This is a genomic window from Micromonospora sp. NPDC007230 (genome assembly GCF_042869115.1).
In the GTDB taxonomy this organism is placed as follows: domain Bacteria; phylum Actinomycetota; class Actinomycetes; order Mycobacteriales; family Micromonosporaceae; genus Micromonospora.
Window position 1 is genome coordinate 1 of the sequence record NZ_JBIAFE010000035.1, and the last position, 56,477, is coordinate 56,477.

The following is a 56,477-nucleotide window of genomic DNA, read 5'->3' on the forward strand; positions in this document are numbered from 1 at the left end:
GGCCGACCCCCAACAAGAGGGCCGGCCGTTCGGCGTCTCCGGGTCAGTGGTCGCTGCCGGCGCGTATCGGCGCGGCCTCGGCGGCCGGCGCCGCCGACTGCAGCCGGTGGGCCCGGCGCCGCAGCCACCAGGTGCTGGCCACGCCGGCGAGCACGGCGAGCGCCAGGCCCGCCCAGGAGATGTCCTTGAGCCAGTGCTCGGCCGCCCGGCCCACGGTGAACAACAGGTAGGTGGTGCCGAACGCCCAGACCAGACCGCCGGCCGCGTTGGCCAGCAGGAACCGGCGGTACGGCACGTGCAGCGCGCCGGCCAGGGGACCGGCGAGGATCCGCAGCAGCGCCACGAACCGGCCGAAGAAGACTGCCCAGACGCCGTGCCGGGCGAAGCTCTGCTCGGCGCGGGCGAGGTGCGCCGGGCCGAGATGGCGGGGGAAGCGCCGGCCCAGCCGTTCGAGCAGAGGCCGGCCACCGCGCCGGCCCACCGCGTACCCGACGGAGTCCCCGACGATGGCGCCGGCCGCAGCGGCGGTGGCCACCCAGTGCGGCTCCACCACCCCGGTGGCGGCGAGCAGGGCGGAGCTGACCAGCACGATCTCGCCGGGCAGCGGAACGCCCATGCTCTCGACGCCGATCACTCCGGCGACGATCAGATAGACCACGCCCGGGGGAAGCGCGGACAGCCAGTGTTGTACGTCGAGCACCCGCCACCCCTTCCGGTCCGGCCTCGAACCCTACCCCCGGGTGCCAGGTGCGGGCGGTCCGCTCAATCCGCCACCACCCGGCCGGGCCACCCGGCCCGGCGCCGCAGGGCACCGCTCGTCGGTGACGTGCCCTCGACGTCTCCGGACCGCTGTGACAACCATGACGTTCCACCGACCCGCGTCCGCCCCGGCAGGGCGGTCGGCAGTGGGCGGTGCGGGGGCGTCAGGCGGCGGGGGCGAGGAACTCCAGGCGGTTGCCGTGCGGGTCGTGGGTGTGGAACCGGCGCATGCCGGGGATCTCCTCGTCGCCCCAGAACACGGGGTGGCCGGCGGCGACCAGCCGGGCGGCGAGCGCGTCGAGGTCGGGGCGGAGCAGGGCCGGGTGCGCCTTGCGGGCGGGCCGGAAGTCGTCCTCGACGCCGAGGTGCAGTTCCGCGCCGTACCCGGTGAACCAGCAACCACCGCGGGCGGCGAGGACCGGCGGCTTGGCCTTCTCGACGAGGCCGAGCAGGCCGACGTAGAAGGCCCGGGACGCCTCCTCGGAACCCCGTGGGCAGGCGAGCAGGACGTGATGGATCATCATGGCACCTCCTCGTCCCGAACCCTGGCACGAGGTTGCGCGAATAGCAAGACGGACGTACGGTTTTGTTGAGCGCCGGGCGCAGGTAAGTGTCGCCTAACCACGGCAACACCTGGGCCGGTGCGACAGACTGCTCAGGACTACTCACGGTCGCTGGTGTGAAGGAGTACGACGTGGCGAGCCTCGACACCTTCGGTGCGAAGACCCAGCTACGCGTCGGAGACGCGAGCTACGAGATTTTCAAGATCGGCAAGGTGGAGGGCCACGACCGGCTGCCCTACAGCTTGAAGATCCTGCTGGAGAACCTGCTGCGGACCGAGGACGGCGCGAACATCACCGCCGACCACATCCAGCAGCTCGGCGCCTGGGACCCCACCGCCGACCCGAGCGTGGAGATCCAGTTCACCCCGGCCCGGGTGCTGATGCAGGACTTCACCGGCGTGCCCTGCGTCGTGGACCTGGCCACCATGCGGGAGGCCGTCCGCGACCTCGGCGGCGACGCCACCAAGGTGAACCCGCTCGCCCCGGCCGAGCTGGTCATCGACCACTCCGTCATCGCCGACCTGTTCGGCCGCGAGGACGCCTTCCAGCGCAACGTCGAGCTGGAGTACGAGCGCAACAAGGAGCGCTACCAGTTCCTGCGCTGGGGCCAGACCGCGTTCAACGAGTTCAAGGTCGTCCCGCCGGGCACCGGCATCGTGCACCAGGTCAACATCGAGTACCTGGCCCGTACGGTCATGGAGCGCAACGGCCAGGCGTACCCGGACACGGTCGTCGGCACCGACTCGCACACCACCATGGTCAACGGCCTGGGCGTGCTGGGCTGGGGCGTGGGCGGCATCGAGGCCGAGGCGGCGATGCTCGGCCAGCCGGTCAGCATGCTGATCCCGCGGGTCGTCGGCTTCAAGCTCTCCGGTGAGATGCCGGCCGGCACCACCGCCACCGACCTGGTGCTCACCATCACCGAGATGCTGCGCAAGCACGGTGTGGTCGGCAAGTTCGTCGAGTTCTACGGCCCGGGCGTGAGCGCGGTGCCGCTGGCCAACCGGGCCACCATCGGCAACATGTCCCCGGAGTACGGCTCCACCGTGGCGATCTTCCCGATCGACGCCGAGACCGTCCGCTACCTGGAGCTGACCGGCCGCGACCCGCAGCAGGTCGCGCTCGTCGAGGCGTACGCCAAGGAGCAGGGCCTCTGGCACGACCCGGCCCGCGAGCCGGAGTACTCGGAGCGCCTGGAGCTGGACCTCGGCACCATCGAGCCGTCCCTGGCCGGCCCCCGGCGCCCGCAGGACCGGGTGCCGCTGGGCAGCGCCAAGACGCTGTTCCGCTCCGCGCTGACCGACTACGTGGCCGAGGAGGCCGCCGGCGTGGCGAAGGAGCTCAGGCCGGGCGTGGCGCGCGAGCAGCTGCCCCGCGGCGCCGCCGGCCCGGCCGACGAGGCCAGCGCCGAGTCGTTCCCGGCCAGCGACCCGCCGGCCAACGAGTTCAGCGACCCGGCCGACGAGCCGCGCGACCTGGAGACCGCCGCGGCGGGTGCCGGTGGCCGCGCCACCAACCCGATCCGGGTCACCGGCGCCGACGGCGTCGAGTACGAGCTGGACCACGGTGCCGTGGTGATCGCGGCGATCACCTCCTGCACCAACACCTCCAACCCGCAGGTCATGATCGGGGCCGCGCTGCTGGCTCGCAACGCCGTGGAGAAGGGCCTGTCCCGCAAGCCGTGGGTGAAGACCACCCTGGCACCGGGCTCCAAGGTCGTCATGGACTACTACGACCGGGCCGGCCTCACCCCCTACCTGGAGAAGCTCGGCTTCAACCTGGTCGGCTACGGCTGCACCACGTGCATCGGCAACTCGGGCCCGCTGCCGGAGGAGGTCTCCGCCGCGGTCAACGAGGGTGACCTGGCCGTCGTCTCGGTGCTGTCCGGCAACCGGAACTTCGAGGGCCGGATCAACCCGGACGTCAAGATGAACTACCTGGCGTCCCCGCCGCTGGTGGTCGCGTACGCGCTCGCCGGCACCATGGACATCGACCTGGCCAACGAGCCGATCGGCGAGGACAGCCAGGGCAACCCGGTGTTCCTGCGGGACATCTGGCCGAACAGCGCCGAGATCCAGGACGTCATCGCCTCGGCGATCGGCGCCACCGGCTTCAGCTCCGCGTACGCCGACGTCTTCGCCGGCGACGAGCGGTGGCAGTCGCTGCCGACCCCGACCGGTGACACCTTCGCCTGGGCCGGCGAGTCCACCTACGTCCGCAAGCCCCCGTACTTCGAGGGCATGGAGCGGGACCCGAAGGCGGTCTCCGACATCGCCGGCGCCCGGGTGCTGGCCAAGCTGGGCGACTCCGTGACCACCGACCACATCTCCCCGGCCGGTTCGATCAAGGCGGACTCCCCCGCCGGCAAGTACCTGGCCGAGCACGGCGTCGCCCGGCACGAGTTCAACTCGTACGGCTCCCGCCGGGGCAACCACGAGGTGATGATCCGGGGCACCTTCGCCAACATCCGGCTGCGCAACCAGCTCGTCCCCGGCGTCGAGGGCGGCTTCACGGTCAACCACCTGACCGGCGAGCAGACCTCGATCTACGACGCCGCGATGGCCTACCAGGAGGCGGGCGTCCCGCTGGTCATCCTGGCCGGCAAGGAGTACGGCTCCGGCTCGTCCCGCGACTGGGCGGCCAAGGGCACCATGCTGCTCGGGGTCAGGGCGGTCATCGCCGAGTCGTACGAGCGGATCCACCGCTCGAACCTGATCGGCATGGGCGTGCTGCCGCTGCAGTTCCCGGTCGACACCACCGCCCAGTCGCTGGGGCTCACCGGCACGGAGACCTTCTCCATCGCCGGCGTGACCGCGCTGAACGACGGCGAGACCCCGCGTACGGTGAAGGTCACCACCGACACCGGCGTGGAGTTCGACGCCGTGGTCCGGATCGACACCCCCGGTGAGGCGGACTACTACCGGCACGGCGGCATCCTGCAGTACGTGCTGCGTCGCATGATCGCCAGCTGACGACGTACCCCGAACGGGCCCCTTCCCGCGCGTGCGGGGAGGGGCCCGTCGGCGTCGTACGGGGACCCGTCAGTCGGCTGCGGTCCGGCCGGTCATCGCGCCGGACTCTCCCCGGTGGCCGGTTCCCGGGTCGGCGTGGCGACGAACCGGCCCACCCGGGTGACCAGCATCGCCATCTCATACGCGATCAGGCCGACGTCGGCGTCCTCGGCGGCCAGCACGGCCAGGCAGGCGTTGCGCCCGGCCGCCGTGACGAAGAGGAACGACGACTGCATCTCGATGATCGTCTGCTGCACCTGGCCGCCGCCGAAGCGCTTGCCCGCGCCCCGGGCCAGGCTCTGGATGCCGGCCGCCATCGCCGCCAGGTGCTCGCCGTCGTCCCGGCTCAGCCCCCGGGACGCGGCCATCAACAGGCCGTCGGTGGAGAGCGCCACGGCATGTTCCGCCTGCTTGACCCGGCCGACCAGGTCATCCAGCAACCACGTCAGATCCGCGCTCGAAGCCGTCTGCTGCCCCACTCGTCGTCCTCTTTTCCCCTGCTGGTGTGCCGTGCTCGTCTGGGATGCGCCGGTTCGGCGTCCCCGTCAGGTCGCCTGCTCGTGCGCGATGCCCGGCCCACGGCCCGCCGCGCCGGTCTCGGCCTGGCTGGCGACGGTCAGCGGCGCGTCCACCGTGCTGCGTCCCATGCGGACGGCCGGCGACAGCCGCGCCGGCAGTCGCTCCCGGTCACCCGCCGGCAGTCCGGACACACTGGGCCGCGGTCCCGCCGGCGCCTGCGTCACGTTCACCGCGTCGTCCCCGGATGCCCGGAGCCTCCTACTACGGGAACCCATCACACCATCCTGGCGGGCCATTCGGTCACGTGCCCGATGGCGTTCATCGACCCATCCGATCGACACCGGCGCACGCTAGCAGCGTCCGGACCTTCACTCAAGCGAACCTGATCATGGCGCTGGGAGCCGGCCCGGCGGCGCGCAGCGAGGAGAACCCGGGCGCGGCACCGCCCCCTGTGCCAAGCTTCGGGCATGGACGACAAGACCATCCTGAACCGGATCTCCGAACTCGTCGACGAGGAGCACCGGCTGCGCGCGGCCGCGCAGGAGAACGAGGCCGGCACCGACGACACGGCCCGGGACCGGCTGCGGGCCCTGGAGGAGTCCCTCGACCAGTGCTGGGACCTGCTGCGCCGCCGCCGGGCGGCCCGCCAGGCGCACGGTGACCCGGACGCCCAGGGCGCACGCCCGGTCCCGGAGGTCGAGCGCTACCTCCAGTGACCGGCGGTCCCCGGCGGCGCCGGGCGGTGGCAGCGCCGGCGGCCGGACCGACGGACCACGCACCGGCGTCCCGGGCGGGACAGCACCCGCCCGGGACGCGGCGCGCTCAGCGGATCCCCGCCTCCCGCAGCAGCAACTCGGTCAGCTCGACCGGGTCGGTGTCCGCGGCGGGCAGGCCACGGGCGATGAACCAGGTGCCGACCACCCGGACGTCCCGGGCCAGGAACTCCGGCCCCTGCGGGTTGGCCACCACGTCGACCACCTGCGGCAGGTCGATCATGACCAGCCGCCCCCGGTGCACCAGCAGGTTGTACGGGGACAGGTCGCCGTGCGCGTACCCGGCCCGGGCCAGCACAACCAGGGCGTCGACCAGTTGCTCCCACAGGTCGCGCAGCTCGGCGCCCTCGGGGCGGAGTTGGGCCAGCCGCGGCGCGGCCTGCCCCTCCTCGGCGTCCCCGACGAACTCCAGCATCAGTTCGGTGCCGAGCAGCTGGACCGGGTACGGCACGGCGATGCGCCCGGAGGCGGCGCCGATCTCCCAGAGCCGGGCCAGGGCGGCGAACTCGGCCGCCGCCCACTGCCCGGCGATCATCTGCCGGCCGAACGCGGTCCGCCCGGCCATCGCCCGGTTCTCCCGGGACCGCCGGACCCGGCGCCCCTCCAGATAGCCGGCATCGCGGTGGAAGAGCCGGTGCTGGGCGTCCCGGTAGCGCTTGGCCGCCAGCAGGCAGGAGCGGTCGGTGCCCGGCACCGCACGGCGGACCAGATGGACGTCCGCCTCCTTGCCGGTCTTCAGCACGCCGAGTTCGGTGTCCTTCGCGGCCAGCTCGGTGACCAGCCACGCGGGATGCGGCTCGGGCCCGTGCACGGCCTCGTCCCAGGAGGACCAGCGGTCCTCGGGGTCGGGCTCGTCCTCGGGTTCGGCGAGGGCCGGCTCGGCGTGCCGGCCCCGCTTCAGGAAGTACGGTTCGTCGTCGTCGAAGCGGCTCTTGCCGCGGCCACGGCGCTGCGGCGCCGGGAAGTCGTTATCGCGCACGGGTGGGTTGATCCTTCGATCGAGGCTGGTGGAGGCAGGTGGAGCGACCCTGCAAAGACGGCCATGACCGACCTCCTCTCCTCGACCGGGCACCGCCCGGCTGCGCCCTCGCGCGGCACCATGCTCACCACCGGACGCGGGCGGGTCAACCGATTTACGCCGCGCGGGTGACGGCGGTCAGCCGGCCAGTACGGTGGCCACCGCGGCGATCAGCCCGTCCACCGTGCGGGTGGGGGCGAACCGGGTGTCCGACCAGCGGCGGCCGCGGTGCAGCCAGACGCTGGGCAGGCCGACCGAGGTCGCCCCGCCGATGTCCGCCTCCGGGCTGTCCCCGACCACCCAGGCGCCGCGCAGCGGCATCCGGGCCCGCTGGGCGGCGAGCGCGAAGATCCTCGGGTTGGGCTTGCTGACCCCGGCCTCCTCGGAGATCACCCAGTCGGCGACGTACCGGTCCAGGCCGGTGCGGCGGATCTTCGCGTCCTGCTGGCGTACCGCGCCGTTGGTGACCACCACCGGCACCCAGCCGGCGTCGTGGGCGATCCGCAGCGCGCAGGCGACCAGCGGGTCCAGCCGGGTGTGGGCCACCACCCCCTCGTGCAGCTCCTCGACCAGGTCGATGGAGGGGATCCGCAGCTCGTACCGGTCGCGGATGGCGTCGGCGACGTCCCACCGGTCGGTCAGTCCGTCCGCGTCGACGGAGACCAGCCAGTCGAGGTCGGTGGGCGGCGCGCCGATGCCGTCCAGGAAGCGCTTACCCCAGGCGCGGAACGGCCCATCCCGGTCCAGCACGGTGTTGTCCAGATCGAGCAGGAGCAACGGCACGCGCAGACCTTACGGGACCAAGGTGTCCGGCCGACAGGGCCCGGCGACCGCGCCTTTTCAGGCGCGCAGGGCCACCCGCGGAAGCCCCTGGTCGGCGGGGCGGTCGGCGAGCATGGTGTGCGCGGCGCGGGTGGCCGCCAGCGCGGCCGGGTCGAGGGTGGCCACCAGCACGTCCTCCCCCGTGTCCGCGCCCCGGGCGAGGGGTCGGCCCTCCGGGTCGTACACCGCGGCGCCGCCGTTGAACCGCCACGGGTCGGCGCCGTCGACCGCGTTGGCGAAGACCACGTACATGGTGTTGTCCAGGGCCCGGGCGGCGTAGTAGAGGTCGCGGCGGTGCTCCGAGCCGGCCAGGTAGCCGCTCGGGCAGAGGTAGCCGTGCGCGTCGTCGGCGGCGGCGGCCCGGCCGTGCTCGGGGAAGCAGCCGTCGTAGCAGATGCCGAGACCGAACCGCCAGTCGTCGACCAGCAGGGTGGCGCCACGCTGGCCGGGGTCGAACAGCTCGCGTTCGCCGCCCCAGAGCTGCTGCTTGTCGTACGCCGCCCGCACCGCGCCGGCCGGGTCGACCACCAGCGAGGAGATGGTGCGCCGCCCGTCGGGGTGGCGGACCGCCGCCCCGACCACCACGGTCGTCCCGCCGTCCCGGGCGCCCTGCCGCAGCGGGTCGAGCCGCGGGTCGTCGACCCGGCCGTCCGCGTCGGCCGCCACGTGGGTGCCGGCCGGGTCGGCCGCGAGGGTCGGCGGGTGGTACGCGGGCAGGAACAGCTCCGGCAGCACGACGATCCGGGCGCTGGCGGCCCGGCCGACGAGCCGGGCGGCGGTGGCGGCGTTGCCGGCGACGTCGCCGGGAACCGGCTCGGCCTGCACGGCGGCCACGGTCAGCGGGTGGGCGGGCGCGGTCATGGGCTGATCCTAACCGGGGCGGGACCCCGGGGTGATCATGCGCAAGCGCATCTCAAGCCGTACGTACGGTTTGCATCGGCGGGACCCACCTGGGACGATCGGTGCGTGCCCAGAGTAAGCCAGGACCAGCTCGACGCGCGCCGGCAGGAGATCCTCGCCGCCGCGCGCGCCTGTTTCGCCCGGCACGGCTACGAGGGCGCCACGGTCCGCCGCCTGGAGGAGGCCACCGGGCTGTCCCGCGGCGCCATCTTCCACCACTTCCGCGACAAGGACTCGCTCTTCCTCGCCGTCGCCGAGGACGACGCGGCGGCCATGGTGGAGACGGTCGCCCGCAACGGCCTGGTCCAGGTGATGCGGGACCTGCTGGCCCGAGCGATCTCCCCGGACACCACCGGCTGGCTCGGCAGCCAGCTGGAGGTCTCCCGGCGGCTGCGTACCGACCCGGCGTTCGCCAAGCGCTGGGCGGAACGCTCGGCGGCGATCGCCGAGGCCACCCGGGAACGCCTGCTCCGCCAGCGGGAGGCGGGGGTGCTCCGCGACGACGTGCCGATCGACGTGCTGGCCCAGTTCCTGGAGCTGGCGTACGACGGGTTGGTGCTGCACCTGGCGATGGGCCGCCCGGCCGGCGACCTGGGACGGGTGCTCGACCTGGTCGAGGAGGCGGTCCGCCGCCACTGACCGCCCGCGCCGTATCTCGGTCCGGTAACTCGGTCGACGGGCCGGATGCCCCCTGGCGGGTCTGCTCCACAATGGGCCGCGACCCCCTCGCGACAGGAGCAGAGAGATGACCGTCCTCGCCGCACCGGGCGACACCTGGGGCATCCCCGGCCCCGTCTTCCTGCGCTGGTACCTCCTCGCCGCGGCCGTGCTGGTCGTGGGGACCCTGGTGCACCGGTTCCGCGCCCTGGCCGGCACTCCGGTCGATGGGGGCACCGCGCAGCTCGGGCCGCAACAGGCCGCGTACCTCAACGGCGGCGACCAGCTGGCGGTCTGGACGGCGCTCGGCGGGCTCCGCCACGCCGGCGTGGTGACCGTGGCCCCCGACCGGCGGCTCACCACCGCCGGCTCACTGCCGGCCGGGGTCACCCCGCTCGACCAGGCCATCTACAACGCCGCCGCGCGCGGCGTGCACTCCCGGGAGCTACGCCACGACGAGTGGGTCACCCGGGCCCTCGAGCAGCTCCGCGACGGCCTCCAGCAGCGCGGCCTGGCGCTCGGACCGGAGCAGCGGAACGCCCTGCGGCGCGGGCCGATGCTGATCGCCGCCCTCCTGGCGCTCGGGGTGATCCGGGCGTTCGTCGGCCTGTCCAACGGCCGGCCGGCCGGCTTCCTCCTGCTCAGCCTGGTGCCGCTGTTCATCGCCTTCCTGCTGCTCGCCCGGGTGCCCCGGCGGACCCGGGCCGCCGACCGGGCGCTGCACGAGCTGCGCAACCGGCACACCTGGCTGCGGCCCTCCGCCGCACCCGCGTACGCCACGTACGGCCCGTCCGCCGCGGCGATGGGCGTGGCGCTGTTCGGCACCGCCACCATCTGGGCCATGGACCCGGGCTTCGCCGACCAGGCCGAGATCCAGCGCCAGGCGCTCGGCGCGAGCGGCGCCGGGTCGGCCGGTTCGAGCAGCTCCTGCAGCAGCAGCTCGTGCGGCGGGGGCAGCTCCTGCGGGGGCGGCGGCGGATGCGGTGGCGGCGGGTGCGGCGGATGACCAGCGCCTCGCCGGCCCCCATCCGGACCGGCGCCGCGACGACCGGGCCGCACGGGGTCGGCGTCGGGTGGCGACCGGAGATCGCCGGATTCGTGGCCGGCCTGCCCGGGCTGCGCTTCGTCGAGGTGGTGGCGGAGACGGTCAACCCGGCCGGCCCGCTCCCCGACGGCCTCGCCGAGCTGTGCGAGCGCGGGGTCACCGTCGTACCCCACGGGGTGAAGCTCTCCCTCGGCGGTGCGGAACCGGTCGACCCGGCCCGGCTGGCGCACCTGGCCGGCGTGGCCGCGGCGGTGAACGCCCCGCTGGTCAGCGAGCACATCGCGTTCGTCCGGGCCGGCGGTCTGGAGGCCGGTCACCTGCTGCCGCTGCCGCGCAGCCGGGAGGCGGTCGCCGCAGTGGTGGCGAACGTGCGGCGGGCGCAGGCCGAGCTGCCGGTGCCACTCGCCCTCGAGCCGATCGCCGCGCTCTTCGACTGGCCGGACGACGAGCTGGATGAGGCCGACTTCCTCACCGAGATCCTCGACGCCACCGGGGCGCTGCTGCTGCTCGACCTCGCCAACGTGCACGCCAACGCCCGTAACCGGGGCGGCGACCCCCGCGCGCTGCTGGACCGGCTGCCGCTGGACCAGGTCGCCTACGTCCACGTGGCCGGTGGCGCCGAGCAGGGCGGCTTCTACCACGACACGCACACCGACCCGATCCCCGTCGAGGTGCTCGATCTGGTCGGTGAGCTGTGCGTCCGGCACCGGCCCCCGGCGCTGCTGCTGGAACGCGACGGCCACTACCCGCCCGCCGCCGAACTGCGCGGCGAACTGGACGCGCTCGCCGCCGCCTCCGGGTACCCGGTGGTCACATGACCCGCGCCCGCCGCGACCGCGCCGCCGGGGCGGATCCGGCCGCCCCGGGCGCGACGCCACCCGCCGCTCCCCCGGCCGGGCCGCCGCCCTCGCCCGGTGCCGCCCCGGCCGATTCGGGCGAGCGCCTGGCCGCGCGGCAGGCGCAGCTGGTCGCGGCGCTGGTCGCCGGTGGGCCGCTGCCGCCCGGGTTCGCCCCCGGGCCGGTGGCGGCGGCCCGCCGGGCCCTGCTGCACAAACGCGCGGGCGACGTGGCCCGGCACTGGCCGCTGCTCGCCGCCGGCCTCGGCGCCGGCTGGTCGGCCACGTTCGCCGAATGGGCGGCCGGCCGGCCGACCAACGGGTCGCTGCGCGACGGCTGGGACCTGGCCCGGGAGCTGCGCGACCACGGCAGGCTGCCGGCGCTGGGCGCGGAGGAGCTGGCCAGCCGCGAGGCCGCCACCCGCTACGACGGCCGCACCACCCCCCGCCCCCGCCGGCTGCCGGCCGTCGCCCGGGCCGGCGACGCCGTCGCGGTGCAGCTCGCCGGTCGGGTACGCCTGCTCCGCCCGGCCCACCGCTGACAGCCGGTCCCGGGTACGGCAGGATCGGACACATGGATCTCGGACTCGCCGACCGGGTGTACGTGCTGACCGGCGCCTCCCGTGGCCTCGGCTTCGCCACCGCCGAGCAACTCGTCGCCGACGGGGCGCGGGTAGTGATCTCCGCCCGCACCCCGGAACGGGTGACCGCAGCGGTCGAGGCGCTCGGCGGGCCGGAGCGGGCGATCGGCCTGGTCGCCGACCTGACCGACCCGGGTGCCCCGGAGCGGTTGGTCGCGCTGGCGTGCGAGCGGTTCGGCCGGCTCGACGGGGCGCTGATCTCGGTGGGCGGGCCCCCGCCGGGCAGCGCCGCCCGGGTGACCGACGAACAGTGGCGGGCGTCCTTCGAGACGATCTTCCTGGGCAGCGTCCGCACCGCCCGTAAGGTCGCCGCCGCGCTCCCCGACGGAGGCGTGATCGCGCTGGTCCTCTCCACCTCGGCGCGGAGCCCGCTGCCCGGTCTCGGCATCTCCAACGGCCTGCGCCCCGGTCTGGCCGGCGTGGCCAAGGACATCGCCGACGAGTACGGGCCGCGCGGGGTACGGGTGGTCTCGCTGCTACCGGGGCGGATCATGACCGACCGCAACAAGGAACTCCTGGCGGCCAGCGGCAACCCGGAGCGCGCCCGGGCCGAGGCGGAGGCCGACATCCCGCTGCGCCGGCTCGGCGATCCGGCCGAGTTCGGCCGGGTCGCGGCGTTCCTGCTCTCCCCCGCCGCCAGCTACGTGACCGGGGTGACCGTGCCGGTCGACGGCGGCGCGCTGCGCGGGCTGTGACGGCAGGGCGACGCCGGTCCGGGGCGGGCCCGCCGGACGGGGCCCGGACGGCAGCGACCCGGTTCGGCACGGCCGATGCGAGCCGGGCGAGGGCGTCCCACGCCGGCGGGGACGGCCCCGGCCGGACAGCCGAGCCGCCGGCCGCACCGCGGTATCCCCGCCCGACGAAGGAGCAGCTCGCGGCGGCCGCCGGCAAACTGCTGCCGGACCTGATCGCGCCCGGCCTGGACGTGCTCTTCGTCGGGATCAACCCCGGGCTCTGGTCGGCGGCCACCGGCTGGCACTTCGCCCGGCCGGGCAACCGGTTCTGGCCGGCGCTGCACCGGGGCGGCTTCACCCCGCGCCAGCTGCACCCCAGCGAGCAGGAGGCGCTGCCGGCCCTCGGCCTGGGCATCACCAACATGGTGGCCCGGGCCACCGCCCGCGCCGACGAGCTGACCGCCGAGGAGCTGGTACGCGGCGCGGAGGTGCTGACCGGCAAGGTCGAGCGGCACCGGCCGCGCTGGGTGGCGGTGGTCGGGGTGACCGCGTACCGGGTGGGGTTCGCGCGGCCGAAGGCCGACTTCGGCCCGCAGCCGGAGCCACTCGGCGGCGCCCGGCTGTGGGTGCTGCCCAACCCCAGCGGGTTGAACGCGCACTTCACCCCGGAGACGCTCGGCGCCGCCTTCGGCGAGCTGCACGCGGCGACGAACGCCTGACCAGCCGCTCCGGTCGGCGCCGAGTCTCCGGCTAGTTGGCCACGGCCGGCGGCAGCGCCTCCTGCGCCACGTACGTGCCGAGCGGCACGGTGGTGACCACCGGCTCCGGCTGGTCCGGCTCGGCGTACGGGGCCGGCGAGTCGGCCACCGCGAACTGGGTGCGGTAGAGCTCGGCGTAGAGGCCGCCCACGGCGACCAGTTCCTCGTGCCGGCCGCGCTCGACGATCCGCCCCTCGTCGAGGACGAGGATCTGGTCGGCGTCCCGGACGGTGGAGAGCCGGTGCGCGATCACCAGGGCGGTACGCCCGGTCAGCGCCACGGACAGCGCCCGCTGCACCGCCGCCTCGCTCTCCGAGTCGAGGTGGGCGGTGGCCTCGTCGAGGATGACGATCGACGGGGCCTTGAGCAGCAGCCGGGCGATGGCGATGCGCTGCTTCTCGCCGCCGGAGAAGCGGTAGCCGCGCTCGCCGACCGTGGTGTCGAGCCCGTCGGGCAGGGAGCGGACCAGGTCGGCCACCTGCGCGCCGGCCAGGGCCGCCCAGATCTCGTCGTCGGTGGCGTCCGGCTTGGCGTACCGCAGGTTCTCCCGGATGGTCTCGTGGAACAGGTGGGAGTCCTGGGTGACCACGCCGATCTCGTCGCGCAGCGAGGCGAGGGTGGCGTCCCGGACGTCGACGCCGCCAACCAGCACCTGCCCGTCGGAGACGTCGTAGATCCGGGAGATCAGCATGGACAGCGTCGACTTGCCGGCGCCGGAGGGACCGACCAGGGCCACCATCTGCCCGGGCTCGACGCTGAACGAGACACCCTTGAGCACCGGCTCGTTGACCGTCCGGTCCAGCGTGGCGACCTCCTCCAGCGAGGCCAGCGACACCTCGGCGGCGCTCGAGTAGCGGAACCGCACGTCCCGGAACTCGACCCGGCCGCTGCCCCGGGGCACCGGCACCGCGGCGGACTTCTCCTCGATGCCGGGCCGCAGGTCGAGCACCTCGAAGACCCGGTCGAAGGAGACCAGCGCGCTCATCACGTCGACCCGGACGTTGGAGAGCGCGGTGAGCGGCCCGTAGAGCCGGGTGAGCAGCAGCGCGAGCTTGACCACGGTGCCGGCGCTGACCGCGCCGGTGACGGCGAGCCACCCGCCCAGGCCGTACGTGAGGGCCTGCGCGAGGGAGGCGACCAGCAGCATCGCCACGAAGAAGGTGCGCGAGTACATGGCGGACTGGATGCCGATGTCCCGGACCCGCTCCGCGCGGCCGGCGAACCGGCGTGCCTCCACCTCGGGCGAGCCGAAGAGCTTGACCAGCAGAGCGCCGGCCACCCCGAACCGCTCGGTCATCGTCGCGTTCATCTTCGCGTCGAGGTTGTACGACTCGCGGGTGATCTCGGCGAGCCGCCGGCCGACCCGGCGGGCCGGGATGATGAAGATCGGCAGCAGCACCAGCGCCAGCAGGGTGATCTGCCAGGAGAGGATGAGCATCGCGCCGGCGGTGAGCACCAGCTGGATGACGTTGCTGACCACCCCGGACAGGGTGGAGGTGAACGCCCGCTGGGCGCCGAGCACGTCGTTGTTGAGCCGGCTGACCAGCGCACCGGTCTGGGTGCGGGTGAAGAACTGCAGCGGCATCCGCTGGACGTGGTCGTAGACCCGGGTCCGCAGGTCGAGGATGATGCCCTCGCCGATCCGGGCCGAATACCAGCGCTGGGCCAGAGAGAAGAGCGCGTCGGCGACGGCCAGCGCGGCGATGATCAGGGCGAGCCGGACCACCGTCGAGCGCGCGTCGGAGCCGCCCTTGGCGATCGCGTCGATGACGTCACCGGCGAGCAGCGGGGTGGCCACCCCGACCACCGCGGCGATCACCACGGTGAGCAGGAAGACGACGATGTCGCGCCGGTACGGCTGAGCGAACGCGACGATCCGCTTGGCGGTGCCGTGCTTGAGCTGGTGGGTGGAAACCTGATCGCGGTCACGCATCGACCGGAGCATGCTCCAGCCGCCCATGCCGCCACCGGCCATCGGGTTGGACACTCGTCACCTCCGGGTCGTCGAGCAGCCCTGGACCGTCGGGTCAATTCTCCCGACGACTACGACAACCTCGCGAGTAACCCGGATCTTCCCGTACGGTCCTTACCTATTCTCCCCGCCCGGCCAGGTCGCGCAGTCGGCGGGTCTGCGCCTCCCGCTCGGCCCGCTGCTGCTCCGCGTGGCTGCGCCCGACGGCGCCGGCGAGCAGCGCCTTGATCTCCACGATCGCGTCCCGGTTGTTGGCCAGCAGGCCGGCGGCCAGGTCCCGCACGGTGGCGTCCAACTCGGCGGTGGGCACCACGAGGGTGGCCAGCCCGATCCGGTCCGCCTCGACGGCGTCCATCCGGCGACCGGTGGCGCAGATCTCCAGGGCCCGGGAGTAGCCGACCAGGTCGAGGAGGCGCTTGGTGCCGGCCAGGTCGGGCACCAGGCCGAGGGTCACCTCGGCCATCGAGAGCACGGCATCCTCGGCGAGCACCCGCAGGTCACAGGCGAGGGCGAGCTGGAACCCGGCGCCGATCGCGTACCCCTGCACGGCCGCGACGGAGATCACGTCCGGGCGGTGCAGCCAGGTGAAGCCGGCCTGGAAATCGGCGATCCGGTCCGCGCACTCCTGCTCCGGCAGCGTGGCGAGCTCGGCGAAGGAGCCCGGGCCGGAGGCACCCGCCACCGACAGGTCGAGACCGGCGGAGAAGGCCCGCCCCTCGCCGCGTACGACCACGACCCGGACGTCGCCGGGCAGGTCGCGGGAGAAGTCGCTCATCGCGCGCCACATCGCCGGGGTCTGCGCGTTGAGCACGTCGGGCCGGCACAACGTCACCGTCGCAACCGGCCCGTCGCAGTCGAGTCGCACTCCGGTCGTTGCGGAGGTCACGGGACCATCCGGAGTACAACGCTGATGGACGACGCTGGTGAGCGGGTCACGCCTTCTTGCGACGCCGGGCACCGCCACGCTGCCGCAGCTGCACCCCGGACTCGGTCAGCACCCGGTGAATGAACCCGTAGGAACGGCCGGTCGAGGCCGCGAGCGCACGGATGCTCTCACCCGAGGTGTACCGCTTTACCAGGTCCTTGGCGAGCGTCTGGCGCTCGGCTCCGACGATCCGGCGACCTTTCTCAGTGCTGGTGGCTGTGCCGGTGGCTGCCATGCTGATCCCTCACGTCCCAGACTGTGCGGTTCGGATACGGTCCCACCTATTAGACCGCCTCGAACGATCATGCGCCAGATATCAACTAATCGCCAACCGACACGCTATGCAATGTCAGCTTCCCGATAGAGTGATGCTACTGACCGGTCAGGCGGCTCCGCCCGGCTGGATCATGGTGAGCCGTCCGGCCGGCCGATCCGTCCGCTCCCTCGGGTGACCGATCTGCTCGGCTGCCCCGAGCTCGGATCAGGCCAGTTCGACGAGTTCGAGAAGGTCGTCGCTCCAGGCGTCCTCGTCGCCGTCGGGCAGCAGGATGGCGCGGTCGGGCTTCAGCGCCGTCACCGCGCCGGGGTCGTGGGTGACCAGCACGATCGCGCCGGGATAGCGGGCGATCGCGTCGAGCACCTGCTCCCGGCTGACCGGATCGAGGTTGTTGGTCGGCTCGTCAAGCAGCAGCACGTTGGCGCCGGAGCAGACCAGGGTGGCCAGGGCCAGCCGGGTCTTCTCGCCGCCGGAGAGCACCCCGGCCGGCTTGTCGACGTCCTCGCCGGAGAACAGGAACGCACCGAGGATCTTGCGCAGGTCGGTGTCGCTCTGCTCCGGGGCGGCGCTACGCATGTGCGCCAGGATCGTCCGCTCCACGTCCAGGGTCTCGTGCTCCTGGGCGTAGTAGCCGAGCCGCAGGCCGTGGCCGGGGCGCACCGCGCCGGTGTCCGGCTCCAGCAGGCCGCCGAGCATCCGCAGCAGGGTGGTCTTGCCGGCGCCGTTGAGGCCAAGGATGGCCACCCGGGAGCCGCGGTCCACCGCGACGTTGACGTCGGTGAAGATCTCCAACGACCCGTACGACTTGGACAGGCCGGTCGCGGTGAGCGGGGTCTTGCCGCACGGCGCCGGGGTGGGGAACCGCACCTTCGCCACCTTGTCCGCGACGCGTACCTCCTCCAGGCCGCTCAGCAGCTTCTCGGCTCGGCGGGCCATGTTCTGCGCGGCCACCGTCTTGGTCGCCTTGGCCCGCATCTTGTCGGCCTGCGCCATCAGCGCGCCGGCCTTCTTCTCGGCGTTGGCCCGCTCCCGGCGGCGGCGCCGCTCGTCGGTCTCCCGCGCCTCCAGGTACGCCTTCCAGCCCAGGTTGTAGACGTCGACCACGGAGCGGGTGGCGTCCAGGAACCAGACCTTGTTGACCACCGCCTCGAGCAGCGAGGCGTCGTGAGAGATCACGATCAGGCCGCCCTTGTGGTTGGCCAGGAAGCCGCGCAGCCAGGTGATCGAGTCGGCGTCCAGGTGGTTGGTGGGCTCGTCGAGCAGCAGGATGCCGCCGCCGTTCTCGCCCGCGTCCCGGAACAGGATCCGGGCCAGCTCGATGCGGCGCCGCTGGCCGCCGGAGAGGGTGCCGATGGTCTGCGCCAGGGCCCGGTCGGGCAGCCCGAGGTTGGCGCAGATCCGGGCCGCCTCGGCCTCGGCCGCGTAGCCGCCGAGCGAGGCGAACTGGTCCTCCAGCGCGCCGTAGCGGCGGACCAGGCGCTCGTCGTCGGCGCCCTCGGCGAGCTTCGTCTCCAGCTCCTTCATCTGCGCCATCAGCACGTCCAGGCCGCGGGCGGAGAGCACCCGGTCCCGCCCGGTGACGTCCAGGTCGCCGGTACGCGGGTCCTGCGGCAGGTAGCCGATCGCGCTGCGCCGGTCGATCTGCCCGGAATACGGCTGCCCCTCCCCGGCCAGCACCTTGAGCGTGGTCGTCTTGCCGGCGCCGTTGCGGCCGACCAGGCCGATCCGGTCACCCGGCTGCACCCGCAGCGTGGTGTCGGACAGCAGGATCCGGGAACCGGCGCGCAGTTCCAGGCCGGTGGCAGTGATCATTTCGAGGTACTCGCTCTCGGGGTCCGGAAGGGCTGACTCAGGGCACGCGAAAGCGCCGGCGGGTCACCAGTTCCCGTCGGCGCGGGGCCGTTCAGCCTTCGCAGCGCAGCACGGGGCAAGTGTACCGGGCGTGGCGCTGCCGTCCCGCCGGATTACCGGGCAAGATCATCGGGTACCGGAAACGCCGTCCGGACCCATTCCGGTACCGCAACCACCACACACGGACGATCGGTGATCGGGGTCAACATGGAGCTGAACGAGAACGCGCGGATCGACACCAGCCAGGTGGAGGATCGGCGAGGGTCCGGCGGAGGCGGCGGGATGATGCCCACGATCCCGATCGGCGGCGGCCGGGGCGGGATCGTGGGCATCATCATCGCCGTCCTCGTGGCCCTGGTCGGCGGCGGCTTCGGCCTCAACGCGGCGACCAGCGGCGGCGGCTCGGACCAGGGCGACAACACCGCGCTGGAGCAGAGATGCTCGGCGCAGGACGCGCTCAAGCAGCTCGACTGCCGCAACACCCTCTACGTCAACTCGATCCAGGCGTACTGGCGCACGGCCATGCCGGAGGTCTTCGGCGAGCAGTACCAGCCCTCCAGGACCGTCTTCTTCAGCCAGGCGGTGAGCACCGGCTGCGGCAGGGCCGACTCCGGCGTCGGACCGTTCTACTGCCCGGCCGACGACCTGGTCTACATCGACCTCACCTTCTACCGCCTACTGGCCGACCAACTCGGCGCGGAGGGCGAGTTCGCCCAGCCGTACGTGCTGGCCCACGAGTACGGGCACCACGTGCAGGACCTGCTCGGCACCGAGGCGCAGATGCGCCGCCAGCAGCAGCGCGACCCGAACAACGCCAACGCGCTCTCGGTGAAGCTGGAGCTGCAGGCGGACTGCTACGCGGGCGCCTGGGCGAAGAACGCCACCGGCACCTCGGACGCGCAGGGCCAGAAGATCTTCAAGAGCATCACCGACCAGGACATCCAGCAGGCGATCGACACCGCCGAGAAGATCGGCGACGACGCGATCCAGCAGCGGGCCGGGCGGCCGGTGAACCCGGACGAGTTCACCCACGGCACGTCCGCGCAGCGCCAGCAGTGGTTCACCAAGGGCTACTCCACCGGCGACCCGAAGGCCTGCGACACCTTCGGCGGCACCCTCTGACGGCGCCCCACCATCCCTCCCGCCGAGCGCGCGGGTCCCCTGATCCCCCGGCCGCCAGCAACCGGGCCCGGCAGCCAGGCGCTGGCCACTCCATGATCCCAGCCCGCTGTGGGGCGGGAATTCGAAGCGCCACTCCAGCCCGCTTCCTCACTTAGCGTCACATTCCGCAGTGGACGCTGGGACCCCACGCGCCTCCTTTGCTCTGCAGCCACATACGCAGCGGCCACGGTGCGTGAGCGTTGCGGATATGGCTGCAGAGCAAAGCGAGGGGGGAGGACTGTTCCGCCTGTCCGGGCCGACAGAGAAACCACCTGGTCAACCAGCTCGGGCCGGGCAGCTTGCCGCCGGGTGGCAACGCAAGCTCGGTCACTCTTCGTGTCTCCAGCCCGAACCGCTATCCCGCCACGTTCCGTTGCGATCTTGGACAGGTCGGGACGCCGACGGGCACCGCCAAGGTGGCCAGGACGTCTTCAGCCCGAGCGAGCGGGCACCGGGCGCGGGGCCAGGGCAGGTCAGGTCAGTCGCGGTCGCGGTCGCGGACCAGGACGTGCACCGCGCGGGCCGCAGCGATCGCGTTGACCAGCACCGCGTGCCGGGGTTCCGGCACGTCGAGCAGCCGGTCGGCGCGCAGCGCCGCGAGCGGGGCCAGCCGGCGGTCGGCCAGCACCGTGTCCACCGCCCGGCGGTCACCACCGCCGACCAGGGCGGCCAGGGTCGCCGCCTCCGGCAGCAGCAGACGTACCGTCAGCTCCACCGCATCGCCCAGGGCCGCCTTGGCCTGGTTGTCCCGCCGCCGGGCGAAGCGCTGCTGCGACCAGCCACCCGCGGCGGTGCGGCCCTGCACGTAGCGGGTGTCCACCTTGGAGACGACCAGCTCGGTCCCTTCGGCGACGCCGACCGCCACGGCGCCTTTGCGGGCCAGCAGCAGGCCGAGCCGGCGAGGCGCGCCGGCGGCGGCCACGAACCCGGGTACGTCGGCGCCCGGCGGGGCGCCGGGCGGGGTGTGCAGCTCGGCGGTCGCGCCGTCCGGGGCGGCGAGCAGCAGGCCGTACCCCTGGACGGTGGTGGTGGGTGGGCCGTGCCGGTCGGCGAAGCCCTCGACCCAGCGGGCGACGCGGGTCGGGTCCAGCTCGACCCACCGGCCGCCCCCGGCCGCGGGTCGACTGCTCATGCGACGACGGTACGGCATCGGACATCGTCCCGGCACGACGGGAAATGGAACGCGGGAGGACACCGAGGTCGGCGTCCTCCCGCGCTACCGGTCGGTCAGTGGACGGTGAGGTTGCCACTCGTCAGGTTGACCTCGGCGGTCCCGTTCCCCGCCCAGTCGGACGAGAAGAGCAGGGCGCAGCCATGATCAACTTAGGCTAAGTGACTCTATCTTAGAGGGATCAGTTGCCGCCAAGAAGGCTGAGGTGGACAGTATTGAATGTCGCGTTGTATTGCCGCACGCAGTCGTCGTGGTGAGCGTATGCCTGGTCCGCTAGTTCTTGGCCGGCCTCGGCGTCGAGCTCTTCAGCTCGAAGCCCCACATACTCGTGAATTGAATCGACTGAGTTGAGGGAGTATCCGTGCGCAGCCATACAAGTGAGGTACTCCGCCTCGGCCCCCTGCACTGAGGGATCGGACTCGACTTGGTCGAGGATGGACTGCGCGCGATCAAGTTCGGCCTCCAAGTCGACCCTGGAGGCTGTCTCGAGCGTGCTGTCGTAACAGCCTTCCAAGGAGTCGGTGCCCCACAGCGCGTCACCCCAAGCTTGCTGCTGCCCCGGCTCCAGCGTTGCCACGTGCAGTTCATTCGGATCGGGGGGTAGATTCTGCGATGCTTCTTCTACAGCGGCCTTGACGTCGCTGCCCGTAGCCTCCGCCGCAGCACGCGCCTCCTCAATGATGAGGTCCCCGGGAACGGTAGCAACATACTCAAAGCCGCGACTCTCCATACATTCGGCCACCAGTTGCTGATGCCGGAGCACCTGATCGCGTACCTCGCTCGGCTCCTCACCATGTGCGGATGGCTGGAAAAGAACTGAGGCACCTATTGTCGCTGCGATGAGCGCAGCCACCAAAAGAAGTGAACGATTACGGCGGTTCGAGAGTTCCATAATGGCGATCCGATCGCGTCAGTCGACTACTTGGAGGAAAGCGTTGGACCGGCCGTATGCAGCTTGGAACCTGTCGTGCAGGTGGCTGCGGTCGGTCTGGTTGATCTTTATGCACCCGTTAGATGCATAATTCGAGCTTGTCCATCCAGAGTATCCTTGCGAGTGAATGTACAGTTCCGTCCGCGTAACGGAACCCGCCGCACACCTCTTCGAGCCGAGATTCCAGACCCACCCTCGGACAACCTCGCTGCCCCAGGTCTTGTAGATGTGCTCGAAGCGAGTGCTGTCCCTCCCGTCAGGCCAGTAATAGCCGTTGGGCAACCACCCTTGATTACTCAGGCAGTCATTCTTACTTCCGTTGCCACTGCCAGCGCGTTGACTGATTCGGTACCGAATGCCGCCCACGCTGACATACGCGACGAGCTGGCTATTCAATGGACTTGTCGGGTTCTTGTCGAACGTAAACCATGGAGAAGAGTTGCCCGTACCCCATCTCTCGTCCGTGTAGGCCATTGCGGGCGTCGACCCAGTAGTGATAATCATCACTGCGGCCACGCCCAAAACCAATAGCGCGTTCGACACTCTTTCGAGCAGACCTTTACCTTGCGACAAGACGCTCCCTTTCTCGAGCCCCAAGCGGGCACAGAATGGCGCGAAACGGCGGAACCCCCCAAACGTGGTGGTTCCGCCGTTCCGCGACATAGATCACGCTACACCATTTCCGGCGACGAGGCGATCTTCAGGGAGCAGCCCGTTCCAAACAGCCCCAAATGGGTCAGAAACGTCCATCAATGGAGGCGGCGATCATCCATCGGATGTCCGATTCGGAAATCTCGTACGGAATTGGCTGCGGCCGCCACAGCAGGACGTAAAAGGTGCGGTTGTAGACCCATTCCGCCTGCTGAATGTCCTCGCTGCCGCCCCTGAGGTACATGCGAACCTCGACGCCGTTGATGCGCAAGCGCTCCGGCGCGACGTCGTCCACGCCGTGATCCGGCAGCGCCGCGATGTGGGGGTCCCGGACGAGGCGCAGTAACGAACTGCCCGGGTAGTCGGACGGGAGCGACTTGTCGACGATGTCCGACTCATATGCCCCGTTGGATGGCTTCTCGCGGCGTTTGGTGAAACGCTTCGCCGGCTCCAGGCCTGGAGTCAGGCTCGCGGTGGTCGGAGTCGGGCTCGCGGCGGAGGACGATGCCGGGGTAGACGGCGTCGCCGCGGCCGTGGGGCCAGCTGCCGGGTGCGGCTGACGTGACGCCAGCGGAAGGTTTGACAGAGCGGCACCGAAGCCGAGGATGACCGTGGCGGTGGCACCCGCCGCCAGCAGGGCCCGTCGCCGGCTGCGGTGTTGCTTGCCTCGGGCCAGGATGGTGGAAGCGTCAAGTGATGGGGCGGTGGCGGCGATAGCGTCCATCGCTTCGTGCAGGTCCCGATCGGTCTTCATCGGTTCTGGCTTCCTTCCCGCGCTGCGGTCTGCAGACCGTCGAACGGCTTGTCCTGAAGTTCCCGGCGCAGCTTGCGCAGTGCTTTGTGGCAGGTGGCCTTGACCGTGCCGACGCGCATCTGGAGCATGTGGGCCACGTCGGCCTCGGTGCGGTCATCCAGATAGCGCAGGACGACGACGGCCCTTTCCCGCCGGGTCAGCTGCCGCAACGCGGCGAGCAACGCCTGCCGGTCGTCGACCGTGCCGAATGGGGCCTCGCCGACTTGTTCAGGCAGGGCGGCGGTGGGCGCTTCGTAGCGGCGGTGGGCTATCCGCCACCAATCCGTCACGGCGTTGGCGACTGCGGCGGCGACGTACGCGTACGGGTCGTCGCGTTCGATCCGGCTCCAACGTCGATACGCCCGGACGAGGACGCCTTGAACGATGTCTCGGGCGTGCTCGACGTCGCCGCACAGCAGGTACGCGTGTGCCACCAACCGGCCGGAGCGCGTGGCGACGAAGGCCGCGAAGGACTCGTCGACGTCCGAACCTGATCCGATCTCCATGACTTCCTTGACGGAGGACCCGGCCAGAAGGTTTACCACAGCGCCGAGAATTCTCTAGATTCTTGGGTTCGAGAATCTGAACGCGGGTTAGGTTTCAGGCTGCGGTTTTGAGTCGCGATGTGGCGATGTAGTGAGCCCTTTTCATCCTGGGTAGCGGCTGGTCTCGACGCGGTGCAGGGTTGACGGCCTCCTGGCGGCAGGGCAGCCTCGACCGGTACCGGTGACGTTTGAACGGCGTGCGCACGCTCCCGCCCGCTCCTTGGTAGCCCGCGTCCCCGAACGTCATCAGGTGGGGCCCGGTCACGGCGTCTGTGATGCCGTGAACGCGGGCGGCGCTCAGGTCATGGGTGGCGCCGGGCAGCGCGGCCGACGCCCAGATCCGACGAACTGCCGGATCGGCGATGACCTGCACGTTCACACCGTGCCGCTTGTGTTAAATGGGGCCTCTGGTCGGCGACACGGTCGGTCGGGATCAGGCGTGCCGTCGAGGATCGCGTACGCCAGCTTGCGGATGCTCCATCGCAGTAGCCAGGTCGTCGGCGGCTGCAGCGAGCAGCACCCTCGGCGAGGTGGTTCAGGGTTCGACTGGACAGCGGGATAATGGCGGGGCAAGAAAGCACGGCGAGGCTCCCGGTTCTGTCCTACCTGGAGCCTCTCCCTCATCGATCTCCGGGCCCTCGCACCCGTCGTGAGCGGCATGATCACGATGGGCTCAATGTTGGTGGCCAACGCCGGGCGGTGGGCGGGCTGTTGCGAGTAGCTGACCGCACCGGCGTTGAACTCACGTCGGTCAAGAGCGCGGCGAGGCGCCCTGTTGACGCACGGCGGTCCCCACACAAACAGGGACCTGCTTCGGACGCATCTCGATCGCCGCCGCCCCCCTGCGTCAGCCCAGCCGCCGGTTCCGACTTCTGCCCCTCGCCGGGCATTCGCCACGGCTGATTCGACCTACGAGCCCAGCGCAGTCATCAGCGAGCAGTAGTAGTTCGATTTTCCAGAGCTGCGGAAGTCATCAGGAAACACCCGACGGCGTTAAGGAGCAGGAAAAGCGAAACCGCCACAAAGCGGACCTCGGGATGCTCCACCGCCATGGTCGAGCCGGTGATCACTCGCTCGACGAAGTGCCAAACCGGCCACATAGCGAGCGCCGACCATGCCGATAGGAAGGCAAGGCAGGCGTACAGGGCAAATCTCGCATGCGCGCCAGAACGCCTGCCCGAGCGGACGGCTAGGACCAGACCGCGGATGATCACCGCCAGAAGGACAAAGACTAGCCCCAGATATACAACGGTCTCGGTGTTCATTACGTCTCCTCTAGAACTTCCGCCAGGCACTCTTTCAACTGATCGACAGACCAGTGCGACCGTTGAGTTGAAGTTCGCCAAGCCAGGTTGGTTGAGGCTGTACCGCCATACGCTCTCTTGATCAGCTTTTCAGGCACTACCGAGTCTAGCGGCGACGAGACAAGGCAGGTCTGGACGTTCCCCGGGCGCACCGAGCCCGTAATGGGTTGACGCTCGGCGCAAGGCAGGAAGCTAGCGGCAAGCACATCACGCGGACTTGCGATCTCGCCGAAAGGCTCAGTCCATCCCCCCAGGACAGCACAAGTCTCTTGAACCAATGCCAGGTAGCCGGGCGAGATAGATGTACGACCATAGCGCTTCCAATACGCATCCGAGAGGCGCCCAATGGTTTTGAGACTGGACTGGTCGGGATACTTCTCCATATCGGCCACACTGTCGGCAAATGAGTTGTCATCAAGGTAGCCTCGACTAATCTCGGCCGACAAATAGTCGAAGTAGGTCACCGGCAAGCTTCTGCCCTCAACTTCGCTCGCGCCATTCGCCGATACATCTTTCGTTCGACCGGCAATGACCGACGACTGTGAATTCACGAGTTGGGCTGCGTTGACACCAACCGGGAACGGGCGAACCAAGACCGCCCATGCCAAGTCGAGTGACGGACCCACCACCTCAGGTTTTAGATACGTCAACCGCACCGAACCCCAGGAATGTCCGATGAACCCCGTCACGCGAAGTTGTTCGCGAGAAAGAATAGCGCCCACTAGTTTCGAATACGAATTCGGGTCGAATCCCCAGGATGGCGCGGTCGAACTCAACTGGCATTCGTCACGCAGGCTTGCGCCCTTACGAGGCGCCTCCGCCGGGTCACCACGAAGCGCTACATAAAACTCTGTAAGTGCGGAGCTGCATTCCTGCGGCAAGCGCTCGGTAACCCAGGGCTCTTCTAGAAAGAGAAGATTGTGGTCCTGACCAAGTTCAGGAAATTCGTTCCGATAACCGCCGAGATTTGATCCACCAGAAAGGACCGCATTCCCGGGTCCTCCAATATCAACGATCACCGTTTTGTCTGTCGCACGCTCTGCCGGCAACAGCGCGTATCGCCAGATCCGTCCGCCGATCTCGATGTCACGGCACGGTTCACGGGTTCGTTGCGTCTCACATGTAATCTTAACGTCGGTTGCCGCAATCCCTGCCGTTACCCGTTCATTTCCCCGAGGCCAGAGCGCCGCGACGAACGTACCCGTAGCAACCACAATTGAGAATGCGACAATAGCTCGACCGGCGCCTCGGGCGCTGCGGTGAATCCGCAGCGCCCGAGACCGAGGCCGTGCATTCCGGCCTGCAAACATCACCAGCCGCTGTCCTTCGCCGCGAATGCAGTAGGCGGGTCGCACGCTGCTCCGAAGAACGTGCACCACTGTACTTCAACGTAGTTGTAGTCGGCCCACGACGGCGTCACCGTAGAACCACTCGACGTAAAGTCGCCGGCATGATCCATCCGAAGCTGGGCGTCCCCGGTCCGCTTGCCTTGCCCATCAACATAGAGGTCCATAGCAATGGTGCGTGATGTGGTGTTCGGCCTCTGAAGGAATTCCTTACATTTGTTGATAGGAATCGTGATCTTACCGGTAGCTCCGCCGTAGGTCCCGCCGATCTCGAGGTTGACCAACGTAGAACAGCTTTCCGTCATCGCCGGCGGAATCCATTTGTTCAGAGAAGCCACCCGAGATGCGGTCGTCTTCCACGGTCGAGAAGCAACATACATGTCAGTCGTGTACCGACGCTCATCGGCGTATGAAACCGGAGCCGGCGTCCACAACGCCCACCTGTTGTAGATCCAATGCTTCTGACCGGTGCTCCCGCCGTTCGTCTGCTGGAACTTTTCGTAGCAGGACACAATCTTGTGATCCCACGACGACCAGTAGCCAGGCTTGAACCAACTCGTGGTGCAACCGTTGCTCCGCCGCGCCATGTTCGAGTAGTTGAAGGCTGTGTTATAGCCCGAGCTCGGGGCAACTTCAGCCGCATCGGCGGTCTCATCGGGCTGGAACTCGACTCCGAGCCCGGTGACCTTCTCGCCATCCTGCGAGCGCTCGCCGTAGGTAATCTTTTCTGGGGAGTTCTCGCCCTCCCAGACAATGTCGACTTTCTCGTCTTCGCGGAAGGGGTCGGGAAGCGATCCATAGCGAACGATGGCGTCATCCACCAAGCGTCCATCCCGAGCCTGGTCGTCTAGATAGGAATCCATCCGATCCCGGCCCCGCCATTTCCCATCCGGGCCGGGCCTGGCGACAGTATCCACCTCCTCCGCGCCAAACTCGATGACCTCCGTCACCGGCTCCTCAGCAGAAACCTTGGCTGAGGCCGGCGCAGCAGGCAAGGCCGTGGCAACCGCGACAGCAACCGCACCAATCACTGCCGCCGCCGCACGATCCCACACCTTCCCGCCGCTATCCCAATTCTGGCGGCTTCCGCCGAATTTCGTCACGTTACCTCCGGTAGGGGCTTCAACTAGACACAACGCTGCGAGTGGCGACAGCTCTTGGCAGCGCCACTCGCAGCAGCAGTGACTGTACTGATCTTGAACCCAGCAGGCAAGACGGCGAATGGATCGCAAAGACCCCGGAAAAAGTCCAAAAACGAGGCTTATGGGCGCTGATACCCCTGCAGTTGAGTGCCCGCTTTAGCGCATATATCGGGTGTTTATTGGGATTCGCCCGGCCGAATGCCAGGCAATTCGGGACCCCCGACCCCATTTAACCGGATTAATAACGCAATGTCTGCCGGCCTTGTCTGATGCAAATCAAATTCACAAACCGAAAATTTGCCGGCATGCATGGGTCGAGCCCATCCACTGGCAACTGTGAAGATTCAGCCTCTCCCTCGATCTGGCTGGCGTCACTTGGCTCTAATCCCACCACGCTTGACGTCTGGTGCCGTGCCAATGCCGGCACGGATACCAGGGTCGACGGAGTGATCCACCCACGACCTGCGGTAGACCTTCAACCTGCCCCACCTCGACATCGACGTCAGGGGGTCTGCGTCGCCATGATCGATAACATCACTGAAACGGGTCGCCAACGAAACCCCCCGAACCTAACGGGACGTCCAACGGCAACGCCGCCCGCGAGATAGGCGATTCGGATGCCTCCAAACGGTTTGTCGGACAAGCCGTCTGCCGATTCGAAGCCTTCACACCGTCGGCAATCGTCGGCCGTAATCACGCGACGGGGAGCGTGGCGACGGCGAGCGCCGCGATGATGGCGCTGGACAGCAACGCGGTCACCCGGCGCCCACGCGCACCGGTGAGCGCCCGGCCGATCAGCGTGCCACCCCCGGCGATCACCAACTGCCAGCTGGCCGAGGCGAGGAACGCCCCGAGGACGAAGAGCAGTGCGGCACGCGGGTCCGAACCGCCCACATCGCCGCGACCGAGGATCAAGGCCGCGAAGTAGACCACGGTGGCCGGGTTGAGCAGGGTCAGCGCGAGGATCGCGGTGAACGCCCGCGCCGGGGTGTCCAGGCCACCGCGCCCGACGGCCGCCCGGGCCGGGACAGCGGGGCGCAACGCTCGCCAGGCCCCGTGGCCGGCGAGGGCGAGCAGCACCCCGGCGGCGACCCACCGCAGCGGCCCGCCGAACGGCGCGAGCCAGCCGGCCACCGCCGCGCCACCGAGGGCCGCCACCGCGGCGTAGAGGCCGTCGGCGGTGGCCACCCCGAGCGCGGCCGCCGCGCCGACCCGGAACCTGGTACGCGCGCTCAGCCCGAGGATGAGGATCGCGATCGCGCCGACCGGTATGGCGACGCCGTAGCCGGCGACCAGGCCGGCGAGGAACGCCCCGCTCACGACGGTCGGAGGCGGGTCGAGGCGGACCCGGGCGCGGTGCGCTGTCGACGCGCGACGGTCGCCGCGCGGACAGGAACCTGCTTCGGGTACGCCTCGATCACCCCGCCATCCTGCGTCCACCCCGCCGGCTCCGCCACCCGATTTCCGCCCCCGCACTCCATCGCGTCCCGCACCCCCGGCACTCGAGATCGCGCTAGTTCCTGGATGTAGTGGCCTGGTCATCGCCCCGAGGCCACCACATCCAGGATCGAGCGTGACCTTGGCGGGCCGGGCGGACAGGCGGCGAAAACGCGTCGAGCGCGACGCCCGGAGGGCGCCGCGCTCGACAGCGGTGATCGGTCGGGTCAGACGTTGAAGCCGAGGGAGCGGAGCTGGTCCCGGCCCTCGTCGGTGATCTTGTCAGGGCCCCACGGCGGCAGCCACACCCAGTTGATCCGGATGTCGTTGACCAGTCCGCCGCCCGGGCCGGTGGTCAGCGCCTGCCGGGCCTGGTCCTCGATCACGTCGGTGAGCGGGCAGGCCGCCGAGGTCAGCGTCATGTCCAGGGTGGCGACGTTCTCGTCGTCGACGTGGACGCCGTACACCAGGCCCAGGTCGACCACGTTGATGCCCAGCTCCGGGTCGACGACGTCCTTCATCGCCTCCTCGATGTCGCCGATCGCGGCCTTGCCGGCCGGGGCGGCCCCGCCGGTGGCCGGCGTCGCCGCGCCGTCGGTCGCCACGGCGCCGGCCTCCGGCGTGGTGGTCTCGTCGCTGCTCATGCCTTCACCTCCGTCGGGCTCACGCCCACCCCGGCGCGTGCCGCGGCGTCCTTGAACGCCATCCACGACAGCAACGCGCACTTCACCCGCGCCGGGTAGCGCGCGACACCCGCGAACGCCACCCCGTCACCGAGCACTTCCTCGTCCGGCGTGACCTGGCCACGCCCGGACATCAACGCCACGAACGCCTCGTGCACCACGACCGCGTCGTCCGCGGCCCGGCCACGCAGCAGCTCGTGCAGCACGCTCGCCGACGCCTGGCTGATCGAGCAGCCCATCCCGTCGTACGAGATGTCGGTGAACACCTTGCCATCGGTGGTCACCCGCACGGTGATCTCGTCGCCGCAGGTCGGGTTGACGTGGTGCGCCTCGCCGACCCGGGCGTCCGGGTCCGCCGACTCCCGCAGGCCACGGCCGTGCGGGTGCTTGTAGTGGTCCAGGATGATCTCCTGGTAGAGCTGGTCGAGCTGCATCAGTCGAACACCTTCCGCACCTGCTCGAGACCGGCCACCAGCGCGTCGATCTCCTCCGTCGTGGTGTACAGGTAGAACGACGCGCGCGTCATGGCCGGCACCCCGAACCGGGTGCACACCGGCTTCGCGCAGTGGTGCCCCACCCGGACCTGCACGCCGAGCGAGTCGAGCACCTGCCCGACGTCGTGCGGGTGCACGTCGCCGAGCGCGAACGAGATCGTCCCACCCCGGCCGACCGGCACGTTCGGGCCGAAGATGCGCAGCCCCGGCACGGTGGCGAGGGCGTCCAGCGCGTACGCCGTCAGCTCCTTCTCGTGCCACTGGACGGCACGCATGCCGATCCCGCTGAGGTAGTCCACGGCCGCGCCGAGCGCGACGGCCTCGGCGATCGGCGGGGTGCCCGCCTCGAACCGGGCCGGCGGCGCGGCGAACGTCGACCGGGCCATCGTCACCGTCTCGATCATCGAGCCGCCGCCGAGCACCGGCGGCATCGCGGCGAGCAGCTCCGACCGGCCCCAGAGCACACCGATGCCGGTCGGGCCGCACATCTTGTGCCCGGTGAAGACGATGAAGTCCGCGTCGAAGTCGACCACGTCCACCGGCATGTGCGGCACCGACTGCGAGCAGTCGAGCAGCAGCAGGGCGCCCACCTCGCGAACCCGCTGGGTGATCCGCGCGGTGGCGTTGACCGTGCCCAGGATGTTGGAGGTGTGCACCAGCGAGACGATCTTCGTCCGCTCGGTGACCAGGTCCGCCAGCCCGGACTCGTCGAGCCGGCCGTGGTCGGTGACCGGGAACCAGCGCAGGGTGGCGCCGGTCCGCTCCGCCAGGAGCTGCCACGGGACGATGTTCGAGTGGTGCTCCATCTCGGAGATCACGATCTCGTCGCCCGGGCCGAGCCGGAAGCGTGGGTCGGCGTCGGCGCGCACCGAGGCGTTGGAGAACGCGTACGCCACGATGTTGATCGCCTCGGTGGAGTTCTTGGTGAACACCACCTCGTCCACGCTCGGCGCGTTGATGAACGCGGCGATCTTCGCGCGGGCCCCCTCGTACGCCTCAGTCGCCTCGGTGCCCAGGGTGTGCACCGAGCGCGACACGTTGGCGTTGTGCCGCGCGTAGTGCTCGGCGAGCACGTCGAGCACCTGCCGCGGCTTGTGCGAGGTGTTGGCGCTGTCGAGATAGACCAGCCGGTGCCCGTTGATCTCCCGGTCCAGGATCGGGAAGTCGGCGCGCACCGCGTCCACGTCGTAACGTGGCACGTCGTCGTACTGCGGCATTCCCGGCGGGATGGCGATGGTGGTCATATCCGCGGTCCTTCCGGCTCTCAGGCCCGCGCCGAACCGGCCCCGGCGACGTACCGCTCGTAGCCCTCTTCCTCGAGCTTGTCGGCCAGCTCCGGGCCGCCCTGCTCGACGATCCGGCCGGCCACGAAGACGTGCACGAAGTCGGGCTTGATGTAGCGCAGGATCCGGGTGTAGTGGGTGATCAGCAGCAGGCCGGTGTCGCCGGTGTCGCGGACCCGGTTCACGCCCTCGCTGACCACGCGCAGCGCGTCCACGTCGAGGCCGGAGTCGGTCTCGTCGAGGATCGCCATCTTCGGCTTGAGCAGCTCCAGCTGCACGATCTCGTGCCGCTTCTTCTCGCCGCCGGAGAAGCCCTCGTTGACGTTGCGCTGGGCGAACGCCGGGTCCATCTGCAGCTTCTCCATGGCGCCGCGCAGCTCGCCGGCCCAGGTGCGCAGCTTCGGCGCCTCGCCGTCGATCGCGGTCTTGGCGGTACGCAGGAAGTTGGCGACGGAGACGCCGGGGACCTCGACCGGGTACTGCATGGCCAGGAAGAGGCCGACGCGGGCCCGCTCGTCGACGGACATGGCCAGCACGTCCTCGCCGTCGAGGGTCACCGAACCGCCGGTGATCTCGTACTTGGGGTGGCCGGCGATCGAGTACGCCAGGGTCGACTTGCCGGAGCCGTTCGGGCCCATGATCGCGTGGGTCTCGCCCGACCTCACCGTCAGGTCGACCCCGTGCAGGATCGGCTTGAGCTCACCCTCGGGCAGCTTGACCGACACCTTCAGGTCGCGGATCTCCAGGGTGCTCATTATCGGGTCACTCCATTGCTCGGCGTCAGGCTGACGTAGATGTCGCCGTCGCGGACTTCGACGGGATAGACGGGAACGGGTTCGGTCGCGGGCAGCCCGGTCGGCTCACCGGTACGCAGGTCGAAACGGGATCCGTGCAGCCAGCATTCCAGCGTGCACCCCTCGATCTCGCCCTCGGAGAGGGCCACCGCGGCGTGCGAGCACTCGTCGTACACGGCGTAGAAGTTTTCGTCCTCGCCGTGCACGATCGCGATCTGGGTGCCGTCGACGTCGGCGCTGATCGCGGTGCCCTTCGGCACGTCCTCGGTCGCGCAGATCCTGATCATCAGGCGCCGGCCTTGGTCAGGCGGGCCTCGATCGCGTCGCCGAGCCGCTCGCGCAGCTCCTCGACCGGGATCTTGTTGATCAGCTCGGCGAAGAAGCCGCGGACCACCAGGCGGCGGGCCTCCTCCTCCGGGATGCCGCGGGCCATCAGGTAGAAGAGCTGCTCGTCGTCGAAGCGGCCGGTCGCGCTGGCGTGGCCGGCGCCGGCGATCTCGCCGGTCTCGATCTCGAGGTTGGGTACGGAGTCCGCCCGGGCGCCGTCGGTGAGCAGCAGGTTCCGGTTGATCTCGTAGGTGTCGGTGCCGGTCGCCTCGGCCCGGATCAGCACGTCACCGACCCAGACCGTGTGCGCGCTGTCGCCCTGCAGGGCGCCCCGGTAGCCGACGTAGCTGCGGCAGTCCGGCACCGTGTGGTCGACCAGCTGCCGGTGCTCCAGGTGCTGGCCGGAGTCGGCGAAGTAGACGCCGTACAGCTCGGCCTCGCCGCCCCGGTCGCCGTACTCCACCGAGGTGTACTGCCGGACCAGGTCGCCGCCGAGGCTCACCTGCACGTGGATCACCTTGGCGTCGCGACCCAGCCGCACCTTGAGGTGCTGCGCCTGGACGGCGTCGTCGGCCCAGTCGGCGACGGTGACCAGGGTCAGCTTCGCGCCGTCGGCCACCGCCACCTCGACGTTGTCGGCAAGGGTGGCGGAGCCGGCGTGCTCCAGCACCAGGGTCACCTCGGCGAACCGGCCCACCTCGACGAAGGTGTGGCCGAAAGCCAGCTTGTCGGCGCCCTCGCCGACCACCCGCAGGCGCGCCGGCGCGGTCACCACCGCGTCCCGGGCGACCTGCACCAGCAGCGCCTGCTCGGCCCCGCCGTACGCCAGCGCGCTGACCCGGTCGAACGGGGTGAGCACACTGCCCACCCGCGGGTCGTCCTTGCCGATCCGGCTGACGGTGACGCCCTCCGGCAGGTCGGCGTACTCGTGGCGGACCGTGCCGGTCGCGGCCTGCGCCTCAACCAGGCCGCGCAGGCGCTTGAGCGGGGTGAAACGCCACTCCTCCTCCAGGCCGGTGAGGGCCGGGAAGTCTGCGACGTCGTACGAGCGGAGCGCCTGCGACTTGGTGGCGGGCGGCGCGGAAGCCTGGGTAGTCATCTCTTCCTTGCTGTTCTGCGACGGCGGTGTTTCGTGCTGGGTCCGGCGGGCCGGTGTCACCGGCCCGCCGGGCGACCACTCCGGCTCGGCGCGTCTTCCGCCGCGCCGCGACCCGGAGCACTCGTCGGGGTGGCCGGGGTCAGCCGACCGCGCCCTCCATCTGGAGCTCGATCAGGCGGTTGAGCTCCAGGGCGTACTCCATCGGCAGCTCCTTGGCGATCGGCTCGATGAAGCCGCGCACGATCATCGCCATCGCCTCGTCCTCGCTCAGGCCCCGGCTCATCAGGTAGAAGAGCTGGTCCTCGCTGACCTTGGAGACGGTCGCCTCGTGACCCATCGACACGTCGTCCTCACGGATGTCGACGTACGGGTAGGTGTCCGAGCGGGAGATGGTGTCGACCAGCAGCGCGTCGCACTTGACCGTGCTGCGGCTGCTGTGCGAACCCTCCAGCACCTGCACCAGGCCGCGGTACGAGGTGCGGCCGCCGCCCCGGGCGATCGACTTCGACACGATGGTCGAGGAGGTGTGCGGCGCGGCGTGCACCATCTTGGCGCCGGCGTCCTGGTGCTGGCCCTCGCCGGCCATGGCCACCGAGAGCACCTCGCCCTTGGCGTGCTCGCCGGTCATGTAGACCGCCGGGTACTTCATGGTGACCTTGGAGCCGATGTTGCCGTCGATCCACTCCATGGTCGCGCCCTCGTGGCAGACGGCGCGCTTGGTGACCAGGTTGTAGACGTTGTTCGACCAGTTCTGGATGGTCGTGTAGCGGCAGCGCGCGTTCTTCTTGACGATGATCTCGACCACGGCGCTGTGCAGCGAGTCCGAGGAGTAGATGGGCGCGGTGCAGCCCTCGACGTAGTGCACGTACGCGCCCTCGTCGACGATGATCAGCGTCCGCTCGAACTGGCCCATGTTCTCCGTGTTGATCCGGAAGTAGGCCTGCAGCGGGATCTCCACGTGCACGCCCTTCGGCACGTAGATGAACGAGCCACCGGACCAGACGGAGGTGTTCAGCGCGGCGAACTTGTTGTCGCCGACCGGGATGACCGTGCCGAAGTACTCCTTGAACAGGTCCTCGTGCTCGCGCAGTGCGGTGTCGGTGTCGAGGAAGAGGACACCCTGCTCCTCGAGGTCCTCACGGATCTTGTGGTAGACGACCTCGGACTCGTACTGCGCCGCGACACCGGCGATCAGCCGCTGCTTCTCCGCCTCGGGGATGCCCAGCTTGTCGTAGGTGTTCTTGATGTCCTCGGGCAGGTCCTCCCAGGAGGCGGCCTGCTTCTCGGTGGACCGGACGAAGTACTTGATGTTGTCGAAGTCGATCCCGGTGAGGTCGGCGCCCCAGGCCGGCATCGGCTTGCGCTCGAACAGCCGCAGGCCCTTCAGGCGCAGGTCGAGCATCCAGGCCGGCTCGTTCTTCTTGGCCGAGATGTCCCGCACCACCGCCTCGTTGAGGCCACGCTGGGCGGACGCCCCGGCGACGTCGGGGTCGGCCCAGCCGTACTCGTAGCGACCGAGGGCGGCGAGCTGCTCCTCCTGGGTCAGGGGCTGGACGATCTGCTCGGTCATCTATCTGTCCTCACAGTGGTGACGGTGTTACCGGACTTACGCGGCTGGGCCGGGATGTGCGTGGTGCACACCCCGTCGCCATGTGCGATGGTGGCCAGGCGCTGCACGTGGGTGCCGACCAGACGGGAGATCACCGCCGTCTCGGCCTCGCACAGCTGCGGAAACTCGGCGGCCACGTGCGCCACCGGGCAGTGATGCTGGCAGAGCTGGCCGCCGGAGGCGATCGTGGACGCGTTGGCAGCGTAGCCCTCGGCGGTGAGCGCCCCCGCGAGCGCCTCCGCCCGCGCGAGCGGGCCGTCGCCGGCGTCCTCCATGGCGGCCCGGCAGCGGGCCTCCAGCGCGGAGACCTGCTCGGCGGCGAACGCCTCGACCGCCTCCGGGCCGCCGGTGCGGGCGATCCACCGCAGGGCGGCGGTGGCCATGTTGTCGTAGTGGTGGGTGCCGCAACGCACCCGGGCCGACTCGGTCAGCGCGAAGACCTTGGCCGGGCGACCCCGCCCCCGGCTGCCCCGGACGACCTGCTCCCGGGCGACCACGTCGCCGTCGGCGAGCATCGCGTCCAGGTGTCGGCGGATCGCCGCCGGGCTCAACCCGAGCGCCGAGCCGAGCTGGGCGGCGGTGGTCGCGCCCTGCTCCAGCAGCAGCTGGGTGACCCGGTCGCGGGTGGAAAGATCGGTGGACGCGGCCTGCGACGACTCCAGCTCGGCGCGCCTGACGCCGCGCCGCGACCTGGGGCCGTCGCCGGCGACCTGCCCGGTCGCCGGCGGTTGCCCGGAGAGCGCCGCCGCGTTTTTCACAACAGCAACGTTACGTAATTCGCGGGGGGCCTGCAAACCGGTACCCCGGTGATTCCCGACACCGGGGTACCGGAGTCACCCGATCGGGGACCACTACGGTGCGTAGGATTCGCTCCGTGAAGCCATCCGTCCGGTTCCCGGTCTCCCCCGCGCTGCTGCGCCGCCTCGCGTACGCCTCGATCATCGCGAACGTGGCGATCGTGGTCACCGGCGGGGCGGTCCGGCTCACCGCCTCCGGTCTCGGCTGCCCCACCTGGCCCCGGTGCACCGACGAGTCTTACACCACCACGCCGGAGATGGGCGTGCACGGGGTGATCGAGTTCGGCAACCGGCTGCTCACCTTCGCGGTGGGCGTCATCGCGCTCGCCGTGGTGCTCGCGGTGCTGGCCCAGCGGCCCCGCCGGCGCGGGCTGCTGCCGCTCGCGGTCGGCGTGCTGTTCGGCATCCCCGCCCAGGCGGTGATCGGCGGGTTCACCGTGCTGACCAACCTCAACCCGTGGGTGGTCGGGCTGCACTTCCTCGCCTCGATGGTGGTGATCGCCGCCGCGTACGCCCTCTGGCGGCGTACCGGCGAGCCGGACGTCCCGGCGACCCCCACTGTGCCGGCGCCGCTGCGCACCCTGGCCGCGCTCACCACGCTGGTGAGCGCGGCGGTGCTGGTGATCGGCACCTGGGTGACCGGCAGCGGCCCGCACGCCGGCGACCAGGGCGCGGCGCGCAACGGGCTCGACCCGGAGTCGATCTCGCAGGTGCACGCCGACGGGGTCTTCCTGCTGATCGGCCTCTCGGTCGCGCTGGTCTTCGCGTTCCGCGCGGTGGGGGCCGCGCGGGCCACCCGGGCCGCCGTGGTGCTGGTCGCCGTCGAACTGGGTCAGGGCCTGATCGGCTTCGTGCAGTACTTCACCCACCTGCCGGCGATGCTGGTCGCCGCGCACATGCTCGGTTCCTGCCTGGTGCTGCTGGCCACCCTGGCCGTGCTCTGGTCGACGCGGGAGCGCCGCCCGGTCGCCCCGGCACCGCAGCCCACCCGGGCCCCCGAGCCCGCCACCGCCGCCGCCTGACCCGCCCCACCTTCCTGGCCGCCGCGCTCAAGTTCCGCGCAATTCCCCTGATGTAGTGGCCTCTGCGCGCGTGGTGGCCACTACTTCGCTGGAGTTGTGCGGATCTCGGCCGCGCCGAGCGGGGCGGGGCGGCGGGGCCCGTCAGCGGGCGGGGCGACAAAAGGAACGGGTGCGTTTGTCGTCGCCGTGGGGACGACAAACGCACCCGAAGACGGTCAGCTCAGGTGGGTGGCGATCGCCTCGGCGAGGCGGTCGGGGGCACCGTCGGCGTACCCGATGAACAGGCTGGGCTCGGTGAGCTCCAACTCGACCAGGACGGGCGACCCGTCCGGGCCCGGGATGAGGTCCACCCGGGCGTAGAGCAGCCGCCCCGGGCCGCCGGGCAGCACGGCCAGGGTCTTCTCCGCCACGGCGAGTTGCTCGGGCGTGGCCGTCCGGGCAGCGATCTCCTCGCGCTTGTAGAGCTCCGCGACGCCCAGGTCCGGGCCGACCAGCATGGGACCCTTGCGGATCGCGTGGCTGAACGCCAGGCCGCCGGGCCCGGCCAGGAAGAGCAGCGCAGTCTCCCCGGCGGTGTCCACCGCGTCCAGGTACGGCTGGACCATGGCGACCCGGCCGGCCTCGGAGAGCCGCCGCACGTGCGCCACGGCCAGTTCCCGGTGCTCCGGGTCGGCCAGGTCGTACCGGCCGGTGTCCTGGCTGCCGGCGCTGACCGCCGGCTTGATCACGTACTCGCCGGTGTCGGCGGGCGGCGTCCAGTCCCGCCCCGGCTCCACCCAGGTGGTCGGGACGGTCGGCACGCCGGCGGCGGACAGCTCGGCCAGGTAGCGCTTGTCGGTGTTCCAGGCGACCACGTCGGCCGGGTTGACCAGGCGCGGGACGGTCTGCGCCCAGGCGACGAACTCGTCGCGGCGCAGCGCGTAGTCCCACGGCGAGCGGAGCACGACCAGGTCGTACGCCGACCAGTCGGCGGCCGGGTCGTCCCAGACCACCACCTCGGCGGTGATGCCACGGGCGGCCAGCGGGGCGAGCACGAGCCGGTCGTCCGGGTCGAGGTCGGTCAGTGTGGTGCAGGTGACGAGAGCGACCCGGGGTTCCCCCCGGGTCGACTGGTAGTGGTGGGTCATCTGTCGATCAACGAGCCATCGTGCGCCGGGCCATCGACCGCCAGAGGTCGTTGCTCGGACGCATCTGGTCCATCAGTTCACGCTCCCAGGCGTTCTCGACGGCGACCCCGGCCTTGGCGCAGGCCTGCCGCGCGACGTCGGTGTCGTCGGCGAACTGGTCGGCCCACACACCGTCCTCACCCACGAGGACGATCCGCGCGCCGCGCTTGCCGACGTACTCGATGACCGCCTTCGCCCCGCCGTGCCCGGCGGCGAACGACTTGATGCCGGCGACCAGGCCGTTTGGGGCCTGCTCGGCGGTCTGTTCAGCCGTCAGCGTCGTATCGGAACCATCTGCCATGACGCGAAGCCTAAGCAGACTTCCACCCACATGTGCGAGAACGATGAACCAATTGTGATGCCAATTACCTACGGGTTTAAGGAAGACCACAGGTTTTTCGCCCGGATATGTCGGATAAGGAGGGGCGAAGCGGGCGGGCCGAATCGGCCGGGTCTGTCCCGGTTGAACCCACCCGGCGAACCCCGAAAAAAATTCTGGAAAAGATCCTCGACCCGGGGGATCCGCGTCCCCGCCGGGACGGCCGGATCAGAGCAGGGCGTCGAGCGCGACGGCCACGAAGAGGATGGTCAGGTAGGTGGTGGACCAGTGGAACAGCCGCATCGGCTTGACCGCCTCGCCCCGCGCCGCCCGGCGGCAGAGCTTGTGCGCCTCGACCACGAAGACACCGCCCACGACCAGTGCCGTCACCCCGTAGATCGGGCTCATCCCGAGCGGCCAGACGGCCAGTGAGGAGAGCAGGGTCAGCCAGGAGAAGATCAGGATCTCGGCGTTCACCCGACGGACCGAGGCCACCACGGGCAGCATCGGGATGCCGGCCCGCGCGTAGTCGGCCTTGTACTTGATCGCCAGCGCGTAGAAGTGCGGCATCTGCCAGAAGAAGACCACCGCGAACAGGCCCCACGCGGCGGGAGCCAACGACCCGGTGACCGCGGCCCAGCCGATCAGCACCGGCGCGGCGCCGCAGGCACCACCCCAGAAGGTGTTGGTCGCCGTGGTCCGCTTGAGCCAGAGCGTGTAGACCAGGTCGTAGTAGGCGATCGCGGCCAGGGTGAGCCCGGCCGCCAGCCAGTTGGTGAACACGGCCATCAGCGCGACCGAGATCACGGCGAGCACCAGACCGAAGATCAACGCGCTGCGCGGCGACACGGTGTGCGCGGGCAGCGGCCGGCGCTTGGTGCGCCGCATCAACTGGTCGATGTCCCGGTCGATGTAGCAGTTGAGCACGCTGGCCGCGCCGGCGGCGAGCGAGCCGCCGACCAGGACCACGGCCATCAGCCAGAGCGAGGGCAGGCCCCCGTCGGCGAGCATCATCGCCGGCACGGTGGTGACCAGCAGCAGCTCGACGATCCGCGGCTTGGTCAGGGCCACGTACGCGGCCACCACGGCCCGCACGTCCCGCCGAGCGCCCGCCGAGGCCTCCGCCACCGCGCCCACCGGCGGCTGCCCGGCAGATTTGCTGACGGGGCGCTCGGTGATCATGCTCACGGATTGCCACCTTCCGGCTTGGCGGGGGAGGTCGGGGTCGGGTCGGACCCGTCGGGGTCCACACACCGACCCACAGACTACGCGTCGTCGTTTTGGCTGCCCCGGAGACCCGACAACGGTGCGGGCCGTCACAGTCCGCGGTGCACGACCGATCCGGTCGGAGGAGTACAGACGAGCATGCGGAGATCCCCGGGCGTACGTTTAGGACCGCTCGATAGGGTCATCAGTGAGGGTTCCGCCCATCTGCCGAGGAGCACAACCAACGTGGCTGCCAACCGACCCGAGCTTCCCGCTCTCAACTGGTCCGACCTTGACCGCAGGGCCGTCGACACGGTCCGCGTGCTGGCCATGGACGCCGTGGAGAAATCCGGCAACGGCCACCCGGGCACGGCGATGAGCCTCGCCCCGGCTGCGTACCTGCTCTTCAACCGGGTCATGCGGCACAACCCGGCCGACCCGAACTGGCCCGGCCGGGACCGGTTCGTCCTCTCCGCCGGGCACTCCAGCCTGACCCTCTACATCCAGCTCTTCCTCTCCGGCTACCCGCTGTCCCTGGACGACCTCAAGGCGCTGCGCCAGTGGGGCTCGCTCACCCCGGGTCACCCCGAGCACGGGCACACCCCCGGCGTGGAGACCACCACCGGCCCGCTCGGCCAGGGCCTCGGCAACGCCGTCGGCATGGCCATGGCGGCGCGCCGGGAGCGCGGCCTGTTCGACCCGGAGTCGGAGGCCGGCGACTCCCCCTTCGACCACGACATCTGGTGCATCGCCTCGGACGGTGACATCGAGGAGGGCATCAGCCACGAGGCCAGCGCCCTCGCCGGCCACCAGCAGCTCGGCAACCTCTGCGTGATCTACGACGACAACGAGATCTCGATCGAGGACGACACCCGCATCGCCAAGAGCGAGGACGTCGCGGCCCGCTACGCGGCGTACGGCTGGCACGTGCAGACGGTGGACTGGCGCCGCGGCGACGCCGACCAGGGCGACTACCACGAGGACGTCGAGGCGCTGCACCGGGCGCTGCTGGCCGCGAAGGCGGAGACCGCCCGCCCCTCCTTCATCGCGCTGCGCACCATCATCGGCTGGCCCGCGCCCAACAAGAAGAACACCGGCAAGATCCACGGTTCGGCGCTCGGCGCCGACGAGGTGAAGGCCACCAAGGAGATCCTCGGCTTCGACCCGCAGCGGACCTTCCAGGTCGACGAGGAGGTGCTGGACCACGCCCGCCAGGTGATGGCGCGGGGCGCCGCGGCCCAGGCCGCGTGGACCACCGCGTTCGACGGGTGGGCGAAGGCCAACCCGGAGCGCAGGGCGCTCTGGGACCGGCTGGCCGCCCGCAAACTCCCCGAGGGCTGGGCCGACGCGCTGCCGACCTTCCCGGCGGACGCCAAGGGCATCGCCACCCGGGCCGCCTCCGGCAAGGTCCTGGAGGCCCTCGCCCCGGTGCTGCCCGAGCTCTGGGGCGGCTCGGCCGACCTGGCGGAGAGCAACAACACCACCATGAAGGGCGAGCCGTCCTTCATCCCCGCGGTGCACGCGACGAAGGACTTCCCGGGCCACGAGTACGGGCGCACCCTGCACTTCGGCATCCGCGAGCACGCCATGGGCGCGATCCTCAACGGCATCGCCCTGCACGGCGGCACCCGCCCGTACGGCGGCACGTTCCTGGTGTTCAGCGACTACATGCGCCCCTCGGTGCGGCTCGCCGCGCTGATGAAGCTGCCGGTGGTCTACGTCTGGACGCACGACTCGATCGGCCTCGGCGAGGACGGCCCGACCCACCAGCCGGTGGAGCACCTGACCGCGCTGCGCGCCATCCCCGGCCTGGACGTGGTCCGCCCGGCGGACGCCAACGAGACCGCGTGGGCGTGGCGGCAGGCGTTGGAGCACGGCGACCGGCCGACCGCGCTGGCGCTCAGCCGCCAGCCGCTGCCGACCCTGGACCGCACCGACGTGGCCGGCGCCGAGGGCGTGACCAAGGGCGGCTACGTGCTGGCCGACGCCTCGACCGGCAAGCCGCAGGTGATCCTCGTCGGCACCGGCTCCGAGGTGCAGCTCTGCCTGACCGCCCGGGAGCGGCTGGAAGCGGACGGCACCCCCACCCGGGTCGTCTCCATGCCCTGCCAGGAGTGGTTCTTCGCGCAGGACGAGGCCTACCGGGAGTCGGTCCTGCCACGCGGGGTAAAGGCACGGGTGAGCGTGGAGGCGGGTATCGCCATGTCCTGGCGCGGGATCGTCGGCGACTGCGGCGAGAGCGTGAGCCTGGAGCACTACGGGGCGAGTGCCCCGCACACGGTGCTCTTCGAGCAGTTCGGGTTCACCCCCGACCGGATCGTGGCCGCCGCGCACGCGGCACTGACCCGGGTGGGCGACATCACCGGTAACCCAACCGGCAACTGAGGGGAGCGTGGACGGCATGACGGACCGGCTGGGCGAGCTGAGCGCCATGGGTGTGGCGATCTGGCTCGACGACCTTTCCCGGGTACGACTGAGCTCCGGCGGGCTGGACCAGCTCCGTCGGGAGAAGCACCTGGTCGGGGTGACGTCGAACCCGACCATCTTCGCGAAGGCGCTGAGCGACGCGGACGAGTACAACTGGCAGCTTAAGGACCTCGCCATCCGTGGGGTGGACGTCGAAGAGGCGGTCCGCATGCTCACCACGTACGACGTGCGGTGGGCCTGCGACGTGATGCGCCCCGCGTACGACGCCAGCGCGGGGGTCGACGGCCGGGTCTCGATCGAGGTGGACCCGCGGCTGGCCCACGAGACGGAGCGGACCGTCGCCGAGGCCGGGGCGCTGTGGTGGCTGATCGACCGGCCCAACCTCTTCATCAAGATCCCGGCCACCGAGGCGGGCCTGCCGGCGATCACCGCCACCCTGGCCCAGGGGATCAGCGTCAACGTCACGCTGATCTTCAGCCTGGACCGGTACTCGCAGGTGATGGAGGCCTTCCTGGCCGGCCTGGAGCAGGCGAAGGCGAACGGGCACGACCTGTCCAAGATCGGCTCGGTCGCGTCGTTCTTCGTCTCCCGGGTCGACAGCGAGGTGGACAAGCGGCTGGAGAAGATCGGCTCCGACCAGGCCAAGGCGCTGCGCGGCAAGGCCGCCATCGCCAACGCCCGGCTCGCCTACGAGCGGTACGGCGAGGTGTTCTCCTCCGACCGGTGGCAGGCCCTCGCCGACGCCGGGGCGCACCCGCAGCGCCCGCTCTGGGCCTCCACCTCGACGAAGAACCCGGACTACCGGGACGTCATGTACGTCGAGGAGCTGATCGCCCCCGGCACGGTGAACACCATGCCGGAGGCGACCATCCACGCCGTCGCCGACCACGGCGAGGTCCGGGGCGACACCGTCACCGGCTGCTACGACGACGCCCGCAAGGTCTTCAGCGACCTGCAGGCGGTCGGGGTGGACCTGGCCGACGTGGTCGCCGTCCTCGAGCGCGAGGGCGTGGAGAAGTTCGAGGCGAGCTGGCTGGAACTGCTCGACGGGGTGAAGAAGTCGCTCGCCGAGGCGGCCAAGGGCAGCGGGCGGCCGGGCAAGGCGGCCAAGGGCAGCGCGACGGCCGCCGAGCGGGCCGGGGGCAACGCGTGACGAACGGCGTGCGACGTGTCCCGGGGCGCCGCCCCGGGACACGCCACGCCGTCGTCCCCCCGCAGGGTGGGGTGACTCCGTCGCGAACAGAGGTGGCCCCGTGAGCGACCTGCTGGCCGGCCCGGCGGACATCGCCGCCGGGCTTGCCGTGCACGGTGCGGACACGGTCGACCGGTCCGCGCCGGCGTCGGTGCGCGCGGACCTGGTCGCCCGGGACGTCCCGGCCCGGCTCGCCGCCAAGGATCCGACCCTGTGGGGCTCCGACGCGGAGGCGACGGCGCGGGTACGGCTCGGCTGGGTGGACACCCACCACCGCAGCCGGGAGCTCCTCCCCCAGCTCGCCGAGTTGACGGACGAACTGGCCGACCTCGACCACGTGGTGCTCGCCGGGATGGGCGGCTCGTCGCTCGCGCCCGAGGTGATCGCCCGCACCCTCGGCCGCCCGCTGACCGTGCTGGACACCACCGACCCCGGGCAGGTCCGGGCGGCCCTGGCCGACCGGCTGGAGCGGACCGTGGTGGTGATCTCCAGCAAGTCCGGCACGACCGTGGAGACCGACAGCCACCGGCGGGCGTACTGGCAGGCGTTCCTGGACGCCGGGATGACCGAGGCGGAGGCGGCCCGGCACTTCGTGGTGGTCACCGACCCGGGCTCGCCGCTGGCGGCGACCGCCGCGGAGGCGGGGCTGGTCACCATCCCCGCCGACCCCGAGGTGGGCGGCCGGTACTCGGCGCTCACCGCGTTCGGGCTGGTCCCCGCGGCGCTGGCCGGGGTACCGGTGACCGACCTGCTCGACGACGCCGACGCGCTCGCCGAGTCGCTGGGCCGGGACCGGGACAACCCCGGCCTGGCGCTCGGCGCGGCCCTCGGCGCGGCGGCCACCACCGGCCGGGACGTGGTCGCCCTGACCTCCGACGGCACCGGCGTCGAAGGGCTGGGCGACTGGGCCGAGCAGCTGCTCGCCGAGTCGACCGGCAAGGCCGGCGTGGGCCTGCTGCCGGTGGTGGTGGAATCCCCGGACGCTCCCGGCGCCGCCGGCCCGGACGTGCTCACCGTCAGCTACGGCGGCGCGCTCGGCCCCGGGGTGGCACCCGGTGCCGGCAGCGCGGACGTGGCGGTCAACGGACCCCTCGGCGCCCACTTCCTGACCTGGGAGTACGCCACCGCGATCGCCGGGGCGGTGCTCGGGGTCGACCCGTTCGACCAGCCCGACGTCGCCGAGAGCAAGCAGAACACCGAACGCATCCTCGCCGCCGGGCCGCCGGCGGAGGCGCCGTCGTTCACCGACGGCGCCATCGAGGTGTACGCCCCGCCCGGCGCGCCGGCCGACCTGTCCGGGGTGCTGCGCCGGCTCCTCGACGGGTTGGGCGACGACGGGTTCCTGGCGGTGACGGCATACCTGGACCGCCGTGGGGACGCGGCGGTGGCCGGGCTGCGACCCGTGCTGGCGCGGGCGACCCGCCGCCCGGTGACCTTCGGGTGGGGGCCGCGCTACCTGCACTCCACCGGCCAGTACCACAAGGGCGGCCGGCCGGTCGGGAGCTACCTTCAGGTGACCGGCGCGGTCAACGATGATCTGCCGGTGCCCGGCCGCCCGTACACCTTCGGGACGCTGCAGGCGGCCCAGGCCGCCGGTGACCGGCAGGCCCTGACCGGCCGGGGGCGGCCGGTGCTGCGACTGCACCTGACCGAGCGGGCGGCGGGCGTCGCCCAGCTACTGGATGCGGCCGGACGGACAGGGACGTGACGATGATTGACGTGACATCAGCGGAGCGAGGAGGCGGCATGAACCCGCTGCGCGACCCGCAGGACCGGCGGCTGCCGCGGATCCCCGAGCCGTGCGCTCTGGTGATCTTCGGGGTCACCGGTGACCTGGCCCGCAAGAAGCTGTTGCCGGCGGTCTACGACCTGGCCAACCGGGGGCTGCTGCCGCCCGGCTTCGTGGTCCTGGGCTTCGCCCGGCGTGACTGGGGCGACGGCGACTTCGAGTCGCTGGCCTACGAGGCGGCGAAGAAGGGCGCTCGCACCCCGTGGCGGGAGGAGGTGTGGGCGCGGCTGGCCGGCAACATCAAGTTCGTCGGCGGCTCGTTCGACGACGACGCCGCGTTCGACCAGCTCGCCACCACCCTGGACGAACTGCGCGACTCGCACGGCATCGACGGCAACGCCGCCTTCTACTTCTCCATCCCCCCGGCAGCCTTCCCCGTCGTGCTCAAGCAGCTCGCCCGTACCGGCATGGCGGACAACGCCAAGTCGGGTGGCTGGCGCCGGGTGGTGGTGGAGAAGCCGTTCGGCAACGACCTGCCCTCGGCGAAGGCGCTCAACGACCTGGTCGACGACGTCTTCACCCGCCAGGACGTCTTCCGGATCGACCACTACCTGGGCAAGGAGACCGTCCAGAACATCCTCGCCCTGCGGTTCGCCAACAACCTCTTCGAGCCGCTGTGGAACGGCAAGTACGTCGACTCGGTGCAGATCACCATGGCCGAGGACGTCGGCATCGGCACCCGGGCCGGGTTCTACGACTCGGCCGGGGCGGCCCGGGACGTGCTGCAGAACCACCTGCTCCAGCTCCTCGCCCTGGTGGCCATGGAGGAGCCGACCAGCTTCGACGCCGACGAGATCCGGACCGAGAAGCTGAAGGTGCTCAAGGCCATCACGGTGCCGAAGGACGCGGCCCGGGACACCGTCCGGGGCCAGTACCTGCCCGGCTGGGTCGGCGGCGAACGCGCGGTCGGCTACCTGGAGGAGAAGGGCGTCCCGCCGGACTCCACCACGGAGACGTACGTGGCGGTGAAGCTGGGCATCCAGAACCGGCGCTGGGCCGGGGTGCCGTTCTACATCCGGGCCGGCAAGCGGCTGCCCCGGCGGGTCACCGAGGTGGCGATCATCTTCAAGGAGGCGCCGCACCTGCCGTTCAACCCGGCCGACGTGGAGTCGCTCGGCAACAACCAGCTCGTCATCCGGGTGCAACCGGACGAGGGTGTGGTGCTGAAGTTCGGCTCCAAGGTGCCGGGCACCGCCATGGAGGTCCGGGACATCGCGATGGACTTCCAGTACGGCGAGGCGTTCACCGAGTCCAGCCCCGAGGCGTACGAGCGGCTGGTGCTGGACGTGCTGATCGGTGACCGGACGCTGTTCCCGGACGCCGCCGAGGTGGAGCAGAGCTGGCAGGTGATCGACCCGTTGGAGCACGCCTGGGCGGGCACCAAGCCGGAGTCGTACCGGGCCGGCGAGTGGGGGCCCCGGGCGGCGGACGAGATGCTGGCCCGCGACGACCGCTCCTGGCGGCGGGCATGACCGAGCACACCGGGAGGTTCCGTTGATCGGCCTGTGGGACACCACCGGTAACGAGGTGGTCAAGGCGCTCGCCGCCGAGCGGCGCAGCGCGGGCGGGGTGGCCAGCGGCATGGCGCTCAGCCTGATCGTGGTGGTGGACGAGAAGCGGGTCCGGGAGGCGGAGGCCGCGGCGACCATAGCGGCCGCCGCCCACCCGTGCCGGCTGCTCGTGGTGGTCCGCTCCGACGTCGAGCGGGACCGCAACCGCCTGGACGCGGAGATCGTCGTCGGCGGCCGGCTCGGCCCTTGCGAGGCGGTGGTCACGCGGATGTACGGCCGGCTCGCCCTGCACGCCGAGTCGGTGGTGCTGCCGCTGCTGGTGCCGGACGTGCCGGTGGTGACCTGGTGGCACGGCGAGCCGCCGGAGGAGATCGCGACCGACTTCCTCGGCGTGGTGGCCGACCGGCGGATCACCGACTCGGCGCAGGCCGCCGACCCGGTCGCGGCGCTGCGGCAGCGGGCCGCGGACTACGCCCCGGGCGACACCGACCTGGCCTGGACCCGGATCACCCCGTGGCGCACCCTGGTGGCCGGGGCGTTCGACACCGCCCAGGCCAAGGTCACCGAGGCGACCGTGGTGGGGCCCGGGTCCGATCCCACGGCGGCGCTGATGCGCGGCTGGCTCGCGTCGCGGCTCGACATCGACCCGGCCTGGGTACGCACCGACGAGTTCCCGCGGATGCGCGAGGTGCAGCTGCGCTGCGCCAACGGCGACCAGCTGACCCTGACCCGGGACGACAACGTGGCGACCTTCCGGCGTACCGGCCAGCAGGACCGGACACTGCCGCTGGTCCGCCGCCCGCTCGGCGACGAGTTGGCCGAGGAGCTGCGCCGCCTCGACGCCGACCAGGTGTACGCGGAGGCGCTCGGCGCGACCGCCGGCATCTCCGGGCTGGAGGAACGCCCCACCCAGCGGGTGCACGTGTGGAAGGACCCGGCGACCGCCCAGCGGGCCGAGGCCGGGATCAGCGCGCACGCCGGCGCGACCGCCAACCAGTGAACGGACCGCCGGGCGGCACGGGCCGCCCGGCGGCCGGACAAGCACCGGTGACCGCCGTGGCGCGGTCGGAGCACGAAGGCACGATGGATGACTGAGGCGAGTGTCGCCGTACACGCCGACCCCGACCTGCTGGCGCAGGCGGTGGCGGCCCGCTTGGTGGTGAAGCTGCTCGACGCGCAGGCGGACCGGGGCCAGGCGTCGGTGGTGCTGACCGGCGGGCGGATCGCCGCGGCGGTGTACCGGGCGGTGACGGAGCTACCCGCCCGGGATGCTGTCGACTGGTCCCGGGTCGACGTCTGGTGGGGCGACGAGCGGTTCCTGCCGGCCGGCGACCCGGAACGCAACGAGACGCAGGCCCGGTCGGCGCTGCTGGAGGCGGTGCCGCTGAACCCGGCGCGGATCCATCCGATGCCGGCCTCGGACGGGCCGGCCGGCAACGACCCGGAGGCGGCCGCCGCCGGGTACGCGCAGGAGCTGGCCCGGGCGGCGCGGCCCGGCACCGCCGCGCTCCCCCACTTCGACGTGCTGATGCTCGGCGTCGGCGAGGACGGGCACGTGGCGTCGGTCTTTCCGGAGCACCCGGTGCACCACGACAGCCGGCCGGTCAGCGCGGTACGCGGCAGCCCGAAGCCCCCGCCGGTGCGGGTCACGCTGACCCTGCCGGCGATCAACACCGCCGAGGAGGTCTGGCTGGTGGCCGCCGGCGCGGACAAGGCCCGGGCGGTGGGCATGGCCCTCGCCGGGGCCGGGCCGGTGCAGCTTCCCGCGGCCGGGGTGCACGGGGTGTCCCGTACCCTCTGGCTGCTCGACCGGGCGGCAGCGGCCGACGTGCCGCCCCGGCTGCGCAGCCTCCGCTGAACCTCCGTCGCCGCACTCCTCGCCGCCCGCTGCGCGCAGCTTCCGGAACGAGGGGCTGTTCCGCGGCGGAGAGCCACTCGGTTCTGAATCAGGTCCCTCAGCGGGCGGAGGGCGACCCGGCGCGGTCAGGCGCCCCGGCGGCGGCGTAGCGCGGCCAGGGCCTCGGCGAGGAGGGCCTCCCCCTGTTCCGGGGTACGCCGCTCCTGCACGTACGCCAGGTGGCTCTTGTAGGGCTCCGAACGCGGCCGGCCCGGCGGGTTTCCCGGGTCCGGGCCGGCCGGCTGGCCGCACCGGGGGCAGTCCCACGCCTCCGGCGCCTCCGCGTCGGCGGCGATGAGGAACTGGACCTCGTGCGCGTTGCCGCACCAGTAGGTGACCGGCCGGCGCGGGGCCGGCTCGTAGCGCTGGTCGAAGCGCTCGGGGGCGGACCCGATCCGGGTGCCGCGGACGACGTTGTCACCGGGCATTGCTGCTTGCTCCTGTCGTCGGAGGGAACCGCCGCGCGGGGTGGACGGCGGGCGACGCGGTGCAGCGGAAAAACAAACTGCGCGCGGTCCGTGACGGACCGCGCGCAGATTGTACGCTCGACGCGCTGACTCAGGCGCCGCTGCTCAGCTGGAGCCGGAGCCAGAGCCCGATCCCGACGATGCACGCAAACCAGATGATCCCGACCAGAACGGTGTAGCGGTCGAGGTTCTTCTCGGCGACCGAGGAGCCGGCCAGGCTGGAGCTGACGCCGCCGCCGAACATGCTCGACAGCCCGCCGCCCTTGCCGCGGTGCAGGAGGATCAGCAGCGTGAGCAGGACGCTCGTGATGACCAGCAACACGATCATCGTGTAGGCGAACCAGATCGGCATGGCGGGGGTTTGTCCTCTCGTTGCGATCACTGCCCGTCCTGTCGGGCACGGCGGCACCGACCGGCGGACGGGCAGCGTCAAGGATAGCGAGCTATCAGCGAGCGATGTGCTCCGGGAACCGGCAGATCTGCGCGAATTCCTCGGCGTCCAGGCTGGCACCGCCGATCAGGGCCCCGTCCACGTCCGGCTGGGCCATGATCGCGGCGATGTTCGACGCCTTGACCGAGCCGCCGTAGAGGATCCGGACCTGCTGGGCGGTGGCCTCGTCGAAGGTGTCGCCGAGCCGCTTGCGCACCTCGCCGCAGACCTCCTGGGCGTCCTCCGGGGTCGCCGTCTTGCCGGTGCCGATCGCCCAGACCGGCTCGTACGCCACGACGACCTTGGTGACCTGCTCCGCGGTGAGCCCGCGGAGCGCGCCGTCGAGCTGGTCGCAGCAGTGCGGCACGTGCCGGAGCTGCTCCCGGACCTCCAGCCCCTCGCCGATGCAGAGGATCGGGGTGAGCCCGTTGGCCAACGCGGCGTTCACCTTGTCGTTGACCAGAGCGTCGTCCTCGTTGTGGTACTGCCGCCGCTCCGAGTGGCCGACCACCACGTAGGTGCAGCCCAGCTTGGCGAGCATCGACCCGGCGATGTCCCCGGTGTACGCGCCCGACTGGTACGGCGACAGGTCCTGCGCGCCGTAGCCGATCAGCAGCTTGTCGCCGTCCACCGCCGTCTGCACGGTCCGCAGGTCGGTGAAGGGCGGCAGGACCACCGTCTCGACCTCGGTGAGCTGCTTCTCGGTGAGGCTCGCGGCCAGCTTCTGCACCAGCAGGTTGGCCTCGAGGTGGTTCAGGTTCATCTTCCAGTTGCCGGCCATCAGGGGCCGGCGGGTGGGGCTCGCCATCACTTCTCCAGGGCCGCGATGCCGGGGAGGGTCTTGCCCTCCAGGTACTCCAGGGAGGCGCCACCGCCGGTGGAGATGTGATCGAACGCCGACTCGTCGAGCCCGAGCGTCCGCACCGCCGCCGCCGAGTCGCCGCCGCCCACGACGCTGAACGCACCGGACTTCGCGATCGCCTCGGCGACCCCGCGGGTCCCGTTCGCGAACGCGGCCATCTCGAACACGCCCATCGGGCCGTTCCAGAACACCGTCCGCGCCTGCTTCAGGGCGGCGGCGAACCCGGCCACGGTCTCCGGGCCGATGTCGAGCCCGACCCGCTTGTTCGGGATGCCGTCCACCCGGACCGTGTGGTGCTCGGCGTCCGGCGCGAAGGCGACCGCGGCCACCACGTCGACCGGGAGCATGATCTTGCCCGGCTCGCGTTCCAACAGGTTGCGGCAGGTCTCGACCATCTCCTCCTCCAGCAGCGAGCTGCCCACCTCCAGGCCCTGGGCCTTGAGGAAGGTGAAGCACATCCCGCCGCCGATGAGCAGCCGGTCGACCTTCGGCAGCAGCGCCTCGATCACGGCCAGCTTGTCGGAGACCTTGGAGCCGCCCAGCACCACCACGTACGGCCGCTCCGGGTCGCCGGTCAGCTTGCTGAGCACCTCCACCTCGCGCAGCACCAGCCGGCCGGCGAAGTGCGGCAGCCGGGCCGGCACGTCGTAGACGCTGGCGTGCTTGCGGTGCACCGCGCCGAAGGCGTCGTCGACGTACGCCTCGCCGAGGGCGGCGAGCTGGTCGGCGAAGGCGCCCCGCTCGGCGTCGTCCTTGCTCGTCTCACCCTTGTTGAAGCGGAGGTTCTCGAGCACGGCGACCTGACCGTCGGCGAGGCCCTCCACGCATGCGCGGGCCGAGTCGCCGACGGTGTCCTCGGCGAACTGGACCGGGGCACCGAGCAGCTCGCCCAGCCGGCCGGCCACCGGGCGGAGGCTGAACTGCGGGTCCGGCGCGCCCTTCGGGCGGCCCAGGTGCGAGCAGACGGCCACCTTCGCGCCGGCCTGGACCAGCGCGCTCAGCGTCGGCAGGACGGCCCGGATCCGGCCGTCGTCGGTGATCTCACCGGTCTGCTTGTCGAGTGGGACGTTCAGGTCGGCGCGCACCAGCACGCGCCGACCCGACACCCCCTCGGCGAGCAGGTCGTCGAGGTTGCGGATGCTCACAGAGCTAGCCCTCCGTTCGTGACTGCGGGGCTCGCAAGCTCACTCCTCGCACTCACAGGGAGCTACCCACCAGCTTGACCAGGTCGACCAGGCGGTTCGAGTAGCCCCACTCGTTGTCGTACCAGCCGACGACCTTGACCTGGTTGCCGATCACCTTGGTCAGCGGCGCGTCGAAGATGCAGGACGCCGGGTCGGTGACGATGTCGGCGGAGACGATCGGGTCCTCGTTGTAGACCAGGATGCCCTTGAGCGGGCCGTTCGCGGCGGCCTTCATCGCGGCGTTGACCTCGTCCACGGTGGTCTCCCGGCCGACCGTGACGGTCAGGTCGGTGGTCGAGCCGGTCGGGATCGGCACGCGCAGCGCGTAGCCGTCCAGCTTGCCCTTGAGCTCCGGCAGCACCAGGCCGATCGCCTTCGCGGCGCCGGTCGAGGTCGGCACGATGTTGAGCGCGGCGGCCCGGGCCCGGCGCAGGTCCTTGTGCGGCGCGTCCTGCAGGTTCTGGTCCTGCGTGTACGCGTGGATGGTGGTCATCAGGCCCTGCTGGATGCCGAACGTGTCCTGCAGCACCTTCGCCATCGGGGCGAGGCAGTTGGTGGTGCACGAGGCGTTCGAGATGATGGTGTGCTTGGCCGGGTCGTACTGGTCCTGGTTGACGCCCATGACGACCGTGACGTCCTCGTTCTTCGCCGGAGCGGAGATGATGACCTTCTTGGCGCCGCCGTCGATGTGCGCCTTCGCCTTGGTGGCGTCGGTGAAGAAACCGGTGGACTCGATGACGACGTCGACGCCGGCCTCGCCCCACGGCAGCTTGGCCGGGTCCTTCTCGGCGTACGCCTTGATGGTGTGACCGCCCACGCTGATCTCGTCGTCGGTGGCCTTCACCTCGTGCGGGAGGCGACCCAGGATGCTGTCGTACTTGACAAGGTGGGCGAGCGTCGCGTTGTCGGTCAGGTCGTTGACCGCCACGACCTCGACGTCAGCGCCGGACGCCAGCACTGCCCGGAAGAAGTTGCGGCCGATCCGGCCGAAGCCGTTGATGCCAACCCGGATGGTCACAGGTCCCATCTCCTCGCGTTCTGGTCCGCCGGCGTCAGAACAGGGCCGGCGGAGGTGTGTGCGCCGACCGTTGGAGCCGGCCGTTGACGGTTCATCTCGGCCACCCCGCCGCGGTCCTGAGGACCTGACCGCCCGAGGCGGTGAGCACGGCGAGGGGTGCCTGTGCCGGCCCCCTTGCCGTACGCAGCGACCTTATCCGAGCGTGCCGCATCGCGCTGCGGCGGGTGGTGAACCCGCCAGCAGGCAACGCCTCACCGTCCTATCAGACCACGAGCATGTCCGGCGTGACGGCCGCTTCCGTATCCGGGATGCCCAGGTCCCGGGCCCGCTTGTCGGCCAGCGCGAGGAGCCGGCGGATCCGGCCGGCGATGGCGTCCTTGGTCAGCGGCGGATCGGCGAGGGCGCCCAGCTCCTCCAGCGACGCCTGCCGGTGCTCCAGGCGCAGCCTTCCGGCGGAGGTGAGGTGGTGCGGGGCGTCGTCGGCGAGGATCTCCAGGGCCCGGGTGACCCGGGCGGCGGCGGCCACCGCGGCGCGGGCCGAGCGGCGCAGGTTGGCGTCGTCGAAGTTCGCCAGCCGGTTGGCGGTCGCCCGGACCTCCCGGCGCACCCGGCGCTCCTCCCAGGCCAGCACGCTGGCGTGGGCGCCGATGCGGGTGAGCAGGGCGGCGATCGAGTCCCCGTCCTTGACCACCACCCGGTCCACCCCACGGACCTCGCGGTTCTTGGCGGTGATCCCGATCCGTCGGGCCGCGCCGACCAGGGCGAGGGCCGACTCGGGGCCGGGGCAGGTGATCTCCAGCGCGCTGGAGCGGCCCGGCTCGGTGAGCGAGCCGTGGGCCATGAACGCGCCCCGCCACGCGGAGACCGCGCAGCAGACATTGGCCGCGACCACGTGCGGCGGCAGGCCGCGCACCGGGCGGCCCCGGACGTCCAGCAGACCGGTCTGGCGCGCCAGCGCCTCGCCGTCCTTGACCACCCGCACGATGAAGTGACTGCCCTTGCGCAGCCCGCCGGAGGCGAGCACGTGGATCTCGCTCGGGTAGCCGTAGACCTCGGCGATCTCCCGCCGCAGCCGCCGGGCGACCGCGCCGGTATCCAGCTCCGCCTCGACCACCACGCGACCCGACACGATGTGCAGGCCGCCCGCGAAGCGCAGCAGGGCCGCCATCTCCGCCCGCCGGCAGCAGGGCTTGGGCACGTCGACCCGACTCAGCTCGTCCTTGACCGCCGCCGTCATCGCCATAGTGCGCCCCCTCACGGACCGGTTCCGGCGTGTCGCCGTTGATTACGTACGTGTCTAACGATCGGCACCCAGGACAGGCACCAGCGCGGCGCCCAGGGCGGCTGGATCATGGCGGGGCGCGCCGTCGAGGACGGCGACGGGGGCGAGGACCAGCCGGGCACCCAGCGATTCTGCCGCACCCGCAACCGCCTCGGGGTCACCCACCGCCGTGGAGTCCGCCAGCACCATGTCCACCTTCAGCTCGGGCAGATAGCGCCGCAGGGTGTCCAGATGGTCGGCCAGGGAGAGCCCGTGGGTCTCCTTCTCCGCCACCAGGTTGAGCGTGACCAGCCGCCGCGCCGGACTGGAGACGATCGCGTCGGCCAGCTGCGGCACCAGCAGGTGGGGCAGCACGCTGGTGTACCAGCTGCCCGGCCCGAAGATCAGCCAGTCGGCCGCGCGTACCGCGGCGACCGCCTCCGGGCAGGCCGCCGGCGCGGCCGGGGTGAGCCGCAGCGACTCGACCCGGCCGGAGGTGACCGCCACCTGATGCTGGCCGCGCACCGTGCGTACCTCGTCGGGGTGGCCCGGGTTGGCGCCGCGCACCCGGGCCTCGATGTCGACCGGCTGGCAGGACATCGGCAGCACCCGGCCGACCGCGCCGAGCATCGCGCCGGCGTGGTCGAGCGCGGCCACCGGATCGCCGAGCAGCTCCGTCAACCCGTTGAGCAGCAGGTTGCCGACCGCGTGCCCGGCCAGCGAATCGCCCGCTCCCGCGCCGTCGCCGGCGGCGAAGCGGTGCTGGAAGAGCGCCGCGCTGCGCCGGGTGGCCGGGTGATCGCCGGCCAGCGCGACCAGCGCCTGCCGCAGGTCGCCCGGCGGCAGCCCGCCGCGCTCGGCCCGCAGCCGGCCGCTCGAGCCGCCGTCGTCGCCGACGGTGACCACCGCGGTGATGTCCAGGTCCAGCTCGGGTACGCAGTGCCGCAGCGCCCGCAGGGACGCCGAGAGCCCGTGCCCGCCGCCGAAGGCGACCACCCTGGTCGGGATCATTCCCGCCCCAGGTCCCGGTGCTGCGCGTGGGCGGCGATGCCGGACTGGCGCAGCCGGGCGGCCAGCTCCTCGGCGATGGCGACGCTGCGGTGCTTGCCGCCGGTGCAGCCGACCGCCACGGTCAGGTAGCGCTTGCCCTCCCGCTCGAAGCCGGCGGTGGTGGCGTTGACCAGATCGGCGTAGCCGGTCACGAAGGCTTCCGCGCCTTCCTGGCCCAGCACGTACGCGCTGACCGCCTCCTCGCGCCCGGTGTGCTCGCGCAGCTCCGACACCCAGTACGGGTTGGGCAGGAACCGGGCGTCCATCACGAAGTCGGCATCCGGGGGAAGGCCGTACTTGAACCCGAAGGAGAGCACGGTGATCCGCAGTCGACGGGAGTCCTCCCCGCCGAACAACTCCTCGACCCGGCGCCGGAGCTGGTTGACGTTCAGGTGGCTGGTGTCGATGATCACGTCGGCCTGGTCCCGGGCCTCCTCCAGCAGCGCGCGCTCGACGGCGATGCCGTCGGCCAGCCGCCCGTCACCCTGCAGCGGGTGCGAGCGCCGGACGCTCTCGAACCGGCGGATCAGCACCTCGTCGTCGGCGTCGACGAAGACCACCCGGGGCTGGAAGCCGCGCTCCCGCAGCTCCCGGATCGCGCCGGCCAGGTCGGTGGAGAAGGCGCGGGAGCGGACGTCCAGCACCATGGCCGTACGCCGGGCCGCGCCGCCGGCCTTGAAGGCCAGCTCGGCCATGTCCAGCATGAGCGCCTGGGGCAGGTTGTCGACCACGTAGTAGCCCACGTTCTCCAGCGCCCGGGCCACCGTGCTGCGGCCACCGCCGGACAGGCCGGTCACCACCACCAGGGTGGTGTCCACCTCGGCCGGCGCCGGCCGTCCGAGGGCTGTCTCCGTACCTGTCGGCACCAGGTCTCCCGGCGTCCGCGCCTCGCTCACCCGTTACCCCCAAGCCGTGGCGCCGCGGCCGCTCGGCCGCGCGTGGTCAGTCAGCGACTCTAACGGCTGCGCCCCGGCCCGGGATTCCACGGGGTGACGACCGGAACACCTGCTTGTCCGGTTTGTCGTCGTCTCGGTACCGGTTTCCCCGGGTTCCGCCGGAGACGGTCGCACTTCCGACACCGTCAGCGACTGCTGACGGTCGGTGACCGCTCCCGCGCCACCGGTGGATGTGCCCACCCCGGCCGCCCGACGTGGCCCGGGCCGGCCGAGCCCCGCGACGCGCTCGCCGGGGCGGGGCGCTGTCGGGGGGCGCTCGTAGACTGCGCGGATGGTCTCCCCCACCGATCAGCGGACCGAGGACGCGCTGCGGGTGCTCCGCCGGGTGTTCGGCTACGACGCCTTCCGGGGCTTCCAGCAGGAGGTGGTCGAGCACGTGGTGGCCGGTGGAGACGCGCTGGTGCTGATGCCGACCGGGGGCGGCAAGTCGCTCTGCTACCAGATCCCCGCGCTGGTCCGGGACGGGGTCGCGGTGGTCGTCTCGCCGCTGATCGCCCTCATGCAGGACCAGGTCGACGCGCTCACCGCCGTCGGCGTCCGGGCCGGGTTCCTCAACTCGACGCAGGAGCCGGCGGAGCGGCGGCGGGTGGAGACGGCCTTCCTCGCCGGCGAGCTGGACCTGCTCTACCTCGCCCCGGAGGCCCTGGCCGGCCGCGCCACGGTCGGCCTGCTGGAGCGGGGCCGGATCGGGCTGTTCGCCATCGACGAGGCGCACTGCGTCTCCCAGTGGGGGCACGACTTCCGCCCCGACTACCTCAACCTCTCGATGCTGCACGAGCGCTGGCCAGGGGTGCCGCGGATCGCGCTCACCGCCACCGCGACCAAGGCCACCCGTACGGAGATCGCCACCCGGCTCCAGCTCACCGACGCCCGACACTTCGTGGCCAGCTTCGACCGGCCCAACATCCAGTACCGGATCGTGCCCAAGCGGGAGCCGCGCAAGCAACTGCTGAGCCTGCTGCGCGACGAGCACCCGGGCGACGCGGGCATCGTCTACTGCCTGTCCCGCGCGTCGGTGGAGAAGACGGCCGAGTTCCTCGTGGCGAACGGGATCGCGGCCCTGCCGTACCACGCCGGGCTGGACGCCCGGACCCGGGCCGCCAACCAGCAGCGCTTCCTGCGCGAGGACGGGCTGGTCATGGTCGCCACCAT

Annotated in this window: 55 protein-coding genes and 1 pseudogene (1 of these 56 running past the window's edge); 17 read left to right on the top strand and 39 right to left on the bottom strand. The window is 71.2% G+C overall.

All coding sequences use genetic code 11. The annotated features are described in order from the left end of the window. Positions 1 to 43: 43 nt before the first annotated feature. A complete protein-coding gene (locus tag ACFYML_RS32755) occupies positions 44 to 700 on the bottom strand; it encodes a DedA family protein (RefSeq protein ID WP_387424321.1) in 657 nt (218 codons plus the stop codon). 223 nt (positions 701 to 923) lie between these two features. Then, on the bottom strand, positions 924 to 1,280 hold the full coding sequence (locus ACFYML_RS32760; RefSeq protein WP_387424364.1) for a VOC family protein: 357 nt from the start codon (positions 1,278 to 1,280) through the stop codon (positions 924 to 926). Positions 1,281 to 1,438: 158 nt separating this feature from the next. Between ACFYML_RS32760 and ACFYML_RS32765 the strand changes: the two genes are divergently transcribed. Further along, positions 1,439 to 4,294, top strand: coding sequence for an aconitate hydratase (locus tag ACFYML_RS32765; RefSeq protein ID WP_387424322.1), 2,856 nt, complete (start codon positions 1,439 to 1,441; stop codon positions 4,292 to 4,294). A gap of 92 nt (positions 4,295 to 4,386) precedes the next feature. Here the strand turns inward: ACFYML_RS32765 and ACFYML_RS32770 are convergent, their stop codons facing one another. Then, positions 4,387 to 4,812, bottom strand: a complete 426-nt coding sequence (locus ACFYML_RS32770) for a roadblock/LC7 domain-containing protein (RefSeq protein ID WP_357445401.1) — start codon at positions 4,810 to 4,812, stop codon at positions 4,387 to 4,389. A 66-nt stretch (positions 4,813 to 4,878) separates the two neighbouring features. Beyond that, complete coding sequence (locus tag ACFYML_RS32775; protein ID WP_387424323.1) at positions 4,879 to 5,082, bottom strand: hypothetical protein; 204 nt, start codon at positions 5,080 to 5,082, stop codon at positions 4,879 to 4,881. A gap of 237 nt (positions 5,083 to 5,319) precedes the next feature. Here ACFYML_RS32775 and ACFYML_RS32780 point away from each other — a divergent pair, with 237 nt between their 5' ends. Continuing rightward, entirely contained in the window at positions 5,320 to 5,568 is a 249-nt protein-coding gene (locus ACFYML_RS32780; protein WP_387424324.1) for a DUF2630 family protein, read from the top strand. A gap of 106 nt (positions 5,569 to 5,674) precedes the next feature. Here ACFYML_RS32780 and ACFYML_RS32785 read toward each other — a convergent pair whose 3' ends face one another. The 3 genes from ACFYML_RS32785 to ACFYML_RS32795 all read right to left on the bottom strand — a co-directional run bounded on the left by ACFYML_RS32785 (position 5,675) and on the right by ACFYML_RS32795 (position 8,326). Beyond that, positions 5,675 to 6,604 (bottom strand): RIO1 family regulatory kinase/ATPase, encoded by a 930-nt coding sequence (locus ACFYML_RS32785; protein ID WP_387424326.1) that lies wholly within the window; start codon positions 6,602 to 6,604, stop codon positions 5,675 to 5,677. A 177-nt stretch (positions 6,605 to 6,781) separates the two neighbouring features. After that, the gene (locus ACFYML_RS32790; RefSeq protein ID WP_387424327.1) at positions 6,782 to 7,426 is read right to left on the bottom strand and encodes an HAD family hydrolase; all 645 of its coding nucleotides are present in this window, start codon (positions 7,424 to 7,426) and stop codon (positions 6,782 to 6,784) included. A 57-nt stretch (positions 7,427 to 7,483) separates the two neighbouring features. Then, positions 7,484 to 8,326: a carbon-nitrogen hydrolase family protein gene (locus ACFYML_RS32795; RefSeq protein ID WP_387424328.1), complete on the bottom strand. Its 843-nt coding sequence runs from the start codon at positions 8,324 to 8,326 to the stop codon at positions 7,484 to 7,486. Between the two features lie 105 nt (positions 8,327 to 8,431). Here ACFYML_RS32795 and ACFYML_RS32800 point away from each other — a divergent pair, with 105 nt between their 5' ends. The 6 genes from ACFYML_RS32800 to mug all read left to right on the top strand — a co-directional run bounded on the left by ACFYML_RS32800 (position 8,432) and on the right by mug (position 12,937). Then, complete coding sequence (locus ACFYML_RS32800; protein ID WP_387424329.1) at positions 8,432 to 9,004, top strand: TetR/AcrR family transcriptional regulator; 573 nt, start codon at positions 8,432 to 8,434, stop codon at positions 9,002 to 9,004. A gap of 106 nt (positions 9,005 to 9,110) precedes the next feature. Continuing rightward, positions 9,111 to 10,028, top strand: coding sequence for a TIGR04222 domain-containing membrane protein (locus tag ACFYML_RS32805; protein ID WP_387424330.1), 918 nt, complete (start codon positions 9,111 to 9,113; stop codon positions 10,026 to 10,028). After that, entirely contained in the window at positions 10,025 to 10,885 is an 861-nt protein-coding gene (locus ACFYML_RS32810; protein ID WP_387424331.1) for a DUF692 family multinuclear iron-containing protein, read from the top strand. Before ACFYML_RS32805 ends, ACFYML_RS32810 begins: the two co-directional genes overlap by 4 nt. Further along, complete coding sequence (locus tag ACFYML_RS32815) at positions 10,882 to 11,445, top strand: hypothetical protein (RefSeq protein WP_387424332.1); 564 nt, start codon at positions 10,882 to 10,884, stop codon at positions 11,443 to 11,445. The genes ACFYML_RS32810 and ACFYML_RS32815 overlap by 4 nt, the downstream gene beginning before the upstream one ends. A 32-nt stretch (positions 11,446 to 11,477) precedes the next feature. Further along, a complete protein-coding gene (locus ACFYML_RS32820; protein ID WP_387424333.1) occupies positions 11,478 to 12,239 on the top strand; it encodes an SDR family oxidoreductase in 762 nt (253 codons plus the stop codon). A 197-nt stretch (positions 12,240 to 12,436) separates the two neighbouring features. Beyond that, positions 12,437 to 12,937: a G/U mismatch-specific DNA glycosylase gene (gene mug / locus ACFYML_RS32825; protein ID WP_387424365.1), complete on the top strand. Its 501-nt coding sequence runs from the start codon at positions 12,437 to 12,439 to the stop codon at positions 12,935 to 12,937. 31 nt (positions 12,938 to 12,968) lie between these two features. On the opposite strand, the gene ACFYML_RS32830 is transcribed toward mug, so the two are convergent. The 4 genes from ACFYML_RS32830 to ACFYML_RS32845 form a co-directional block, all read right to left on the bottom strand. Continuing rightward, positions 12,969 to 14,951: an ABC transporter ATP-binding protein gene (locus tag ACFYML_RS32830; protein ID WP_387424366.1), complete on the bottom strand. Its 1,983-nt coding sequence runs from the start codon at positions 14,949 to 14,951 to the stop codon at positions 12,969 to 12,971. 115 nt (positions 14,952 to 15,066) lie between these two features. Next, a complete protein-coding gene (locus tag ACFYML_RS32835) occupies positions 15,067 to 15,834 on the bottom strand; it encodes an enoyl-CoA hydratase/isomerase family protein (RefSeq protein WP_387424334.1) in 768 nt (255 codons plus the stop codon). Positions 15,835 to 15,880: 46 nt separating this feature from the next. After that, the gene (locus tag ACFYML_RS32840; RefSeq protein ID WP_007462679.1) at positions 15,881 to 16,108 is read right to left on the bottom strand and encodes a helix-turn-helix domain-containing protein; all 228 of its coding nucleotides are present in this window, start codon (positions 16,106 to 16,108) and stop codon (positions 15,881 to 15,883) included. 246 nt (positions 16,109 to 16,354) lie between these two features. Continuing rightward, positions 16,355 to 17,962: an ABC-F family ATP-binding cassette domain-containing protein gene (locus ACFYML_RS32845; protein WP_387424335.1), complete on the bottom strand. Its 1,608-nt coding sequence runs from the start codon at positions 17,960 to 17,962 to the stop codon at positions 16,355 to 16,357. Positions 17,963 to 18,208: 246 nt separating this feature from the next. On the opposite strand from ACFYML_RS32845, the gene ACFYML_RS32850 reads away from it, so the two are divergent. Then, positions 18,209 to 19,123, top strand: coding sequence for a neutral zinc metallopeptidase (locus ACFYML_RS32850; protein ID WP_387424367.1), 915 nt, complete (start codon positions 18,209 to 18,211; stop codon positions 19,121 to 19,123). Between the two features lie 517 nt (positions 19,124 to 19,640). On the opposite strand, the gene ACFYML_RS32855 is transcribed toward ACFYML_RS32850, so the two are convergent. The 17 genes and pseudogenes from ACFYML_RS32855 to ACFYML_RS32935 form a co-directional block, all read right to left on the bottom strand. Next, positions 19,641 to 20,294, bottom strand: a complete 654-nt coding sequence (locus ACFYML_RS32855) for an acVLRF1 family peptidyl-tRNA hydrolase (RefSeq protein WP_387424336.1) — start codon at positions 20,292 to 20,294, stop codon at positions 19,641 to 19,643. A 220-nt stretch (positions 20,295 to 20,514) separates the two neighbouring features. Then, positions 20,515 to 21,225 carry a hypothetical protein gene (locus ACFYML_RS32860; protein WP_387424337.1) on the bottom strand — a complete coding sequence of 237 codons (711 nt, stop codon included), beginning with the start codon at positions 21,223 to 21,225 and terminating at the stop codon, positions 20,515 to 20,517. A 775-nt stretch (positions 21,226 to 22,000) separates the two neighbouring features. Continuing rightward, on the bottom strand, positions 22,001 to 22,669 hold the full coding sequence (locus ACFYML_RS32865) for a hypothetical protein (RefSeq protein WP_387424338.1): 669 nt from the start codon (positions 22,667 to 22,669) through the stop codon (positions 22,001 to 22,003). Next, entirely contained in the window at positions 22,666 to 23,214 is a 549-nt protein-coding gene (locus ACFYML_RS32870; protein ID WP_387424339.1) for a SigE family RNA polymerase sigma factor, read from the bottom strand. The genes ACFYML_RS32865 and ACFYML_RS32870 overlap by 4 nt, the downstream gene beginning before the upstream one ends. A gap of 163 nt (positions 23,215 to 23,377) precedes the next feature. Beyond that, positions 23,378 to 23,770, bottom strand: a pseudogene (locus ACFYML_RS32875) (transposase family protein); the annotation flags it as partial. Between the two features lie 412 nt (positions 23,771 to 24,182). Next, positions 24,183 to 24,518 carry a hypothetical protein gene (locus ACFYML_RS32880; RefSeq protein ID WP_387424340.1) on the bottom strand — a complete coding sequence of 112 codons (336 nt, stop codon included), beginning with the start codon at positions 24,516 to 24,518 and terminating at the stop codon, positions 24,183 to 24,185. Further along, positions 24,518 to 25,576: a hypothetical protein gene (locus ACFYML_RS32885; protein WP_387424341.1), complete on the bottom strand. Its 1,059-nt coding sequence runs from the start codon at positions 25,574 to 25,576 to the stop codon at positions 24,518 to 24,520. The genes ACFYML_RS32880 and ACFYML_RS32885 overlap by 1 nt, the downstream gene beginning before the upstream one ends. Positions 25,577 to 25,866: 290 nt before the next feature. Further along, positions 25,867 to 27,006: a hypothetical protein gene (locus tag ACFYML_RS32890; RefSeq protein WP_387424342.1), complete on the bottom strand. Its 1,140-nt coding sequence runs from the start codon at positions 27,004 to 27,006 to the stop codon at positions 25,867 to 25,869. Positions 27,007 to 27,738: 732 nt separating this feature from the next. Beyond that, positions 27,739 to 28,365, bottom strand: a complete 627-nt coding sequence (locus tag ACFYML_RS32895; RefSeq protein WP_387424343.1) for a LysE family transporter — start codon at positions 28,363 to 28,365, stop codon at positions 27,739 to 27,741. A gap of 344 nt (positions 28,366 to 28,709) precedes the next feature. Then, on the bottom strand, positions 28,710 to 29,126 hold the full coding sequence (locus ACFYML_RS32900; RefSeq protein WP_387424344.1) for a metal-sulfur cluster assembly factor: 417 nt from the start codon (positions 29,124 to 29,126) through the stop codon (positions 28,710 to 28,712). Then, positions 29,123 to 29,599, bottom strand: coding sequence for a Fe-S cluster assembly sulfur transfer protein SufU (gene sufU / locus ACFYML_RS32905; RefSeq protein ID WP_387424345.1), 477 nt, complete (start codon positions 29,597 to 29,599; stop codon positions 29,123 to 29,125). Before sufU ends, ACFYML_RS32900 begins: the two co-directional genes overlap by 4 nt. Next, positions 29,599 to 30,903, bottom strand: coding sequence for a cysteine desulfurase (locus tag ACFYML_RS32910; RefSeq protein ID WP_387424346.1), 1,305 nt, complete (start codon positions 30,901 to 30,903; stop codon positions 29,599 to 29,601). The genes sufU and ACFYML_RS32910 overlap by 1 nt, the downstream gene beginning before the upstream one ends. 20 nt (positions 30,904 to 30,923) lie before the next feature. Further along, on the bottom strand, positions 30,924 to 31,697 hold the full coding sequence (gene sufC, locus ACFYML_RS32915; protein WP_387424347.1) for a Fe-S cluster assembly ATPase SufC: 774 nt from the start codon (positions 31,695 to 31,697) through the stop codon (positions 30,924 to 30,926). Further along, on the bottom strand, positions 31,697 to 32,023 hold the full coding sequence (locus ACFYML_RS32920; RefSeq protein ID WP_387424348.1) for a non-heme iron oxygenase ferredoxin subunit: 327 nt from the start codon (positions 32,021 to 32,023) through the stop codon (positions 31,697 to 31,699). The genes sufC and ACFYML_RS32920 overlap by 1 nt, the downstream gene beginning before the upstream one ends. Continuing rightward, on the bottom strand, positions 32,023 to 33,162 hold the full coding sequence (sufD, locus tag ACFYML_RS32925) for a Fe-S cluster assembly protein SufD (RefSeq protein ID WP_387424349.1): 1,140 nt from the start codon (positions 33,160 to 33,162) through the stop codon (positions 32,023 to 32,025). Before sufD ends, ACFYML_RS32920 begins: the two co-directional genes overlap by 1 nt. Before the next feature lie 139 nt (positions 33,163 to 33,301). Beyond that, positions 33,302 to 34,732 (bottom strand): Fe-S cluster assembly protein SufB, encoded by a 1,431-nt coding sequence (sufB, locus tag ACFYML_RS32930; RefSeq protein WP_357445468.1) that lies wholly within the window; start codon positions 34,730 to 34,732, stop codon positions 33,302 to 33,304. Next, positions 34,729 to 35,529: a helix-turn-helix transcriptional regulator gene (locus ACFYML_RS32935; RefSeq protein WP_387424350.1), complete on the bottom strand. Its 801-nt coding sequence runs from the start codon at positions 35,527 to 35,529 to the stop codon at positions 34,729 to 34,731. Before ACFYML_RS32935 ends, sufB begins: the two co-directional genes overlap by 4 nt. A gap of 98 nt (positions 35,530 to 35,627) precedes the next feature. Between ACFYML_RS32935 and ACFYML_RS32940 the strand changes: the two genes are divergently transcribed. Beyond that, the gene (locus ACFYML_RS32940) at positions 35,628 to 36,590 is read left to right on the top strand and encodes a heme A synthase (protein ID WP_387424351.1); all 963 of its coding nucleotides are present in this window, start codon (positions 35,628 to 35,630) and stop codon (positions 36,588 to 36,590) included. Between the two features lie 215 nt (positions 36,591 to 36,805). Here the strand turns inward: ACFYML_RS32940 and ACFYML_RS32945 are convergent, their stop codons facing one another. From ACFYML_RS32945 to ACFYML_RS32955, 3 genes are all read right to left on the bottom strand, one after another. Continuing rightward, positions 36,806 to 37,717 (bottom strand): RimK family alpha-L-glutamate ligase, encoded by a 912-nt coding sequence (locus ACFYML_RS32945; protein WP_387424352.1) that lies wholly within the window; start codon positions 37,715 to 37,717, stop codon positions 36,806 to 36,808. 7 nt (positions 37,718 to 37,724) lie between these two features. Then, positions 37,725 to 38,057: a hypothetical protein gene (locus tag ACFYML_RS32950; RefSeq protein WP_387424353.1), complete on the bottom strand. Its 333-nt coding sequence runs from the start codon at positions 38,055 to 38,057 to the stop codon at positions 37,725 to 37,727. Positions 38,058 to 38,303: 246 nt separating this feature from the next. Further along, on the bottom strand, positions 38,304 to 39,263 hold the full coding sequence (locus ACFYML_RS32955) for a heme o synthase (RefSeq protein WP_387424354.1): 960 nt from the start codon (positions 39,261 to 39,263) through the stop codon (positions 38,304 to 38,306). Positions 39,264 to 39,527: 264 nt separating this feature from the next. Between ACFYML_RS32955 and tkt the strand changes: the two genes are divergently transcribed. The 6 genes from tkt (at position 39,528) to pgl (ending at position 48,058) form a co-directional block, all read left to right on the top strand. Beyond that, positions 39,528 to 41,666 carry a transketolase gene (gene tkt, locus ACFYML_RS32960; RefSeq protein WP_387424355.1) on the top strand — a complete coding sequence of 713 codons (2,139 nt, stop codon included), beginning with the start codon at positions 39,528 to 39,530 and terminating at the stop codon, positions 41,664 to 41,666. A gap of 16 nt (positions 41,667 to 41,682) precedes the next feature. Then, positions 41,683 to 42,861 (top strand): transaldolase, encoded by a 1,179-nt coding sequence (tal, locus tag ACFYML_RS32965; protein ID WP_387424356.1) that lies wholly within the window; start codon positions 41,683 to 41,685, stop codon positions 42,859 to 42,861. A gap of 100 nt (positions 42,862 to 42,961) precedes the next feature. Beyond that, positions 42,962 to 44,608, top strand: coding sequence for a glucose-6-phosphate isomerase (locus ACFYML_RS32970; protein ID WP_387424357.1), 1,647 nt, complete (start codon positions 42,962 to 42,964; stop codon positions 44,606 to 44,608). 38 nt (positions 44,609 to 44,646) lie between these two features. After that, a complete protein-coding gene (zwf, locus tag ACFYML_RS32975) occupies positions 44,647 to 46,161 on the top strand; it encodes a glucose-6-phosphate dehydrogenase (protein WP_387424358.1) in 1,515 nt (504 codons plus the stop codon). Positions 46,162 to 46,183: 22 nt separating this feature from the next. Further along, positions 46,184 to 47,200, top strand: a complete 1,017-nt coding sequence (locus ACFYML_RS32980; RefSeq protein WP_387424359.1) for a glucose-6-phosphate dehydrogenase assembly protein OpcA — start codon at positions 46,184 to 46,186, stop codon at positions 47,198 to 47,200. 87 nt (positions 47,201 to 47,287) lie between these two features. Further along, positions 47,288 to 48,058, top strand: coding sequence for a 6-phosphogluconolactonase (pgl, locus tag ACFYML_RS32985; RefSeq protein WP_387424360.1), 771 nt, complete (start codon positions 47,288 to 47,290; stop codon positions 48,056 to 48,058). A gap of 125 nt (positions 48,059 to 48,183) precedes the next feature. On the opposite strand, the gene ACFYML_RS32990 is transcribed toward pgl, so the two are convergent. The 8 genes from ACFYML_RS32990 to rapZ form a co-directional block, all read right to left on the bottom strand. After that, positions 48,184 to 48,525 carry an RNA polymerase-binding protein RbpA gene (locus tag ACFYML_RS32990; protein WP_073837984.1) on the bottom strand — a complete coding sequence of 114 codons (342 nt, stop codon included), beginning with the start codon at positions 48,523 to 48,525 and terminating at the stop codon, positions 48,184 to 48,186. Positions 48,526 to 48,655: 130 nt separating this feature from the next. Continuing rightward, on the bottom strand, positions 48,656 to 48,916 hold the full coding sequence (secG, locus tag ACFYML_RS32995) for a preprotein translocase subunit SecG (RefSeq protein ID WP_073837985.1): 261 nt from the start codon (positions 48,914 to 48,916) through the stop codon (positions 48,656 to 48,658). 94 nt (positions 48,917 to 49,010) lie between these two features. Beyond that, complete coding sequence (tpiA, locus tag ACFYML_RS33000) at positions 49,011 to 49,802, bottom strand: triose-phosphate isomerase (RefSeq protein ID WP_073837986.1); 792 nt, start codon at positions 49,800 to 49,802, stop codon at positions 49,011 to 49,013. Further along, the gene (locus ACFYML_RS33005; protein ID WP_387424361.1) at positions 49,802 to 51,001 is read right to left on the bottom strand and encodes a phosphoglycerate kinase; all 1,200 of its coding nucleotides are present in this window, start codon (positions 50,999 to 51,001) and stop codon (positions 49,802 to 49,804) included. The genes tpiA and ACFYML_RS33005 overlap by 1 nt, the downstream gene beginning before the upstream one ends. A 52-nt stretch (positions 51,002 to 51,053) precedes the next feature. Then, positions 51,054 to 52,058 carry a type I glyceraldehyde-3-phosphate dehydrogenase gene (gap, locus tag ACFYML_RS33010; protein ID WP_073837988.1) on the bottom strand — a complete coding sequence of 335 codons (1,005 nt, stop codon included), beginning with the start codon at positions 52,056 to 52,058 and terminating at the stop codon, positions 51,054 to 51,056. Positions 52,059 to 52,320: 262 nt separating this feature from the next. Continuing rightward, complete coding sequence (gene whiA / locus ACFYML_RS33015) at positions 52,321 to 53,301, bottom strand: DNA-binding protein WhiA (RefSeq protein WP_073837989.1); 981 nt, start codon at positions 53,299 to 53,301, stop codon at positions 52,321 to 52,323. 54 nt (positions 53,302 to 53,355) lie between these two features. Then, entirely contained in the window at positions 53,356 to 54,330 is a 975-nt protein-coding gene (gene yvcK, locus ACFYML_RS33020) for a uridine diphosphate-N-acetylglucosamine-binding protein YvcK (protein WP_387424362.1), read from the bottom strand. After that, positions 54,327 to 55,235, bottom strand: a complete 909-nt coding sequence (gene rapZ, locus ACFYML_RS33025) for an RNase adapter RapZ (protein WP_357445516.1) — start codon at positions 55,233 to 55,235, stop codon at positions 54,327 to 54,329. The genes yvcK and rapZ overlap by 4 nt, the downstream gene beginning before the upstream one ends. Before the next feature lie 361 nt (positions 55,236 to 55,596). Here rapZ and recQ point away from each other — a divergent pair, with 361 nt between their 5' ends. Continuing rightward, positions 55,597 to 56,477, top strand: the beginning of a protein-coding gene (gene recQ / locus ACFYML_RS33030; protein ID WP_387424363.1) for a DNA helicase RecQ. It continues 973 nt past the right edge of the window; only the first 881 of its 1,854 coding nucleotides appear in the window; the start codon lies at positions 55,597 to 55,599; its stop codon lies off the right edge, out of view.

Bases quoted from the DNA above. Each gene is read 5' to 3' on its own strand.
- ACFYML_RS32760 (WP_387424364.1), bottom strand. From the start codon at position 1,280: ATGATCCATCACGTCCTGCTCGCCTGCCCACGGGGTTCCGAGGAGGCG.
- ACFYML_RS32780 (WP_387424324.1), top strand. From the start codon at position 5,320: ATGGACGACAAGACCATCCTGAACCGGATCTCCGAACTCGTCGACGAG.
- ACFYML_RS32795 (WP_387424328.1), bottom strand. From the start codon at position 8,326: ATGACCGCGCCCGCCCACCCGCTGACCGTGGCCGCCGTGCAGGCCGAG.
- ACFYML_RS32805 (WP_387424330.1), top strand. From the start codon at position 9,111: ATGACCGTCCTCGCCGCACCGGGCGACACCTGGGGCATCCCCGGCCCC.
- ACFYML_RS32810 (WP_387424331.1), top strand. From the start codon at position 10,025: ATGACCAGCGCCTCGCCGGCCCCCATCCGGACCGGCGCCGCGACGACC.
- ACFYML_RS32815 (WP_387424332.1), top strand. From the start codon at position 10,882: ATGACCCGCGCCCGCCGCGACCGCGCCGCCGGGGCGGATCCGGCCGCC.
- ACFYML_RS32820 (WP_387424333.1), top strand. From the start codon at position 11,478: ATGGATCTCGGACTCGCCGACCGGGTGTACGTGCTGACCGGCGCCTCC.
- ACFYML_RS32830 (WP_387424366.1), bottom strand. From the start codon at position 14,951: ATGGCCGGTGGCGGCATGGGCGGCTGGAGCATGCTCCGGTCGATGCGT.
- ACFYML_RS32840 (WP_007462679.1), bottom strand. From the start codon at position 16,108: ATGGCAGCCACCGGCACAGCCACCAGCACTGAGAAAGGTCGCCGGATC.
- ACFYML_RS32845 (WP_387424335.1), bottom strand. From the start codon at position 17,962: ATGATCACTGCCACCGGCCTGGAACTGCGCGCCGGTTCCCGGATCCTG.
- ACFYML_RS32850 (WP_387424367.1), top strand. From the start codon at position 18,209: ATGGAGCTGAACGAGAACGCGCGGATCGACACCAGCCAGGTGGAGGAT.
- ACFYML_RS32855 (WP_387424336.1), bottom strand. From the start codon at position 20,294: ATGAGCAGTCGACCCGCGGCCGGGGGCGGCCGGTGGGTCGAGCTGGAC.
- ACFYML_RS32860 (WP_387424337.1), bottom strand. From the start codon at position 21,225: ATGGAACTCTCGAACCGCCGTAATCGTTCACTTCTTTTGGTGGCTGCG.
- ACFYML_RS32865 (WP_387424338.1), bottom strand. From the start codon at position 22,669: ATGAAGACCGATCGGGACCTGCACGAAGCGATGGACGCTATCGCCGCC.
- ACFYML_RS32870 (WP_387424339.1), bottom strand. From the start codon at position 23,214: ATGGAGATCGGATCAGGTTCGGACGTCGACGAGTCCTTCGCGGCCTTC.
- ACFYML_RS32880 (WP_387424340.1), bottom strand. From the start codon at position 24,518: ATGAACACCGAGACCGTTGTATATCTGGGGCTAGTCTTTGTCCTTCTG.
- ACFYML_RS32900 (WP_387424344.1), bottom strand. From the start codon at position 29,126: ATGAGCAGCGACGAGACCACCACGCCGGAGGCCGGCGCCGTGGCGACC.
- sufU (WP_387424345.1), bottom strand. From the start codon at position 29,599: ATGCAGCTCGACCAGCTCTACCAGGAGATCATCCTGGACCACTACAAG.
- ACFYML_RS32910 (WP_387424346.1), bottom strand. From the start codon at position 30,903: ATGACCACCATCGCCATCCCGCCGGGAATGCCGCAGTACGACGACGTG.
- sufC (WP_387424347.1), bottom strand. From the start codon at position 31,697: ATGAGCACCCTGGAGATCCGCGACCTGAAGGTGTCGGTCAAGCTGCCC.
- ACFYML_RS32920 (WP_387424348.1), bottom strand. From the start codon at position 32,023: ATGATCAGGATCTGCGCGACCGAGGACGTGCCGAAGGGCACCGCGATC.
- sufD (WP_387424349.1), bottom strand. From the start codon at position 33,162: ATGACTACCCAGGCTTCCGCGCCGCCCGCCACCAAGTCGCAGGCGCTC.
- sufB (WP_357445468.1), bottom strand. From the start codon at position 34,732: ATGACCGAGCAGATCGTCCAGCCCCTGACCCAGGAGGAGCAGCTCGCC.
- ACFYML_RS32945 (WP_387424352.1), bottom strand. From the start codon at position 37,717: ATGACCCACCACTACCAGTCGACCCGGGGGGAACCCCGGGTCGCTCTC.
- ACFYML_RS32950 (WP_387424353.1), bottom strand. From the start codon at position 38,057: ATGGCAGATGGTTCCGATACGACGCTGACGGCTGAACAGACCGCCGAG.
- tal (WP_387424356.1), top strand. From the start codon at position 41,683: ATGACGGACCGGCTGGGCGAGCTGAGCGCCATGGGTGTGGCGATCTGG.
- zwf (WP_387424358.1), top strand. From the start codon at position 44,647: ATGAACCCGCTGCGCGACCCGCAGGACCGGCGGCTGCCGCGGATCCCC.
- pgl (WP_387424360.1), top strand. From the start codon at position 47,288: ATGACTGAGGCGAGTGTCGCCGTACACGCCGACCCCGACCTGCTGGCG.
- ACFYML_RS32990 (WP_073837984.1), bottom strand. From the start codon at position 48,525: ATGCCCGGTGACAACGTCGTCCGCGGCACCCGGATCGGGTCCGCCCCC.
- secG (WP_073837985.1), bottom strand. From the start codon at position 48,916: ATGCCGATCTGGTTCGCCTACACGATGATCGTGTTGCTGGTCATCACG.
- tpiA (WP_073837986.1), bottom strand. From the start codon at position 49,802: ATGGCGAGCCCCACCCGCCGGCCCCTGATGGCCGGCAACTGGAAGATG.
- whiA (WP_073837989.1), bottom strand. From the start codon at position 53,301: ATGGCGATGACGGCGGCGGTCAAGGACGAGCTGAGTCGGGTCGACGTG.
- yvcK (WP_387424362.1), bottom strand. From the start codon at position 54,330: ATGATCCCGACCAGGGTGGTCGCCTTCGGCGGCGGGCACGGGCTCTCG.